The following is a 57,671-nucleotide window of genomic DNA, read 5'->3' as shown; positions in this document are numbered from 1 at the left end:
AAAATGCGATTTTTTTTTGGAATAGACCTATTTGTCCGCAAACCTATTCATTTATTTTGATTTTTGCTATAATACCATGAAGACTTTTATTTACTTTTCGGGAATTCTCAAGTCTTTGCAAGGAGGGAAAAGCTTTTGCCAATGGATCATGAGCAGCAGCAACAGCTCAAAAAAGTTGAAAAAAAAGCTGGGTTTATTACAAATGTGACACTAGGCATCTTCCAATCACTTTTTGTCTTTGTGATTGTCATTCTTTTGTTTCTAGGAGCATTAGGAGCAGGAATCGGGGCTGGTTATTTCGCCTCGCTAGTAGCAGATACCAGTTTAATGGAACGGGATGATTTTGACCGGGCCTTTGGAAATATCACAGAAACATCTTATTTAAATTATGCTGATGGCAGCCAGATTGCCACCATCAGTTCAGATTTATTAAGAACAACCGTTTCATCAGAAGAAATTTCTACCTTACTAAAGAATGCCATCGTCAGTGTCGAGGATGAAAATTTTTATGAACACTCCGGCTTTGTGCCAAAAGCCGTTTTACGGGCTTTGATTTCTGAAGTTACTGGCTTAGGTTCCTCTGGTGGTTCAACTCTGACGCAACAATTGATTAAGCAGCAGGTCTTAACGGATGAAACGACCTTTGACCGAAAAGCCAATGAAATATTATTGGCGGCTCAGGCCGAAAAATTTTATACCAAAGATGAAATCGTCACAACCTATTTAAATGTTTCACCCTTTGGCCGTAATAATCGCGGTCAAAATATCGCCGGCGTTCAAGAAGCCGCAGAAGGCATTTTTGGCGTCAGTGCAGCGGAAGTCAACTTAGCCCAAGCCGCTTTTATTGCTGGCTTGCCTCAAAGCCCGATTGTTTACAGTCCTTACACGCAAGGCGGTGCTTTGAAGGAAGATTATTCAGCTGGATTAGAACGCAAGGACGAAGTATTATTTGCGATGTATCGAGAGGGTTTGATTTCAGAAGCGGATTATAATGATGCTAAAAATTATGATTTGGCTGCTGACTTTTTACCGCAGGCCACTGCCGAAACTGATGATCGAGATTTTCTTTACTATTCGGTGATGGATGAGGCTATCAATGTCTTAGCTGAGCAGTTGGCTTTAAATGATGGTTTGTCCGAAACAGACTATCAAGAATCAACTAATATGAATCAATATTTAACCAGAGCCGAACGACAAATCGAAAATAACGGCTACACGGTTACTTCAACAATTGACCAGTCATTGTACGACTCCATGCAACAAGCAGCCGTCGATTACGGCTACATGCTTCAAGATGGTTCCGGCAATGAAGTTCAAACGGGAACCGTTATGATGGACAATACCACCGGAAAAATCTTAGCCTTTCTCGGTAGCTTAGATTATTCCACAAATCAAAATAATCATGCCCTAACCACTCAACGGCAGCCGGGTTCGACAATCAAACCGGTCTTAGCCTATGGTCCCGCCGTCGATCAAGGATTGATTGGGACCGAATCAAAAATTGCCAGTTATGAAGTAAAATATAAAACTGTCGATCAACCAATTCAAAATGCGAATGGTGTCTCAGGTGTGGGCAATTTTCTATCAACCCGTGCTGCCTTACAAGCTTCAGATAATGTTACCGCCTATCATACTTACCAAGAAATTCAAGATACTTTAGGCGCTAATTATGTCTATGAAAATTATTTATCAAAAATGAATTTTCCTGACAATGGCGACTGGAACACGGAATCTGCTCCATTAGGTACCTCAATTGTTACCGTTTTGGATATGGTAAATTCTTATCAAACATTAGCGAACGGCGGTAACTATCTAGAAGGTTATCTAGTGGAAAACATTGTCGACAATGCCGGCAATGTGATTTATCAGCATCAAGCCGATCCTGTTCAAGTCTACAGTCAGTCTGCCGCTTCCATTATGAATAATTTAATGGAAAGCGTCATTACAGCAGCTCAGACGACCTCCTTTAAAGGAATCTTAACCGGTTTAAACTCGCCAATTGGCCAAGCTGATTGGGCCGGAAAAACCGGGACTACAGAAGATAATACCGATTCTTGGTTAATTGTGCAGACACCGGCGATTACCATTGGCAACTGGTCTGGTAAAGATGATAATAGTGCCCTCTATGGCTACTCTGGTGTTAGGAGCGGTAACTTTTTAGCCTATATGGTCAACCGCCTCTACCAAACCAACAGTACTGTCTTTGGCGCTGATCAGAAATTTTCTTTATCATCTGATGTTCAATCTGTTCAGGTTTCAGATGTGACGGGTTTAAGAAAAGGCAACTTTACCTATGAAAACAAAAGTTATTCAGATCCCGGCAGCTTAGTCACCTCACTGTGGGCATCAGGAGCCACTATCGCCAATAGTCGTTACAACTTTGGCATTGGCGGCACCACAGAAAATTATCAAAGTTATTGGGCGCAGCACACTGCTAGTTCGACAACCTCGTCTTCAGATTCTAGAAGTAGCGGCTCTAATTCAAATAATTCAACAACCACAGATAATGACAGTGATGATGCTGATAGCGACACGGAAACGGATAACAATAATACTGATGAAGAGACCCCTGCAAATGATACAATTACTGAAGGGAATAATACTGAATAAACAAAATGAGGCTGTACAATTAGTTTTTTAACAGATGAAAGCCGAACTATCTTATACTTGCAACTGCGGTCCAGTAGGTCCTCATCGCAAATATAAGATAGTTCGGCTCTGTTTTAACTAATTGTACAGCCTCTTTAATATTTTTTTAAATTAAAAATTACGGAAACGCTGATAACGTTCAGCCAAAAGTGTTTCTGAATCCTTTTTACTTAATTCTGTTAATTTTTCAATTAAAGCCTTTTGCACCAAACGATTGATTTTGTCTTGTGGCAAAGCTTCGCCGTTAAAGGTTTCTGGAATCACCCGTTCAATGACAGCCATATCTTGGAGCTCATTAGCTGTGATTTTCATCAGCTCAGCTGCTTCAGCCGCCCGTGAGCCATCCTTCCAAAGAATTGATGCAAAGCCTTCTGGTGATAAAATGGCATAAATGCTATGCTCCATCATCCAGACCTCATCTGCAACGCCCAACGCTAAGGCGCCACCGCTGCCACCTTCACCGATAATAATAGCGATAATTGGAACCTTTAAATCTGACATTTCCATCAAATTTTTAGCGATAGCTTCCCCTTCGCCTCGTTCTTCAGCACCGACGCCACAAAAAGCGCCGGCTGTATTGATTAGGGTAATCACTGGTCGTTTGAATTTCTCCGCTTGTTTCATCAAGCGCAACGCCTTGCGGTAACCTTCCGGATTAGGAGCCCCAAAATTCCGTTTGATATTGTCCTGTAAATCCTTACCCTTTTGAATGCCAACCACTGTCACCGGCTTGCCGGCTAATTTAGCGACACCGCCGACAATTGCACTGTCATCTGCGAATAAACGATCACCATGAAACTCTTGAAAGTCATCAAAAATCGTTTCAAAATAATCTAAGCTGGTGGGGCGGTCCTGCTTTCTGGCTAATTGAACAATTTCATTTGCAGTTAAAGCCATTAGTTCCACCCCTCCATTGTATGCATGATTAATAACTCACTTAAACGCTCTTTTAATTCCGTGCGGGGTACGATTTGATCAACAAAGCCGTGGGCCAATAAAAATTCTGCTTTTTGAAAGTCCTCCGGCAGTTCTTGTTTGATGGTTTGCTCAATAACTCGCCGACCGGCAAAGCCAATCAGGCTTTGCGGCTCCGCTAAAATAATGTCGCCTTCCATCGCAAAACTTGCGGTCACACCGCCCGTCGTTGGATCGGTTAAGACCGTAATATATAACAATCCAGCGTTACTGTGGCGTTTGACCGCCGCAGAAATTTTCGCCATCTGCATCAAAGAAAATATTCCTTCCTGCATCCGAGCGCCGCCAGAGGCTGTGAAAATAACCACTGGTAATTTTTCTGCCAAGGCCTTTTCAAAGAGACGGGTAATTTTTTCACCGACCACGGTGCCCATGCTACCCATGATAAAATTGGCATCCATAACACCAATCGCCACCGAATTACCATTAATCTTGGCTTTTCCCGTGACCACAGCTTCATGCAAATCAGTTTTTTCCCGCAGCTGCTCAATCTTACTAAGATAGTTAGGAAAATCTAGCGGATCTTTAGTTTCAACCTCGGTATCCCATTCTCGAAAACTTTTGCTGTCAACCGTTAAGGCTAAACGCTCCCAAGCGTTAATCCGAAAACTGTAGCCGCAATAAGGGCAAATTTTTTCCGTGCCGATGTCCTTCGTGTAAATGGTTCGTTTACACGAAGGGCACTTAGCAAACATATCATCGGGAACCTCCGGCTTGCTGCTGGGTTGTCCGGGACGATTGGGATTGATGCGAATATAATTTTTGTTCTTTTTAAACAGCGCCAATTTCACGCCTCCTTCATTTTTCAGCCCAGATTAATTTAATCCTCTGGTGACCAGTTTGGTAAAAAGGTTTCTTGTAAAAAGGCTGTATCATAATCACCAGCTAAAACTTGGGGATGGCTGATTAAGTCTAATTGAAACTCCGCATTCGTGACAACGCCTTCTGTCACCAGCTCGCTTAAAGCCCGCTGCATCTTCATCAAGGCTTCAAAGCGGCTTTCACCGTGGACAATCACTTTTGCAATCATCGAATCGTAATACGGGGGAATAGTATAACCTGAATACATGGCGCTGTCCACCCGCAGTCCCATACCGCCGCTTGGCAGTAATAAATTTTTAATTTTTCCCGGTGAAGGAGCAAAATTAAAGGCCGGATTTTCCGCATTGATGCGGCATTCAATTGCATGTCCGCTAAAACAAATATCAGCCTGCTGCAACTCTAAGGGTAAACCTGCGGCAATTTCAATTTGCTTTTTAACCAAGTCAACACCGGTCACCATTTCAGTTACCGGATGCTCCACTTGGATGCGAGTATTCATTTCCATAAAATAAAAATCCCCTGCTTCGTCCATCAAAAATTCAATAGTGCCGGCATTTTGATAGTTTACCGCCTGCGCTGCTCGAACCGCCGCTGCGCCTAAATCTTGACGCTTTTGCTTGCCGATGACAACCGAGGGGGATTCTTCTAAAACTTTTTGGTTGTTCCGCTGCAAAGAGCAATCCCGTTCACCAAGATGAATGATATTGCCAAAGGCGTCCCCTAAAATTTGGACCTCAATGTGACGAGCCGGATAGACAATTTTTTCCAAATACATATCGCCATTGCCAAAAGCGGCTAGGGCTTCTGAACTGGCAGATTGAAAATGCTGCGGCAATTCCTCAGCTGTTAAAACTTTACGAATCCCTTTGCCACCACCACCGGCTGCTGCTTTTAGCATCACCGGATAACCGATTTCTTCAGCAATTTTCAAAGCTTCTTCGACGTTGGCAACAGCACCATCACTGCCGGGAATTACTGGCACGTTGGCTTCTAGCATTAACGTGCGGGCATTGATTTTATTGCCCATTGCATCAATGGTCGCGCCTTTTGGTCCAATAAATGTAATATTTAATTCTTCACACATCGATGCAAAGCGGCTATTTTCAGATAAAAAACCAAAGCCGGGATGAATCGCCTGAGCGTTTGTCACAATCGCAGCACTTAAAACTTGTTGAATATTTAAATATGAATCGGTCGCTTTGGCCGGTCCAATACAAATTGCTTCATCTGCTAACTGGGTGTGGAGCGCTTCTCGGTCCGCTTCTGAATAAACAGCGACCGTCGCAATGCCCATCTCACGACAAGCACGGATAATCCGCACGGCAATTTCTCCCCGGTTGGCGATTAGAACTTTTGTAAACATAGACACCTATCCAATCATAAAAGTTAACTCGGCCTCGGCGACTTTTTTGCCGTTTACATAGGCAATCCCTTTACCGATGCCAGCTACTTTTTTTACTTTAATTATTTCAACTTCTAACATTAAGGTGTCGCCGGGCACCACTTTCTGACGAAATTTAGCTTTGTCGATGCCGCCAAAATAAGCGGTTTTGCCTTTAAAATCCGGCAATGACAGTAAAGCAACGGCTCCAGCCTGTGCTAAGGCTTCTAAAATTAAAACGCCGGGCATTACTGGGTTACCGGGAAAATGTCCTTGAAAAACTTGTTCATTGAAGGTGACATTTTTCTTGGCAACGACCCGCTTGCCTTCTTCTAACTCCTCCACGCCATCAATCAAAAGCATTGGATAACGATGGGGAATAATTTCTTTGATTTCTTCAATTGATAATTTCATTTGCTTTATCCTTTTTGAGTAGTTTATTGAATACGGAATAACGGTTGGCCGAATTCTACCACGGCTTCATTTTCCACTAGAATTTCAGCGACCACGCCGTCAATTTCACTAGTGATTTCGTTCATGACCTTCATCGCTTCCACGATACAAATAATGTCACCTTTTTTTACAGTGTCGCCGACTGCTTTAAAGTTTCCTTGGTCTGGTGATGGTGATAGATAGACGACACCCACAATTGGTGAAACAATTTCGGTACCAGATTCCACAACGAACATTTCTGTCGGTCCATCATTGCTACCAATTACTTCAGCTGCCGGTGTTACGGGTATCGGTTGTGAACTAACTAGTGGTGCTTCTGTCACAGCAACAGTTGTTTGCTGGCCACGGATCATGTCATTTTTGTTCATATATAATTCAAAAGAGCTTTCCTTTAAGTCAAACTCTGTCAGGCTGGATTGGTCAAAACTTTTTAATAAATCTTTGACTTCATTAATATTCATGAATAATTGCTCCTCACTGTCTACACAGTTTCAAAAAATAATTGCAAAAAACGGGTCTAAAGACTTCCAACTAAAATGCTCTAGACACCTTAGACCCGTAAAAATAAAATATAAATTAAGCTTCCCAACGCTTCAAGCAAAGAACCGCATTGTGACCGCCAAAACCTAGTGAATTACTTAAAGCATAAGTAATCTCAGCTGGTTTGCTTTCGTTGATGACTACGTTAACTTCAACGTCTGAATCTAATTCAGTTACATTGATGGTTGGTGGAATAAATTGCTCCTGTAAAGCAACTAGGGCCGCTACCGCTTCAATTCCGCCAGCTGCACCTAATAAGTGACCTGTCATTGACTTAGTTGAGCTGACATATGGTTTGGCATAATCGTCACCTAACGCCAGCTTAATAGCTTTAGATTCTGCTACGTCATTTGTTGGCGTGCTTGTTCCGTGGGCATTGATGTAACCAACTTCAGCCGGAGTAATTCCCGCTTCAGCCATTGCCAACTTCATTGCCTTAGAGGCACCTGAGCCATCTGGTGTTGGAGCAGTCATATGATAAGCATCACAGTTTGCACCATAGCCGACAACTTCACCTAAAATGGTTGCGCCACGTTTTTCGGCATGCTCTAAAGATTCTAAAAGGAATACACCAGCGCCTTCTCCCATCACAAAGCCGTTGCGGTGAGCATCAAAAGGTCGAGAACCAGTTGCTGGGTCAGTTGCCGTTGATAAAGCCGTCAATGCAGCAAAACCGGCAATGCCGATTTCACAAATTGAAGCTTCAGCGCCACCAGCTAACATAACATCTTGATAGCCATGTTTGATATTTCTAAAGGCTTCACCAATCGAATGGGTTCCGCTGGCACAAGCCGTAACAATTGCTGTACAAATTCCTTTTGCGCCAACTTTCAAAGCGATATTGCCGGCCGCCATGTTGGCAATCGACATCGGCACGAACATTGGTGACACCCGTTGTGGGCCTTTTTCGTTCATGCGAGTGACTTGATCTTGAATCGTTGGCAGTCCACCGATACCGGAACCTACCATCACACCGAAGCGATCTGCATCGGTATCTTCGGCTTTCAAATTAGCCATTTCCATCGCTTCTAAAGCCGCATAAATTCCATATAAAGAAAACCAGTCCATCCGTTTGGCATCTTTTTTAATAAAGTATTTATCATAAGGAAAATCTTTGACTTCCCCCGCTAACGAAATGCCGGTTTCGCTGGCATCAAATTTAGTAATCGGACCAATGCCGTTAGTGCCGGCTTTTAAACTATTTCTAAAGGTCTCAGCATCGTTGCCAATCGGCGAAGCAACACCATAACCAGTAATTACTACTCGTGTCATTTTTATTCCTCCTATTTAAGGTAATCCATTTTTCCAGAAACTCAGGTGTCAAACACGCTGAATTTTTTTTAGCCGTTCATCACTAAGCCACCATCAACATTGATAACTTGACCGGTGATATATTGATTTTGCGCTAAAAACAAAGCCGTTTGGGCAACTTCTTCAACATTGCCATAGCGTTTTAAAGGAATTTGCTCAACAGTCTGTTCTTTGACCTTGTCAGAGAGAACTTCTGTCATGTCCGTTTCGATAAAACCTGGGGCAATCGCATTGACCGTAATCCCACGGGCAGCAGCTTCCCGGGCAACGGATTTTGTAAAACCGACAACGCCAGCCTTACTAGCAGCATAATTAGCTTGTCCAAGGTTGCCCATCAATCCAGAAACGCTGGCCAAATTGATAATCACGCCTTCTCTGAGCTTCATCATTTTCTTCAAAGCGTGCTGAGTCATATTAAAAGTACCAGTTAAATTGATTTTGATAACTTCTTCAAAATCAGCAGCCTTCATGCGAATTAATAATTTATCATCGGTGATTCCGGCATTATTGATTAAGATATGCACGGGACCTAAATTAGCTTCCGCCTCTGCCAACATGCTAGCGGCGTTATCAAAATCAGCAATATCGCCAGAAACTCCGATACATTTCACGCCATAAGCAGTAATCTCAGCAACTTGTTCATCTGAAATCTGGCTGCGGCCATTTAAAATAATATTGGCGCCCGCTTTAGCAAATGCGTGGGCCAAAGCTTTGCCGATGCCCCGGGTACTGCCAGTGATAAAAACATTTTTATCCTTAATTTCCATTGCTTCCTCCTGATAACAGCGCTAACGTTTCAGTGAGGGTTTTACTATCCTCAACGCGGCTGTGTTGGATTGTCTTATCGATTTTTTTCAAAAAGCCGGTCAAGGTTTTACCAGGACCAACTTCAATCATCGTGTCGATGCCTAAGCCCTGCAACGTTGCAACACTTTCATAAAAGCGCACCGGTGACATGACTTGCCTTGTTAATAAATCTTTGACTTGATTTTTTTCCATCACCTGAGCGGTTGTATTGCTGACAACCGGTACTTTAAAATCGTGAAAAGTCACGTCTTCTAAAGCTACTGCCAATTTTTCAGCAGCAGGTTTTAGTAAGGCTGTGTGGAAAGGTCCACTGACATTAAGGGGCATCATTCGTTTTGCACCTTTTGCAGTTAAAATTTCCATCGCCTTGTCAACGGCTGCTACTTCACCGCCAATTACGATTTGTTGTGGCGTATTGTAATTCGCTGGTGAGACGATGCCAAATTGGCTAGCCTCCCGACAGCTTTCTTCAATCACTTCAACTGGTGTGTTCATGACTGCTACCATTTTTCCGACGCCTTTTGGTGCGGCGGTTGCCATATACTGACTGCGTTTAGCAATCAAGGCGATTGCATCAGCAAAGCTTAATGCTCCGCTAGCAACTAAAGCTGTATATTCTCCCAAACTCAATCCGGCGGCCGCGTCGTAGGTAATGCCTTTTTCCTGCAATACTCGCAAAAATCCTACACAGACGGTCAAAATTGCTGGTTGGGTAAATTCTGTTTGATTTAAACGTTCATTTTCGGTGAAACACAATTCAGCGACGTCATAGCCTAAACTAGCGCTGGCCTCGGCAAAGGTCTCCCTCATAATCGCTTCTTGTTCGTATAATTCTTTTCCCATTCCGGGATATTGAGCACCCTGTCCACTAAATAATAAGGCTGTTTTCATGGTAGTTCCTTTCTCATCAGCAAAATAGCAGTAGGGACTGGGACATAATCCGGCGCAAATGTTTTGGTTCAAGCCTTTGTGACAGCCGGGCATAGAATCCAGCCATCACAAAAGCTTAAACGTCTTCAGAACATTTTGGCCGTTAACTTATGTCACAGTCCCACTAATTTTTTATTTTTCTGCTAATTGTTTTTCAACATAAGTAACTAAGTCTTGAACGGTTGCAATGCCGTCTTCCGTTTCAATTTTGACATCGAACTCGTCTTCAATTTCATTGATGATTTGGAAAAGGTCTAAGCTGTCTGCTTCCAAGTCTTCTTGGATGTTTGTTGTCAATTGAATTTCTTCAGCGTCCTTACCTAATTCTTCTACAATGATGCCTTGAATTTTTTCGAATACCATAATAAATCCTCCGATTGTTTTGTTAGTTTTCTTGAGCAGTGCTCTGTATATGCAAACGGTCCTAAACGGTGACCAGGAGACTTCCCCAGGTTAAGCCGCCGCCATAACCCGTTAACATCAATTTTTGATTTGATCCCAGCTGGATGGTGCCGGCTTGAACGGCTTCATCTAATAAAAGCGGGATACTAGCTGCTGACGTGTTGCCATAGTCAGCCATATTGGTGAGAAATTTTTCTCGTGGCACCTTCAACTTGCGGGCAATTTTATCAATAATCCGCTCATTTGCTTGATGCAATAAATAATAATCAATCGTATCTTTTTCTTCTGCCGCAACTGCTGAGATGTTTTTGACAACATCTCTCGTGGCAAAATCAAAAATATCGCGACCATTCATCTGTAAAAAATACTCATCTGTCGGTGGCTCTTGCCAAAAGGGACTGTCAAAATTTTTCTTACCAGCCGTCAGACTCTTTTGCCGAGTACCATCAGAGGCCAACAGTTCTCGGTGAAAATGTTGCACATCGCTGGCTTCAACTACGACTCCAGCGGCGCCATCCCCGAATAAAACAGCAGTACTGCGGTCTTCCCAATCTAATAATTTTGAAGTGGTTTCGCCGCCGATGACTAGTCCTCTTTGATAGCCGCCACGAATAAATTTTTCAGCAGTGGCTAAGCCAAAGACAAATCCAGAACAAGCAGCCGTTACATCAAAAGCAAAGGCTTGCGTAGCCCCAATTGCCCCTTGGACCATACAGGCCACTGAAGGACAGGTGTAATCTGGTGACATGGTTGCGACAATAATAAAATCTAAACTATCTGCTGAAAAATTATTTTCAGCGATAAGTTTTTCAGCAACTTGGATACATAAATCCGAAGTATCTTCGCCAGTCGTGATATGACGAGCGTGAATGCCTGTCCGACTGGTTATCCATTCATCTGAGGTCTCCATCATTTCGGAAAGCTGATCGTTGGTTACCCGATTAGCCGGCACATAACTAGCAGTAGCAGTAATTTTTGCATAATTTTTCATCCGTGATCCTCACTTATAAGAATGCAGAAAATCATGAAGGTTTTTTAACGCTTTTAACAACGCCGTTTCTTCATCTTTTTCCATTCCTGTCAAAATATTTTTCACCATTTGCCGATGAAAATGCTGGTGCACTCGGAATAAAAGTTTTCCTTTTTTGGTAAGTCCCAGCTTCACTACTCGGCGATCATCTTCGCTGCGGATGCGTTCGACATACTCTTTTTTGACAAGACGATTGATTGCCGTCGTCAGGGTCCCAACGGTAATCGACAATTCTTTAGCAACTTCGGAAGTGGTTTTTTTGCGATACATGCCAATGGCTTCAATCGTGTGCATTTCTGTTATCGAGACATCATCGAATCGCGACTTTTTTAATTCCGATTCTTCAATTGTCAAAATATCATTAAAGATGCTCACTAAATAGTCGTTGACTGTTTCTAAATTCGGTTCCATGGTCCACCACCAATTAGTTTGATTATCAAATCATTTGATGTTCAAACTATATCTTACTAAAAAAAAAAATGCAATAGGATTTTAACAATAATTTCTAGACATTCTCAAGAAATAATTGTCAAAAACCCGTTGCATTCTTTTAAACCTATGCAAAATCAGCATTTCATACTTATTCAATTTAGTTTGATTATGAAACTTTTTTGAGAAGCTTTAACTTTTTTTAAGATTTAATCAAAGAGATAGCGAATTTGCGGATTGCGGGCAGCCCCCACCTCATCCACTCGCCCGACTGGTGTCGTCAATGGATACTCATGGAAAACTTCACCATTTTCCATAGCTTGGTCGTACAGGTCCAAGAAAATTTGAATTGCTTCATCTAAGGTTTGTTTTGATTCAGTTTCAGTCGGCTCTAACATTAACGCCTCTGGAACAATTAGCGGGAAGTACATGGTTGGCGGATGCATTTGATAATCCAGTAAAGCTTTTGCCATATCCAAAGCACTTACACCTGTTTGTTTTTTCAGCTGACTTAAACTAATTACAAATTCATGCATACAATGGTCGCCATAAGGGACTTGATATTTTTCCTTGAGTCCATGGAGTAAATAGTTGGCGTTTAAAACAGCGGCTTTAGCTGAGGCGGTGATACCGTCGCCACCAAGCGTCAGCAAGTAGGTCAAAGCTCGCGTCAAAATTGAAAAATGGCCGTAAAAGCCTTTGACCTGACCAATTGTATGTTTTGGTGTGGTGAAGGCCCAAGTTCCATTCGTTTCAACTGGATAATAATCCGGCAGAAAATCCTTTAAAATTGCTTTGCAGCCGACAGGTCCCATGCCGGGGCCGCCGCCACCGTGGGGAGTTGAAAAAGTTTTATGGATATTTAAATGAACAACATCAAAACCCATGTCCCCCGGGCGCACAATCCCCATAATCGGATTTAAGTTGGCCCCGTCATAGTAATTTAGGCCACCAGCATCATGTACAATTTTTGTAATTTCCGTAATGTTTGGATCAAAAATTCCAACCGTATTTGGATTGGTCAACATTAAGCCAGCAGTATCTGGTCCAACCGCCGCCTTTAAGGTCTCTAAATCGACACAGCCAAATTCATCTGACGGAATATTAACAGTTTCAAAGCCGGCCATCGCCGAACTGGCGGGATTCGTTCCGTGAGCGGAATCCGGCACAATAATTTTGGTTCTGTGATGGTCTCCGTTCAGCTCGTGATAGGCTTTAATCATCAGCAAAGCGGTTAACTCACCATGGGCGCCAGCAGCCGGTTGAAAAGTAAAAGCGTCCATGCCGTTGATTTCACTTAACCAGCTTTCGGCCGTCGTCATCACCTCAAGTGCACCTTGAATTGTTTCAACTGGTTGCAAAGGATGAATCTCTTTAAAGCCCTCCAAGCCGGCCATTTCATCATTGACTTTCGGATTGTATTTCATCGTACAAGAACCGAGGGGATAAAACCCATCGTTGACCCCAAAACTTTCTTTAGCCAGTTGAGTATAATGACGGCTCAATTCATTTTGAGAAAGTTCTGGCAGATGCAAGTCAGTCTGGCGCCGCAAATTTTCAGGAATTGCGCTGCTTGGCACATCGCTAGCGCCTAGCCAATCCGTTTCGTAACCGGGAATGCTTCTTTCAAAAACTAATTTCATCGTGGCACCTCCTAAACTTTCTCAGAAATCATCTGGGCCACAGCGGCTACCACCAAATCAATTTCTGCTTTTGTATTCATTTCAGTTGCACACCAGAGCAGGCCTTTGTCTGTAGGCAGGCCGCCTAAGATATTTTGCTTAGCTAATTCTGCTAATAAAATTTCGTCATCAATTGGCATTTCCGTGACAAACTCGTGGAAAAAGTTTTGACTTAAAATTTTGATTCCGGGAATTTTTGCCAGCTCGGCTGCAAAATAGTGGGCCTTGTCATAGGATTGCTGAGCGACTTTTGCCAAACCATTTGGTCCCATTGCGCTGAGATAAATTGAGACAGTCAGGGCACAGTGGGCTACATTGGAACAGATATTAGAATTAGATTTTTCCCGCCGAATATGTTGCTCTCTAGCCTGCAACGTTAAAACAAAAGCTCGGCGGCCTTGATTATCAACTGTTTGTCCGGCAATCCGGCCAGGAAGTTTACGAATCATTTTATTGCTAGTCGCCATAAAACCAATATAAGCACCGCCGAAATTTAGTGGCAATCCCAAAGGTTGGGCTTCTCCCACCGCAATATCTGCGCCTAATTCCCTCGGAGATTTCAATAATGCATTGGTCATCGGATTAACAGAAAGAACTGATTTACTTTGATTTTCATGCGTCAGGGAAATGATTTCTTCAACATTTTCCAAAGTTCCCCAATAATTTGGTTGCTGAACAATCGTACAGGCAACAGTTTCATCTAGTTGCCCCTTCAAAGCTGCTATATCCAATTGATTATCAACTTCTGGAATTAATACGATTTCGACATCGCGATAACGGTAATAGGTTTCAATTGTTACAATCGTCATCGGATGCATTGTTGCCGCCACTAAAACTTTTTTCCGTTTCTTATCTGTGCACATATTCACCGCTTCAGCTGCCGCCGTCGCTCCATCATACACCGAAGCATTCGCCGCTTCCATCCCCGTCAGCTCACAAATCAGCGTTTGGTATTCAAAAATAGATTGCAAAATTCCTTGGCTAATTTCCGGTTGATATGGTGTATAAGCGGTCATAAATTCTTCTTTACCGGCAATTTGCTGAACGACTGACGGAATATAATGACGATATGCCCCGGCGCCTCTAAAGACTGTTGGGAAAACTTGGTTTTTGTGGGCCAACTGACTCATTGCTTGACGGACTTCCCGCTCACTTTTTCCGGCTGGTAAATTCAATTGACTTACTCTAACCGCCTCAGGAATTTCTTTAAATAAATCCTCTAACTGATTGAGGCCGATTTTTTGAAGCATCTCCTGCTGTTCTGCGGAGGTGGTGCCGATATAGTTTGCCATGATGTGCCTCCTCATTCATATTAAGGTATTGAATTTCTTTCAGAAATTTAGTTTGATTTTCATTCCGTATACCATTCCACTAAACTGCTGGCTGTTTACAGAACTGTGAAAAGTGGAACTGGTGTCCTTGCTCATTTTTAGGTAATAAATTTCTTCCAGAAATTTAGTTTTATTTTCGCGCCGTATACCATTCCACTAGACTGCTGGCTTTTTGCAAAACTGCTAAAAGTGGTATCCGCATCCGTGCAAAATATTATAGTTTTAACCCTCTAATCATCAATTTCTTTTAAATAGGCGTCGTATTCTTCTTGGGTCAATAAATCCTCCAAATCACCTAATTCGCCGACTTCGATAATCCATGTATCGTTGGCTTTTTCATTGATTGATTCTGGAGCGTCTTCCAAATCTTCATTGATAGCAACAACTACACCACTGACTGGTGAATAAATTTCTGAGGCGGTTTTAACGGACTCGATATCGGCAAAGTTGGCGCCTTTTTTGATTTCATCACCGATGTCCGGCAGGTCTACGTAGACAATGTCGCCCAATTCGCCTTGGGCATAGTCAGACACGCCGATTTTAGCAGAGTCACCGTCAATTTTGATCCATTCGTGGGATTTCGTAAATTTAATTTCGCTCATGTTTTTTCCCCTTTTCGTTTTATGAATTAATAAAAAATAATTACCTTATTTGGGCCGTTTATAAAAAGGCAATGGAACAATGACAGCGGGCACGCGCTTGTTGCGAATCTGTAATTCTATTTCCGTGCCACTCTCAGCAAAATTGCGATCAATTGAAGCCATCGCAATGGCTTTCTTCAAATAAGGACTCATCGTGCCGGAGGTTGTTTGACCAATTGGCTGACCATCTTTAGCAAAAATTTCGACATGCTCTCTGGCAATGCCCTTGCCAACAACTTCCAATCCAACTCTAGTTTTTTCCGGCTTTTCCTTACCAGTCAAAGCCTGCTTACCGATAAAATCAGCCTTCGCCAGATTCACGCCAAAGCCTAAATCAGCTTCAAACGGCGTAATCGTTTCATCCATCTCATGTCCATATAACGGCATCGCCGCTTCCAAACGCAAGGTGTCGCGGGCCGCTAAGCCAGCTGGAATTAATGCAAATTCAGCGCCTGCCTGTAAGATGGCCTGCCACAATTTAGGAGCATCACTGGCCTGACAATAAATTTCGTAACCAAATGAGCCGGTGTAGCCGGTTTGAGAAATTAAACAACTGACACCAGCAAGCAGAATTCCTTCTTTAAAGGAATAATATTTTTCCGGCAAATTTTCACTGGCTGTCAATTGGCTTAAAATTTCCTTCGCCACAGGCCCTTGTAAAGCAACTTGCGCTACCTCGTCAGAAATATCGGCAAACGTCACATCGCCAAATAAATGGCTCTCCATCCAAGCGACATCTTTTTCTCTGTTAGCAGCATTTAAAACAATTAAAAATTTGTCTTCATTTAAACGGTAGACCAATAAGTCGTCTAAAACACCACCATCGTAATTACACATCAATGTGTACCGAACCTTACCAATTGCCAATGTTGAAAAATCATTGGTCAAAAGCTGCTGTAAATTAGCTAGTGCGTCTGTTCCTTCAAAAATTACTTCCCCCATGTGGGAGACATCGAAGAGCCCGGCGGTTTCCCGCACAGCCAGATGTTCTTTGATGACCCCTGTTGGATATTGCACCGGCAATTCATAACCGGCAAATTCCACCATTTTTCCGGCAGCTTTTTTGTGCTCCTCGTATAACGGTGTGTGTTTTGGCATGGTCTTCCCCTCGCTTTCAATTTTTAGCCAGCAAAAAAGGACGACAGCATAAAAAAATATGCAGTCGTCCTCTGTTGATTGACCTGAGAGATTCTCTAAACTAGATTGCTCCTTCGGTGTATGTGCACTTTCCAGAGGTTTGTCAGATTACGGTCCTTTTGCCTGAGATCTTCATCGAGTTGTTCTGCGCAACTCGATTTATTCCTTCGGCGCCAAAGTAGCTCTCTCCCATAACCCTCACCCAATATAATTGATAATGGAACTAGTTACCTCTATTTTAAATAACTTTTGGATTTTTTTCACTAAAAATGCTTAAAAAAGTTTTAAGGAATTGGTGATAAGGTCTGCTTTTTTTTAAAAAAAGAAACTTCAGCAAACTTAAATTTAGTCGCGAAGTTTCTCGTTGTCTTAATTTAGAACCATTTGACTCTGTTTGTATAGCTGCCAGCCCATAAGTACCACCCAGACATAGGCTAGGGTTTTAGGAATCATTAACATTCCCAGTAGCGGCAGACTGCTACTGAATAAGACCACCGGAGCATAGAAACCAAAGGAGAGCGTCACCGCTAACGGCATAAAGCTGAAAATTTTATCATTGTCTTTTTTAACCTCCTGAGCAAAAATCACAATGATGATAATGCCCATCACAGCAAAAGGAATATTGCGTAAAATACCAAATAGCAACGGCTGTTGATAATCCAGCCAAGCATTTTGCGGCAAAAGACATAGAGCAATTCTGATAATAGTTAGAGCCCACATACTTATGGTCAATCCGTTTCTTCCTTTAATTGCAAAGTATTCCCGCCAAATGTAATAGAGAATCAAATAGAAAACCGTCATCGTAATCGAGGTGATAAACTTGCTGATTCCTAAAGCAGCAGCATTAGCCTCTAAACCCGTTGTCCATAAAGCATACATCCGAGGAACCAGATGAAAAGAATCTCCAGCTCCCAGTAAAATTGCCATCAAACCGAATTTTTTTACAATACTTTCATTTTTTCCTTTAGTTGCCATCAAGACACCAACTGAAATAACCCCCACCAAATAACATACATCAAAAATTGTTTCCACTAAAGCCTGTGCCATTTTTCGTCCTCCGCTTTTCTTTTTTCTCAAGCACTTGTTGTCTCTAATTTAAAGAATTTCGACAGTTTGAACAAATTAAATAAACAGAATTGCCAATACTGTCGCTAATTTTTTTATTCTTTTTTCTGAAAATTTCTCTGTAAGGAAATTTTATTCTTTAATTTAATTTTAATATTATGTATAATAAGTGGGCTAGATGGCAAAGTGACAGCAAAAATTATCTGAGAAAATTTTCATTTTCTGAGAGATTGATGCTTTTATTTTTACATTCGTCTGGGTAAATTTTAGGAGGATTTGCGATGTTTTCATATTTAATCGGCGTAATGCCCCAATTATTACGGGGTGCAGTGACTACGCTGCAGCTATTTGGATTAACTTTAGTCGGTTCACTGATTTTGGGTCTGCTGCTATCATTCGGCTTGGCAATCAAATTTAAGCCATTGAATTATTTACTGCAATTATATGTGTGGATTGTGCGGGGAACACCTTTACTGCTCCAATTAATTTTTGTTTTCTATGGTCTACCGAGTATCGGTATTGTCTTCAGTGACCGCTTTGATGCCGCCGTGGTCACCTTTATTATCAATTATGCGGCTTATTTTGCAGAAATTTTCCGTGGCGGGATTCAATCAATTCCGAAAGGGCAATACGAAGCGGCGAAGGTCCTGCGGCTCTCCAGCTTTCAAACGGTGCGTCGCATTATTATTCCGCAAGTCTTTAAGATTGTCCTACCCTCAGTTGGCAATGAGGTGATTAATTTAGTCAAGGATTCCTCTTTAATTTACATCTTAGGCTTAGGTGATGTGATGCGCGCCGGTCAAATTGCAATGGAACGGGATGCAACATTGCTGCCCTTAATCGGTGTCGGTGTGATTTATTTAGTGATGACGGGACTTTTGACTGTCCTCTTAAAACAAGTCGAGAGCCGCTTAAATTATTATCGTTAGGAGCTTACCATGATTACTTTAAAAAATATCAATAAAAGTTTCGGCAGCAAAAATATAATTCGTAATTTAAATCTGGAAATTCCTGAAGGAGAAATTTTGGCGATTGTCGGTCCTTCCGGCGGTGGCAAGACGACTCTCCTGCGAATTTTAGCCGGTTTAGAATCCGCAGACAACGGTGAACTGGTTTTAGATGGCACTTCGTATAATTTGGCTGATGGCAATCCCACGGAACAGATCGTCGGTGTCGTTTTTCAAGATTTTCAATTATTCCCGCATTTAAATGCTTTAGAGAATATAACTTTGGCGCCTAGACTCGTCTTAAAAAAAGATAAAAGTGCCAGTGAAACGGAAGCCCGTGAGTTAGCCCGATTGTTAGGCATCGAAGATTTATTAGCAAGCTATCCTTATCAATTATCCGGCGGGCAAAAACAACGGCTAGCAATAGCGCGAGCCCTTTCCATGAATCCAAAAGTCCTCGCCTATGATGAACCCACCAGCGCCCTTGATCCAGAATTGCGCCAGCAGGTGGAGCAATTGATATTATCGATGAAAAATGCCAAGATGACACAAATCGTCGTCACCCACGACTGGGATTTTGCTGAGCATATTGGTGATCAATTGTTGCGGGTTCAGCCACTAGAGACCGAGGAGCTGAGTGACAATGAAAAATAAAATCCGCAGCAAAAAATTTTTGGGTAGCCTATTGTTGTTAGTTTTAATGGTTTTTCTGGGCAGCTGCGGTATTTTGAAAAATACCAGCGGAGAGACTTGGGAAACGATTCAAAGTAGCGGCAAAGTTACTATCGGCTTAGATGATACCTTTGTGCCAATGGGGTTTCGTGATCAAGACGGCTATCTAGTTGGCTTTGATGTTGATTTAGCGACTGCCGTTTTTGCGGAATACGGCATCGAAGTAGATTTTCAACCGATTGATTGGTCCCTAAAGGAAATGGAACTGACTAACGGCACCATTGATTTAATTTGGAATGGCTACTCGGTGACACCCGCCCGTGAAGAAAAAGTTTTATTTTCTGATACCTACATGGAAAATGATCAGGTTTTAATTACCCGCAAAGATTCCGGCATTACAAGCTTTGCTGATATGCAGGGCAAAGTCTTAGGGGCGCAAACTGGTTCCTCTGGCTATGATGCCTTCACCCAGCAGCCGGAAATTCTTAAGGATTTGGTAGTTGATGAGGATGCTGTTTTATACAGCAGCTTTAATGAAGCCTTTATTGATTTAGAGCATCAAAGAATTGATGTCCTTTTAATTGACCGCGTCTATGCCAATTATTATTTGAGTCAAACTGGTGATTTGGAGAATTATAATTTATTGGAGGGCGGCTTTGTGACCGAAGACTTTGCGGTCGGCGCTAGAAAAACAGACACCACTTTAGTTGCCAAAATCAATGATGCGTTAAAAGCTTTACAGAGTAATGGGAAATTTTTAGAAATCTCAGATAAATGGTTTGGCGAAGACGTTTCGCCAAAATGAAAAAGAGCAATTCCTTTTACGCAGGAATTGCTCTTTTTGGAAAGGTTTATTGAATTAAATCATAAATTTCCATGGCTACAATATCAATATTATCAAATTGATAGCTTTGATTGCTGTCACTTTCAGTAAGTTCAAAAGTATCTGTGGATTGATCATAGGTAACCGTACATTTTTCAACTCCGTCTTTTTCAAAACGGCGAACTTGTACTTCGTTATCTGTGGCTTCCGTCATCGCTTCAAGACGTTTAATAATTGCCACCAGTTGTGAATGTTTCATACAGGCGCCTCCTCCTTATCATTTCTGTATTATTGTATCAAAAGAGTCTGCAACATGCATTACATTTCTACAGTTTTGAGTAATTTCTTAAAAATAATCGGGAATTATTTCCACCAATACTTAATCAGCGCCTGCGTTCCTTCATTTTCCAAGCCTTCGTTGGCCAGTTGGTCATAAAGTTTTTCTGCTAGGGTCGTCATCGGCAAATCAAGCTGCATTTTTTTCGCTTCATCCAATGCAATCCGCAAGTCTTTAATAAAATGCTTAATGAAAAAGCCCGGTTCAAAATCATTTTTCAAAATCCGTGGGCCATAATTTTGCATCGACCAATTGGCTGCCCCGCCACCGCCTAATGCTGCCATGACATCCTGCAAATCTAAACCAGCAGCCTTAGCATAAACCAACATTTCTGACATGCCTAACATCGTGCCGGCAATCATAATCTGATTGGCCATTTTAGTATGCTGACCAGCTCCAGAATTTCCTTGACGGGAAATTGTTTTGCCAATTTTTTCAAAGATTGGCAAGGCTGCGTCGTAGGCTTCTTTTGAACCGCCTGTCATGATGGTCAGCGTCCCATTCTTGGCACCAACATCGCCACCAGAAACAGGCGCATCCAGTGCCTCGCCACCTTTTTCAGCCGCCGTTTTACCAATTTTTTCAGCCAAAGTTGGCGTGCTAGTCGTCATATCAATTAATATTTTACCCGTTACATCCGTCGCAAAAATTCCCAATGGACCATAATAGGTTTCTTCAACGTCACTAGGATAACCAACCATCGTAAAGACAACATCGCTAGCCGCCGTAATTTCTTTAGGATTGTCATACCAGACTGCCCCTTCTGCTACAAGCGCATCTGTCTTACTTTTCGTCCGATTATAAACATTGACTGAATAACCTGCTGCCATCAAGTTGCGGACAATCGCTGCCCCCATGACACCTGTTCCGATAAAACCAATTTTCATTCGCCAAACTTCCTTTCCTACTGATTATTTTTCACATTTTTTGTATACCATTTCAGTATACGCCAGATGAAATTATTGGCAAAGGGAAAGGTCGAAAACTCAGCGTTTTTTATGACAAACGCTTTTTAATATTCATATTCATTTTTAGCCGTTTAAATAGCTCTCCTGGAATTCTTTTAATAGTAGTTTGAAGAGTCAGCCCTTGTCTGGCAACTTTTATAAAAAGCTGGCTGGTTTTAAGATATTCAAAAATCGGCAACAGAAAAGCTGCCACGAAGCCGCAGGTAAAGCCATTATTATAGAGATTTAAGCCGCCATGTAGGAAAAAAATATTGCCGACAATCGAAATGTGCAACACTCCAGCGATGATGCCGGAAAAAATACCAAAACGCCGACTCAGTGGTGTTAACCCTAGAGCGAATAGCGCAGACATGATTGCACTACAACTAGCGATGTCAACAATGCCGAATAGTTTCGCTAAAAAGGCGCCACAAAGGATTGGCCAAGCCTTGTTTACGCGTATGCCTAAGGGAGCAAAACCGATGATAGTCAGGATACTGCCGAGAATTGGCCCGTTGAAATCACCACCAATCAAGATAATATAACCGATTAGAAAAATTCCTAAGGCGCCCATATTGATTAAGCCAACAGCCACATGGTGTTTTTCTCGGTCAAAAACTTTTTGATTTTTGCCAACTTCAATATGATAATTCAAAGCCCCGACCAAAATCATTGTTAGACAAAGTCCGATTAAAAAAATTAATATCGGTCGTTGGGCGTTGTCAGAAATTAGATTGACTGTCTCAACCGTTTGCCCGAAAATCGTTAGCACGCCCATGATAAACATGCTGATAATCCCCGAAGCAAAACCAACATTGTACAAATTATAGCCTTTATGAAAATGAAAGAAATGATCCGCTAAGAGGGGCAGAAAAAAGCCCATTAAAATACCGGCGATTAGGCCGATGAAGATTCCTGCTGCTAACGGTAGCTTTAGACCAAAAGCTAAATAGCTAATCACAGGCGAAAGTGAACTGCCAAATAAGGCTGTGTTGAAATGTTTATTGAGGGGTTGATTAACGGCCTTTGAATACAGCCAAATGCCGATGATAATCGGCAGCGAATTGAATAAGTTTTTCCCGAAAAATGAAAAACCCGAAACGGAAAAAATAGCTGCGACAAATTTTGTGTCCATTGGTACTTTGATGCGAATTGCAATAATCAAACTCAGCATCGTTAATAAGCCGCTGTTGATAAAAACGCTTCCAAAGTTCGTCAATGCGAAATAGTCGGTAATTAAGTGACTGGGGGAATTGAATATTTTGCTGAGACCTTTGATGATTTCCTGCGGCTTTGACAGGATCATGCCAAAAGCTAGCAGAGATAACGTGTAGACTGTCGTAAAAATGACAGTTAATTTTTGATTGTCAAAGTAATCGCCTCTTTTGAAAATGGCGATTTTCTGGCTAAAGTTAGTTTCCATAGAACCTCCTATTGAGATAAATTTTTCCCATTGCGCCTCCTTTTTATTTGTAAACAAATGTTTTATTTTGGACATCGACTGAGTGTTAGGAACGGCTTGGTTTAAAAACGGTGTATGTATGCTGGAAATTTACTCGCCAAATGGCTCGTAATTTTTATTCACAGGATGAAGCGTCCGTTTTCATGCTTAGCTGGCTGTGATTAAACACTCAGAGACATAAAAAAAGCTGGAACAGGCAATAAATGTCGTTTCAGCACTAAAACTTAAATCCAAGTTCTCTTTGATTATACTAAGAAAACGTTTTACATTGCAATCTTTTCCATCTGAAAATAGTCACTTTTTTAAATAAATATTGTTCTTTATGTGTTTTTTATACAAAAATAGCCTGAAAATTTAGATTTGGCTACTAAAAAATTAATAATTTTCAGATTACCCTTCTCTAAAACTTCAGACTATTAAAATTAAGATGATTGAAGCGGAAGCCACACTTTCATCTTAGTTAGTCCCCGATTGCCCCACAAATGATAGGGAATTAGGTGCCACACTGCTGCCGTTTCAGCTTTAAAATATTCTTGGTACAAAAGTTTTTCCTGCCAGGGTTTACTGGCAGTCCCCCGCACTTTAATATTCAGTGTCCGCGGTAAAATATCAGCAGTTTCAAAGACTTCGGCCGCTAAATCTTCTGGCTGCAAATGACATAGCTCCACCGGAATTTCATTTCCCGGCTCTTCCAAACAATAGACAAATGGACCCCGTTGGATGGCCGTCTGGTTAATTGTCTGTTGAAGCAAGGGGTTCCCAATCATTGCTTTGACTGGTTGGGAAAACGTAAGTTGGATTTCTAGTTGCGTTCCCCCTTGAAATTCTAAATAATCGGCAAATTCTTGATATTTTCCATCGGTTTTAATCTCAATATTTTGCCACCAGCTTGGCTTCCGCAAAATAATTTTTTGCGGTATTCCCTGATAAATCAAGCTAATCTGGTTATCATAAGGAAAATCAGTTTTTTGTTGCAACTGAAAATCAGCTGTCACGATTTGACTGGCGCCAAATAAATTTACATGCAGAGTTTCTTCATCTCTTGTATAAAAATAATGCTGAACGCTGGCAACTGTCCGGGCAAAATTTGGCGGGCAACAGGCGCAGCCCAACCAATCAGGACGCTGTGGCTTGACATGTCCTAAATCGGGATTTTCAGCACAGTGGTCTGGGTTAACAGACAACGGATTTACATAAAAGAAATGCTTGCCGTCAATTGCGGCGCCAGCCAAAACACAATTGTAAAGGGCCCGCTCCATTGTTTCCAGATACTGATGCTGACTTGTCAATTTGAACATTTCAAAGGAGAAATTTGCCAAGGCGATGGCTGCACACGTTTCACAATACATCGTTTCGTTTGGTAAATCATAAGAACCCGTGAAGGCCTCCCCTTGCACCGTCGAGCCGACACCACCAGTGATATACATTTTTGTTCCGGCAATATCCTGCCAAATTGCTTCACAGGCTGCCAGCAAAGGCTTATCAGCCGTGTGCTGGGCAATTTTTGCCATCCCACTGGCCATGTAAAGCATCCGTACAGCATGTCCCTTCCCTTTGGTTTGATATTTTGGCTGAGTATAGGCCTGCAAATATTCTAAATTGACCAATGGCGTTTCAGTCGATAAACCCAACTCGATATTTTCAACAATTTCTTTTGCATAAAATTCCGGGTCTTTCCCCCGCACATCAATAAAGAAATCCGCCAAGCTTAAATAGTCTTGGTTCCCTGTATGTTCATACAAGCGCACCAAGGCCAATTCAATTTCTTGATGGCCGTCTGCCCCTTGAATTTTTTGTGGCTCAGTACCAAAATGAGCCGCAATGTGCTCGACAAATTTTTCAGCAATTGCCAAAAGTTTTGTTTTGCCAGTAGCTAAATCATAAGCTATCGCCGCTTCAATCAAATGCCCAGCACAATACAGCTCGTGACTAAAGTACAATTGCCGATATTTTAAATTTGGGCGAGTCAATTGAAAGAAAGTATTCAAATAACCATCTGCCTCTTGCGCATCTGCAATCAAGTCTATCACTTCATCGGCCAACTTTTCTAAAGTTGCATCCGGCTGATTCAACAGACTGTAGGCTAATGACTCTAACCATTTATAGACATCGCTATCTTGAAAAAACCAGCCAAAGTGCTCGCCTTTTTCCTGACCCGCAGCAATCCGCAAATTGGCTAGCGCATGACTTTTACCGGCCGGCAAATTATTATCCTCTCGCTCCGCCTGAACATCCACTTCAATTTCATCGTTTAAAACTTGGTATTGATAAGGAATGGTTTCAGTGGCGACTAATTTTTGATACCCCCGCCAAAAATCATCCTGCATCTTGACTTCTTTTAATGAAAATTCCCGCATGCTAATTTTCCTTTCTGATTAAAGTTGAACCGTGGGCCGCTAGTTTTCCAGGCTGCCAAGTTGTGCCCTGCCAAATATCAAAAAAGTTTGTTCCTGAAAAATAGGCTGACAATAAGTCGTCTGGTAGCTGGCGTTCTTCATCCGCCAAATTAAAAATAGCGTAATACTCAGTATCAGCACTTTTCCCAAACCAGATAACCCATTCGTCTGTTCGGAAAATTTGTCGTTGATAATTCAGACTCTCGTGCATTTTTAAATAGTCCTTATTAGTTAACAGGCGGTACGTTGCTTCATTTATATCTGTCAGCTCACCGCCGAACATCAGCGGCGATTGAAAAATTCCCCATAAAGTCATCATTGCCTGTTGCTCGGCAGGAGTAAAATTACTTTGACGATTGCCGCCACCACCGTCAACTGAGCGAATCCCGATATGCCCCAGCGGCAACATATCACAATCAGGATAACTGCCGTTTTCAATTAACGGCGCCCACTGCTCACATTTTTCAAACATTTGATAAAGTTGCGGCCAATTATCCCAAAAGTCATCAGTTAAGCGCCACATATTGGCGTGCTGTTGCAAGAAACTGCCATCTTCAAGATGAGCCGGTCCCGGTGATAAAGACAAGACAATTTCTCGACCACAATTTTTTATGGCTTGAGCTAAAGCCACAATCTCTTCTTTGTGGGCACCGTGATAAATTTTTGAATCGGCAATGTCATCGACTTTAATAAAGTCAACGCCCCAATCAGCATACATTTGGATAAGATTGTCATAATACGCTTGTCCAGCCGGCTGACTGACATCGACACCATACATGTCAGCATTCCACGGACAAATATTATTCAAAGCAATCTGATCCGCCGTTTTATCAGTACCAAAAACTGGCAAATGCTGATGCACTGCTTCTCTAGGAATCCCCCGCATTATGTGAATGCCAAATTTCAAACCCAAATCATGAACAAAATCAGCCAATGGTTTAAAACCTTTTTCGCCTGTTGCTGATGGAAAACGATTGACAGCCGGCTGCAGTCGACCGAACTGATCCATCGTTAAATGAGCAAAATTATGATACAAAGAGGAATCGGCCGTCGCCTCGTACCATTGAATATCGACAACGACATAATCCCAGCCAAATTCCAATAAATTTTCCTTTAACCATAATGCATTTTGCTTAACCTCAGCTTCTGATACTGAGGCACCATAACTGTCCCAGCTATTCCAGCCTTTTGGTGAAATCATTGTTAGCCTCCTTAAATTTTTTCCCAAAAACAGCAACGCCCTGATGATTTAATCCAGAAAAATAAAGCTGCTGATCGATACTATAGGGAATAATTTGCATTTCATTCCAGTAATACTGATCATTCAGACGCTTAATTTCTACTTCTTGAAGGACACTTTTTTTCAATGTCTCAGTATAATCAAACGTCACCACTTCCCAAGAGCCAGTTAATGTATCTAACGTTTCTATTTCACCAATCTCCCCAATTGTTGCAGCAGCTACGACGGGCCAACCATTATCCAACCAAAAAAGTTTACGGATGCCTAAGTAAAATTCATCGGAAAAAGGTCGCCGCCGATAATGATAAACTAAAAATAACTCTCCTTGAGACGTCTTAAAAATAGAATTGTGCCCCGGTCCATAGACGGGATTTTCTTTAGCAAATTGATAACTCCCTAAAAGTTTAACACCAATTTCTCTTGGTGGGGAGTCAAAGTCCATCATTTTGCGACCTGCTAAATCAAGATACGGCCCCGTAATTTCCCGAGCCCGACTGACCCGGATATTATAGCTATCGTTTAAAGAATCAAAGGAAACAAATAAATAAAAATAATCTGTTTCAGGATGATAATAAATAAAAGGCCCTTCAATTGCCCCATCTACTGTCTGCGGCCGCTGAGCAATTTTTATTCCATAATCGTCAGGGTTAAATAATTTACCTGTTTTAGGATTAATCTTCGCTAAATAAATCCCGCCAAAAAATGAACCATAGACTAGCCATTGATTGCCCTCACGATCCAAAGTGAGATTCGCATCAATTGCATTATGGGCAGCAATTTCTGGATTGGTTTTAACTACTGCCCCTTGATCGGTCCAGGGGCCGCTTGGGTCAGCGGCCGTTGCCAGACCAATCAGCGAGGTTGTACTGCCAAAAGTTGAAGCCGAATAATACATGCGAAATTCTGCCCCCACTTGGACAACATCAGGAGCCCAAAGCCCTTGAGCCTGACTCCACTCCTGTGCTTCTTGCGGTACTCCTTTTAGGGCAGCGCCGACAAACTGCCAATCGGACAAGTTCTTCGAGACTCGAATTGGCACGCCTTGAGTTGGCGGTTGTTGCGTGTCTGTTGAAAATAAATAAAATTGCTGATTTGCTTCAATAATCGTTGGGTCATGAACCCCTCTAACATCTTCCATCTATTCACCTACTAAAAAAAGCTTGGCACCTCCAACTGGATGTCCCAAGCCTATTCTTATTTCCAGAAACCAGCTGGACAATCTTTATTTGCTAAGTTGGCCCGAAATTCATAAAAACAACCACACTTGCTGCAGGTTTCTTTAAAACGAAACGGGCAAGCCTCACAAATTGTTTTACGTTGTTCAGCAATTTCTGGATGAATTAAATTTATTTCTAAAGCCAATTGCTCGGCAATTAAGCTAGCAACATCGGCTGCCTCCACTTCCGTCTGAATATTGCATCCACGGCAAGCCATTTTACAATTGAATTGCGAGTGTCATAACGCTCATCGCCGGAACTGTGACGGTTAAATTTTCCCCCGCAGTTGCGAAATCTTTAAAATCTTGAATAACAATTTCTTCTGGTGAATCAAAATCATTATGCTGATTCATTTTATCAGCCGTGATGAAGCGAGCTGACTTGACAGCTTTTATCGCTGATTCCATCTCAAAACTCAATTCCTCTGAGCCGCTGACTGCAAAATTGCAAATAGATAACTGCAGGACCCCGTCTTTTTTTGAAGCCGTATATGTTATTGTTTCTGGTGCCTGACCATATAAGTCCACCCGCTCAGCGTCTTGATGCTCTTTGTATAAATCAAAAACGTGATAACTTGGTGTTTTAATCATTTTATCGCCATCAGTTAAAATCATCGCCTGCAGGACGTTAACTGTTTGTGCAATGTTTGCCATGTGCACCCGTTCTGCATGGTTATGGAAAATATTTAAAGTAATCGCCGCTACCATTGCATCACGAATTGTATTTTGCTGATATAAAAAGCCCGGATTTGTGCCAGGTTCAGCGCTAAACCATGTGCCCCATTCATCAACAATGATGCCCACTCGTTGTTCTGGATCATATTGGTCCATGATGGTGCTGTGGCGAGTAATTAACTCATCCATATAAGCCGCCTTTTGACAGGTGACAAACCATTCTGCTTCATCAAAATCTAAGGCACTGCCTTTTTTCTCCCACCCTTGGGGATGCACATAATAATGTAAACTTAAGCCATCCATCAGCCAGTGGGCATTCTTCATTAAAACATCAGTCCAATGATAATCGTCAACATTGGCCCCACCAGCAACTTTATAAATTTTTTGGTCGCCGTATTGTCTAACATACGTTTGATAGCGACGATATAAATCAGCATAATATTCAGGGCGCATGTTACCGCCGCAGCCCCAGTTTTCATTGCCGACACCAAAGAATTTCATCTCCCACGGTTCTTTACGCCCATTTTCTCTGCGCCAATCGGCCATCGGTGAAACACCGGCCATCGTAATGTATTCCACCCACTCAGACATTTCCTGAACTGTGCCGCTGCCGACATTACCATTGACGTAGGCTTCACACTCTAACTGCTTAACCAATTCAAAAAATTCATGGGTTCCGAAATGATTATTCTCCACAACACCGCCCCAATGAGTATTAATCATTTTTTTGCGGTTCTCTTTGGCACCGATGCCGTCTTTCCAATGATATTCATCAGCAAAACAGCCCCCCGGCCAACGCAACACGGGAATTTTAATATTTTTCAGTGCTTCCACAACATCCGTCCGCATGCCATTTACATTGGCGATTGGTGAATCTGTTCCTACATAAAGACCTTCATAAATACAGCGACCTAAATGTTCTGCAAAGTGACCATAGATATATTTACTGATTGTTGGCCCTGATTTTTTGTTTAAGATTTTGATAGACATTGATTTGCATCCTCCTATTTTTGATTAAAGCTTAGGCAAGTTTACTGCCCCAGATGGTTTCATTGTTAGTTCCGATTGCTGAAAAAGTTAAAACAGTTCCAGAATTATCTTCTAACTGCTGTTCAACAAAATGGCCGCTATAGGTAGCATTTTTAAGATGGATAGTAACTGACCCTTGATTTCCTTGTTGCCATTCTCCGCTGACATCACCGCTAATTGTTCCATCAGCATTTAAAGAAATTGCTAAAGTGTCTAGCATAGTTTTTCCACTATCTGTCCCATGATTAATAAATTCATAGCTACCGACAATCTCAGCTTCACTTAAATTTTTTAATTCAAGTGGCTCACCACTATAAGCATAGGGTAGCGGTACCGGCCAACCAGCTTCATTCATCACCATTTGATGGACTTGGACCTCATGATTTTCACCACCATTGTTAAAGCGGCTGTGATAAATTAAATACCATTGTCCATCTTCATCAATCAATGCAGAATTATGACCACCTGCTCGATAACCGACTGCTTGATTTGAAAATTGATAATTGCCCATTAATTTAATTCCGTATTGATCGTTTAACTCTCCAGCAGCAATGATTGGGCTATTTCCTTTGGCATCGGTATATGGACCATCCGGATTTTGCGATCGGAATAAACGCATATTATAGCCGCCTTTAGCAGATAATCCACCATAGGTCACAAACAAATAATAATAATCCGTGTCTTTATCATATAGAATATATGGTCCTTCTCCAGATTGATGAAAGCCCCCTGATAGCTTAGTACCAAAATAACGGTCAATCATTCTGCCATCGCTGGTTTTTGAATCTGTCCCTGGGTAAATAGGCCGACCCGTGGCAGCATCCATCTCTAAAATAAAAATGCCGCCTGACCAAGAGCCATATGTCATCCATAATTGATTATTTTCATCGAAAAATAAAGTTGGGTCTATTGCATTGGGTGCATAATCAGTGTTATAAGTTAAGCCCTCTTCAATCGCCCATTCTGAATTAAAGTCCTCAATAATATCATCATCCATCAGCTGTTTTAGATTTGTATTTTGATAATTTGTATTTCGCTCACTGCCATCAGTAGAATCCTTTTCAGTAAATCCCGAGTACATAATAGTATCCGCATAGCTATAAGGTCCTTCAATCGTTTTTGCAACAGCAAAACCGATTGCTGAACGACGCCAAGTTGAACTGGCGGAATAATACAGCATGAAGGCCCCAGTTTCACCATCTGGCCATTCATACGCTTCATTCCAAATAATATCTGGAGCCCATAAACTATAGCCCCCGGCAGAATCGGCATCGTCATAGCCTGCCCATTCAAATGTCTCAGCAAGATTTTCCGCAACATTGCCGTAGATAATATTGTCTTCCATATTTTCATATTCAGTCGTAAAGGGAACATCCCAGCTTAACAGATCATCAGATTTAGCTTGTCCTAAATGAGAGCCAAAAAGATAATAGGTTGTTTTGCCATCTTGATTTTCAACAGTTTCAATGGAAGGATCATGAATTGAAACTTTCTCTTGCGGATGAGTGGTCCATGCTTTTTGTTCAATGCTTTCAACCCCTTGAGCAATACTGCAACCTGTTAGGAGTGTAACAGCTATTAGACTTCCCCAGATTATCTTTGTTCTTTTTTGCAATTTTTTCCTCCTTATCTCGGAGTCAAACTAGCTAAAGTTTCTCCGGGAATCCCAAAAATCGGAAAATTATTTTCATCCCATGTAAAAATTTGTGCATATGCATGACGATTTGGATTAAAAAGAGGATCACCTGCATGATTTTTTTCTGGACGAGCGTGGTACACGATAACATCCTCTTGATTATCAAAACTTTTCGTGAAAGAATTATGACCGGGTCCATATAAGTTATTTTTTTCAGAACTTGTAAAAACCGGCTCACTGCTTTTCTGCCAAGAATAACCATCAAGTAAGTCACTATTGATGTCAGCCCATAAAATACCCATTGCGTAATTTTCGTCTGTAGCGCTAGCAGAATAAGCAATAAAAATATGTTCCCCTTTTGTAATAACAGCTGGCCCCTCATTTACTTTAAAACCGATTTTTTCCCAGCCATGGGAGGGGATAGTTAATAAAGTTTGGCGACCTTTCAATGTCCAAGGATTTTCCATTTCAGAAATATATAAATTGGAATTTCCAGGAATGCTAGGATCTAACTGTGCCCAGACATAATACAGTCGGCCCTGATGCTCAAAAGCAGTCCCATCCAGACTAAAGCTTTCAAACTGGGTTTTTATTTGCCCCTTTTCAACCCACTCACCAGAAAAAGGATCTGGATTGCTATTTTCAATTACAAACATTCGATGATGATGGTGGCGATTGCGCTGCTTTGCATCATCAGCTGCCGCAAAAAAGATATACCACTTGCCACGAATAAAATGAATTTCCGGTGCCCAAATTAAATTACTCAGCAAACCTTTTTTGTGAGCGTGCCAAACAATTTTAGTTTCACCATTTCTTAAATCATTCAGAGTTTTTCCCCGCCTAACCTCAATCTCTTGATAGCCCGGTACTGAACCAGTGAAATAATAATAACCATCCGTATGCTTATAAACCCAAGGATCGGCTCGTTCATAAACAATCGGATTCAAAAAAGTCTCTGTCATAAATCTTACTCCCCTCTAGTTATAACCAACATCCATTTTTTTCATTTTTAAAGCTTTGTTTTTGGAAATATACAGCAAGGATGCTAACAGGTAGAATAAAATTCCAACGACATCATAAATCACCAAATGAATAATGCTGCAGGCAATCAACCAACGCATCCGGCCTTTTTCAATTTGATTGTCCTTCATATCTTTGGCGACAATCCAACTGACTATTCCCATTAAAATTGTGGCTAAGGCCACGATTAAGACAACCTTTGAAAACATAACGACTAAGCTGGAATTTAAATAGTCATAGTTGTCATTCGATTGAAAAACCCCGATTCCCTGTTCCTCAAACCATGGATAGTAGCCAAACATCGTTACTAAACCAACTAATACATCCCAGACGGCAGCTGCTTTTGATAGATTTCGTTCTGCTTTTCTTTTCATCCTCTTCACTATCCTTTAATACCAGCATTTAGGTTCATAGATTCAATAAAATATTTTTGTGCAAATAAGAACAAAAGTACGGTTGGAATAATTGCAATCAAGGCTGACCCCATTAATTGCCCAATCATTCGATAATTTCCATAAATATCTCTCAGTAATAATAATCCAGCCGTAATTGGCATTTTATTCACATCGGTATACACGATAACTGGCCACAAGAAATCATTCCAAGAGCCTGTGAAGGAGAACAAACCTGAAACAATTAACACCGGTTTAATCAAGGGCACAATAATTTCAGCGAAAATTGTAAATTCGTCTGCGCCATCAATCCGCGCTGATTCATCGAACTCCATCGGAATGCCCTTCATAAACTGCCTGACTAAGAAAATATTTCCCATTCCCGCAAGACCGGGAATAATCATTGCTAAAGATGAATTAACCCAGCCAAAGGTTTCAATAATTTTATAGCTGGGAATTAAGTTTACAACACCGGGGAACATGGAAATCCCCATCAAAATGTAAAATAGGCGGTCACGATATTTAAAACGCATCCGGCCATAGCCATAAGCTGTAATCGCCACGACGATAACTACTAAAAAGGTGTGGGTAATGGCAATAAATAATGAATTGCCTAACCACTGCACAATTGGTGCTGTTGACGTATTGGCTAAGATAGCCACATAATTATCTAAAATCCAGTTGACTGGCAATAATCTAAAACCTGTCGACACGATTTCTGTTTGCGAACGAAAAGACGTCGTAAAGCTGAAAATCAGTGGAATCACCCAAATGACACAGAGAACAATCAAGAAGGCGTAAGCCACAAACATACTTGGTAAATTTCTTTTTTTGGTATTCATTGTTTTCGCCTCCATTAAGTATTGCTTTTATCGAGTAAGAAGTATTGGAACACAGATACACACATAATTATTAACCCTAAAATAACTGCCATCGCTGAAGCCATCCCTGCGATAGATTCTCCTTGACTAAAGGCCAAAGAGCGAATATACATCATCAAAACACTCGTACTTTGATTTGGTCCACCATTTGTCATCATTAGCGGTTGAGCGAAAACATTAAAGGCTCCTGCCGTCGTCATCACAAGTGTGTATAATAATGGGAAACGAATGGATGGCAAAGTTACATTGAAGAATTTTTGGACGGGTCCTGCGCCATCAATTTCAGCAGCTTCGTATAAATCTTCGTTCACCCCAGCCAAAGCCGATCGGTAAATAATCATATTTCCCCCGATAGCTCCCCAGATGCTGACAACAAAAATTAAAATCCAGGCATAGGGTTGCTTAGCGGCCCATGAAAAATCAAACCCAAAAATATTATTCATCGCACCTAATTGAGAGTGAAAAATCAGTGACCAGATGAGTGAACCGGCAGAAACTGAAATTAAACCAGGAATATATAAAATGGCTTGGAAAAAACCTTTTAGTTTAACGCCTTTATGCTGTAAAGCTGCAGCAATTAACAAAGGAATAATTATCTGCAATGGCACCATGATAATGACAAAAATAAAGGTGTTTTTCAAACCATTCCAAAACTGAGTATAAAAGGTGGATGAACTATCAAATAAGAGCGTCCTATAGTTGTCTAAGCCCACAAAGACTGGGTCAGAAATAAGATTCCATTTAGTAAAAGATGCGTAAATACCATAGACTGTTGGTATACAGATAAAGATGATAAATAGAATTAAATGCGGCCCAATGAAAAACATGGAAGCCCAGTTAACTTTTTTCTTTTTCATGGCGGTACTTCCTCTCTAAAATTTAAGAGGGCTTTTGACGTTGAGATAGGTCACAAGCCCTCTTCTTGATTTAAATTATTTTGCAACCTCAGCAATCTTGTCTTGCACGTATTGCTGCATAGTTGTCAAGCCTTCATCCATATCTAACTCACCATAAGCAATATCAGTAGCATACACATCTAAAGCTTCTAAAACATATGAGAAGTACACATAATCAAAGATATAAAGTGTTTCTTCTTCTTCAGGTGTTGAAGTAAAGAATGATTGTGGATATTCTTTATACTCTTCGCTAGTTAAAACCTCATTACTTGCAACAATTTGACCAGCCTTAGCCCATTCAATTGAATTGGAGCGAACAAAATCCAAGAAATCAGCAATTACTTCTTCTTTTTCAGCAGTACGACTTTCGCTCTTCAATGTAGCAAACATATGGGAAGCTGCCCGGTTAGTTGCAATTTGATCAGAAGTCGAATAAATATTGGTGACGCCCCAATTCAATCCTTCGACTGCATCATGGGCTGTTGAAGTCCAAGTTCCGTCAGTTGAAAGTAAGACATTGCCACCTTGGAACATTAGGTAGCCATCTTCACCGTAAGGAGTCATTAAACCAGCATCTGTTAAAGCTTTAATTTTTTCTAGTGCTTCTTTCATTTCAGGAGTGTCAACAGTTGGATTGCCTTGATCATCTGAAATATCGCCGCCTAAATTATGAATTTGAGCTAAAATTACCCAAGAAAGCAACGCATTATTAACGATGTAATCTCCTTCATCCATTTGACCAGCCAAACTCATCATTTCATCAAAGGTGACAATATTATCATCCAGCCAAGAAGTTACCCCGTATTTTTCTAATAAGTCTTGGTTGTAATACATAGCACTGGCATGAATGTCTAATGGAATTGCATACTGTGTTCCTTCAATAGTCCCTGCTTGCCATGCTGTATCTAAGTAATTATTCTCAGTCAGCTCTGGCTGCAATGTCGTCAATCCATCAATTGGTTCTAAAATATCTGAGTTGACAAATTCTTCTACTTTATAGGAATGCATCAACGTTAAATCTGGAATCCCATTTCCTGAACTTACTACTGTACTTAGTTTTGTATACATATCAGAAGTGATGACATGATTGATTGTATATTCAGAATCTGCTTGTGCATTATATTCATCAACAATGGTGTCCATATACGCCCCGTCGTCTCCAGTTAATGGCGACCAAAAGTTAACGGTAAATTTTTCTTCCTGAGCTGCTTGATAATTTCTAAATCCTAAAAAGGCAATTGCAATAGCAACAAGTGCGATACCACCAATTAATAATTTCTTTTTCATGTTTCTACCTCTTTCATTATTTATTTCAAAAATGCTTTTTAAAACGGAAAATTAAATTATCTGTTTGCCTTCCCTCCTTTTTATAAAAATCCAGATCAGTCATTTAATTCATTTCAGATTGAATTTCATTAAATTATTTTTAAATGAATCAAACACATCTAACTTACACGTAAACAATAATACAAATTGCAAACGCTGTCAACAATATTTTTGCTAATTATTAAAAATATTTTTAAATTACGATTAATGTATTTATTAATTAAAAGAAAATTCAAGTTGATTATTTACAGTGATTAATAAATATGTTAACATAATTGTGAAATCGCTTTAATATAGAGGTGAATGGAAAATGCAATTAGAAATCAATCAAGATTCATTGAAGGTGTACGAGGCGCTGGCGAGTAATGTCAGAATTAATATTATTCAGCTGCTGTCCAAAAATAAAATGAGCGTTAAAGAACTGGCTCAGGCTTTAGGCTTGAGTAGCGCTATTGTCACCATGCATGTTAAAAAATTGGAAGAGGCCAATATCATCAAGACTGAAAAAGTTGGTCAGAGTAAAATTTCCAGTCTGCGGGTCGACCATATCGATATTAATTTTCCTGAAAAAATCTTTAATGCTTTTGATACTAAGGAAAATTCAATACCAGTCGGCCACTATACAAATTATTATGTTGAACCGACCTGCGGACTAGCTACCTTGCAGGGCTTTATCGGACCGGTGGACGAACCAAAATACTTTATGGACCCTCATCGGATGGATGCGCGGATTTTATGGTTTACAAAAGGCTTCGTGGAATATCAGACGCCAAACTTTTTAGCAGCGACTGAAAAATTGGAGATGATGGAAATTTCAATGGAGATTTCCTCTGAGTTTCCTTTTTCTAATAACAACTGGCCTTCTGATATTACATTTTCTTTAAATGGGATTGAATTAGGAACCTGGACCAGTCCCGGAGACTTCGCTGATATTCGCGGCAAATACAATCCGGATTGGTATGTTGATAATTTAAACCAATACGGTCTTTTAAAGACAATTCGGATTATGGATCACGGAACTTACATGGATGGCGAACCCCTATCAGACGTGAAAATCTCTGACATCCCCCCGACTGAAGACACTTGGCATTTAAAAATTGAAGTCAAAGAAGATGCCGAGCACGTTGGCGGTTGCACTTTATTTGGTAAAGGCTTTGGTAATTACGACCAGGACATTAAAATTAAAATGTTTTATAGTTAACTGCTGGTGTTCTGAAACAAAAATGAATTCTAGTGATAATTTATCTTTTAGAAATTTGTAAAGCTCAGATGCTGATGAAACTAGAAGGGAGCTGCAGACTGAATAAGTAATTCCCTGCATAGAATTTACTATTAGACAAAAAAAATTTCTCAAAAAAACTGCCTATACAAAAAGGCCCAGTTGTCAGATTTATCTCTAACAGCTGGGCCTTGAAGTAAAGGCAGTATTTTTATTTTAGCGTTGACGCAAAGAAGTTAATTTTACTTTTAGACGTTCAAATGTGGGATCAAACTCTTTTTCATATTCTTTTTCAAAGCTTTGTTCTTGATAGTAATCAATCATATCATTGTAAAATTCTAACATTGATTCTCCAAAGTGTTCAGAGGAAATTTCATACATTTTATTGGCTAACACTTCTGGGTCCATTTTGACCTCTGAGTGAATATAATCCACTAAAGCTGTTGGAAAATCAGCTTCTGTTTTATAAGTAACGCCGAGCGTCACATCGCTTAATAATTGTTCTAAATAATCATTGCCTAATAAGACGGACTGGGTTCCTGCGGCCATCGCTTCAGTGTAAGTCAGACCTTGAGTTTCTGAACGGGAAGCACTAATAAAATAATCGGCGGCTTTATAATAGCGAGTTACATGATTGTTACTGATTTCGCCGGTAAACTGGACATAATCTTGTAAATTCAACTCTGTGACCATCTCTTCTAGACCTTCTTGATACGGTCCTTTGCCGACGATGACCATTCTAACTTGTGGCAGTTTTTCAATAACTGCCGGCAAACCTTGAATTAAGGCTTGAATATTTTTTTCATAAGATAAACGACTCAATGATAATAGCATAATCTGATCTTCGGTGATGCCTAATGAAGCCCGCAGTTGTTGCGTGTCTTCAGCAGTCACTTTACTACCGGAAAATTTACGCACATCAATGCCGGTTGGAATAATCCGCATTGGTGAAGTGCCCCCGTAGCTGCGCAGTTTATCAATGACCCGCTGACTTGGACAAACGACGCCGGTAGAATGATTAACGAACATTCTTGAAAAGTATTTTACATGGACTGGCCGAATCACTTTGCCATGGGCGATATAATGCAGATAGTCTTCATACATGGTGTGGTAGGTATGAATCACTGGAATACGCATTTTTTTGCCGACGAGCTTGCCTAAAAAGCCAGCACCAAATTCAGTATGGGTATGAATTAAATCTAATTCTAATTCCCGGGCAATCAAATAAGCATACCACATGCCCCGAACCACGACGCGCCGATCTTTAAAGGAGACAAAAGGGACGCTGGGCATTCGAATAATATTGGGTTCAATTCCACTGGCATTGGGATCTGTAGTAGTAAAGATGTAGACCTCATGACCGTGTTTTTCTAATTCTTCTTTTAAGGTTTTGATTGACGTTGCGACCCCACTGACTTGGGGGAAGTACGTGTCTGTAAAAAATCCAATACGCATGTTGCGCCTCCTATCCCTTTTGCAGAACCTGCTCTTTCTTTTTAGCATAATCCGCTTGGTACAAAACTTTTTCATAAACTGCTTTTAATTCAAAACCGATTTCTCTAATGCTGCGCTGTTGAGCTGTATAATAGCCCGCCTTGACCGTTGACGGCAGCTCTTCTTCGACGATTCCTCGAATCAATTGACGAAAGTCACGATTAGACTGACCCATGTAGCAATTTTCTCCGGCGACTAACCAATCCTGATAGACTGGGATATCTCTAACTAAAACCTGCTGACGACTAGCTAAGGCCTCCAAGACAACGATGCCTTCCGTCTCTTCATAAGAAGGAAAGAAAAATAAATCCGCTCCAGAGTATGCACCTTCAATAATATCTCCTTTAATATAACCTGGGAAGATGACATTTTCAGGATGATTTTCTTTGACAATATCGCGAATATTTTTAGGAATACTCATCATTGCAACATGACCAAACCAGATAAAGGTATATTCTGGCATCTGTCTGGCGATTTCGACAAAATCGATAATCCCTTTTCGTTCAAAGAATAATCCGACACAGATAATGACTTTTTGATCTGGTGCTAAATGAAAATATTCTCTAAAAAGTTTTTCTTTTTGAGGATCCGGCCGATACTCCTCCAAGTCAATGCCATTGGAGATTGCGGTAATCGGCACTTGAATTCCGTAGCTTTCTAAAAGCGATTTTGAATAGCTGGTCGGAGTAATTAAATAATCCGCCCGCGTATATAAACTAGTTAAATAGCGTCTGACAAGTGGCGAAATTTGATTGGACCCAATGAAGGAATTTCTAAAGTCCTCCTCGGTCGAGTGGGCATGATAAATGACTTTTTTACCCATTCGCCGCGCTTTAGCGACCATATTATGACTGTTAATGCCGTATGTGTTGATATGCAAAATATCGTAATCCTCACAGTTCGGATCAAGTGTATATTCAATACCAACTTCTGAGAGAGCACGTTTTTGATGGTCCAAGGCGCGACCAATACCAGACTTAGCTAAGATTTTTTCACCTTCGAAATACAATAGCACTTTCATGGTTGCTCCTCCTTTCAGTAGTTCACAGTTATTATAGCATAGCAAGTTACTTTGTCTCTCAAACTAAAGTCTGATGTTTTTCAAAAAATTCAGCATTTTTTCATAAAAAACCCTACTAAATCAAGGATAATTCAATTTCTAATAATCATTCTAACAATATTGTTAGGTGAAACTTTGGGTTGGGAATTTACTGAAATGTTGGAAAAATAAAGATAATTTTGAGAATGGAATATTTTAGGTTTTATAATCACAACTTTATTTTGGAGATGTGCTGGTGGTATTATGAAACAAATTAAAAAATTTGAGTAATAATTTTTTGCCATTCCAGACTTTCTCTTCCAAACAGTTTAAGAACTAACTTTTTTGAAGTCCAATTAAATAGCCTCCATGCGCAGTCCGCGTGTTTTTTTGTTTCAATCACTTACACGATTTTAAAACAAAAAAAGCTCTATTCTCGCTAGCGAAATGCCAGAGAGAATAGAGCTTTCAAATTCAGATTAAGCTTCAGCAACGTATTCATTGACCAACTCAACAACTTCTTCCATTGTATCGCAGTCGTTAAGAGCACGATTTGCAAGTTCAGTCATTTTAGTTGTGTCAAGACGTTTCATTAAGCTACGGGTTTTCAGAATAGATGTTGCACTCATTGAGAACTCATCTAAGCCCATCCCCATTAAAATTGGCACAGCAGTTTGGTCGCCAGCCATTTCGCCACACATACCTGCCCATTTACCTTCAGCGTGAGCTGCATCAATCACGTTTTTAATTAAACGTAAAATTGATGGGTTATATGGTTGATACAAGTATGACACCTGTTCGTTCATCCGGTCAGCTGCCATTGTGTATTGAATTAAGTCGTTGGTTCCAACTGAGAAGAAATCAACTTCTTTAGCGAATTTGTCAGCTAAAACAGCTGCCGCTGGAATTTCAATCATGATACCCACTTGAATGGTATCAGAAACCTTTGTACCAGCATCGACTAATTTTTGTTTTTCTTCATCAAAGATTTTACGAGCCGCTCTAAATTCCTTCAAGGTCGCAACCATCGGGAACATAATGCGTAAATTACCGTGAACAGAAGCCCGCAACAATGCCCGCATTTGCGTGCGGAACATATCGTCGCCTAATTCAGATAAGCTGATACGCAAAGCGCGATAGCCCAAGAATGGGTTCATTTCATGAGGCAATTTCAAATAAGGTAATTCCTTATCGCCGCCAATATCCATTGTCCGAACAACAACTGGTTTGCCATCCATGCCTTCCAACACAGCTTTGTAAGCTTCAAATTGGTCGTCTTCAGATGGGAAATCAGGCGCATCCATATACAAGAACTCAGTCCGGTATAAACCGATTGCCTCAGCTCCGTTATTATGAACACTATCTAAATCTTTTGGCGTACCAATATTGGCAGCCAATTCAAAATGTTTACCGTCAGCAGTGACAGTTTCAGCATTTTTTAATTTTTCCCATTCAGCTTTTTGAGCCGCATAAGCTTCGCCAGCTTTTTTAAATTCAGCAGCTTGGTCATCAGTAGGATTGACGATAACGTCCCCTTCAATGCCATTAACTGCTAAAATATCGCCAGCTTTCACTTTAGCGGTGATTTCTTTAGTTCCAACGATTGCTGGAATTTCTAGAGACCGAGCCATAATTGCTGAGTGAGAAGTCCGTCCGCCGATGTCAGTGACAAAGGCTTTAACAAAGTTACGGTCTAATTGTGCAGTATCACTTGGGGTCAAGTCATGGGCAACAACGACCACTTCTTCATTAATCATAGAAGGATTTGGTAGCGTAACTCCTAGTAAATGAGCTAAAATCCGCTTGGTTACGTCACGAATATCGGCAGCACGTTCTTGCATATAGGCGTTATCGTCCATTGCTTCGAACATACCGATGTACATATCCGTTACTTCTTTTAAAGCAGATTCTGCATTTACTTTGTTATCTGTAATATTTTGTTTAATTTGGCCGACCATTTCTGGATCTGCCAAAACCATTAAATGCGCGTCAAATACTTGCGCTTCTGCTTCACCAAGACTTTGCGCTGCTTTTTCCCGAATCGCTTGCAAGTCTTCTGTTGATTGTGCCAAAGCTTTGTCTAAACGAGTTGCTTCAGCGGCAGTATCATCAACAGAAACTTTACTAAAGGACAGATCAGGTTGAACTAGCAGGTAAGCTTTAGCGACAGCAACGCCATCACTTGCGGCAATCCCTTTTAGCATTTCAACCATTATTCAGAAAGTCCTTCTTTCTTCATTGTGTCAACGATTGCTGCCATAGCATCTGCTTCGTCAGCACCTTCAGCTGTGATTGTTACATCAGAACCTTGGCCAACACCAAGAGACATAACGCCCATGATTGATTTTAAGTTGACAGATTTGCCTTTGTATTCAAGGTTGATATCTGAGTTGAATTTGCTAGCTGTTTGCACCAATAATGTTGCAGGACGTGCGTGGATCCCTGTTTCAGCTACTACGTGAAAGTCTTTTTTTTCCATAATAAACATGCTCCTTTGAGTTTACATATTGTTAGGGTTTTCTTTTTTTAAATAGTCTTCAAACAGAAATTCCCTTCAATTTAAAAGATTACCATTTTTTCACGCTAGAGACAACTATTTTCGATTGATTTTCGGGAAATCTCTAGGGCTTTTTGCGGAATTTTTCACAAAAAACTAAGAAAGACCGTTATTTAAAAACAAACTTGATTTTTCTGGTGATTTCAAGTGCTTCCCGTCATATAAGGCAGCTTTTTTCTCCCCACCGTCTTAGCAAAAATTTTAAACTTTTGTCAGGAATGAAGGCTCCTGTTTGCAATTTTTTTGAAAAATCTTTTCCTATTAAAATAAATTCACTTGAAAAAAATCTGGCAACGCCTTTGTTGATTGCTAGCTTTATTCTGTCAGTTCCTCAGCCGCCTGACTTTCAGGCTGATAGCGATAAATAATTTTACCTTCTAAGCCGGCTTCCCCGACAATATTTTTTTTATCTGGTAACTCCTTCCAGACATCGCGAAAAACTAAAAATTCTTCCCGGGTGACGACGATTTCAGAAAGCTCACCGGCTCTTAAGGCAGTTATTTTTTCTGCAAAGGGATTTTCAAACATCTTTGACACCTCCTGTTTGTTTTTTCTATCATAAATAAAAAAAGCCAATCGGACAAGAACCAGAAAATAAAATCCTAAAAAAACATTTGGGAATGGAAGTAAACCAAGCCAAATACTTGCACTTCTTAGAAAATATCGTATAATAACTACAAAAGGTCAAATTTGGTCAGTAACTAAAATTGACCATCATCCTTTTTCTTTTACATTTTCTCTGATGAAAAGTAAAATGACTTTTAAGGAATTTTTGAAAGGAAGTGTCTTCGTATGCTTTGTCAAAACTGTGGCATTAATGAAGCAACCATCCATTTATATGCGACCGTCAATGGTCAAAGAAAACAAATGGATTACTGCCAAAACTGCTATCAAAAAATTAAAAATCAAACGATGAATGATCCAACTGATAACCAACCAAGAATGGCCCAACAAGATCCCTTTGGTTTTAACAATTTGGATGATTTTTTCCGTTCTATGTCCCGTCAAATGCAACAACAAGGCGGTCCAGATCAAACACCGCCAACACAATTTGGTGGCGGAAATAACTTTAACAATAACGGTGGCCGTCCGCCCCGTGGTGGTGCCGGCGCTGCTAGCGGCCTATTAGGTGAATACGGCGTCAATATCACAGCCCAAGCTAGAGAAGGCAATGTCGACCCTGTTGTCGGTCGCGATGAAGAGATTCAACGGGTGATTGAAATTTTAAATCGCCGCACTAAAAACAATCCCGTCCTAATCGGCGAACCCGGTGTGGGTAAAACAGCGGTCGTTGAAGGCTTAGCCCAAAAAATTGTTGACGGCGATGTGCCGCAAAAACTATTGGAAAAAGAAGTCATTCGCTTAGATGTGGCGTCATTAGTACAAGGTACTGGTATTCGTGGTCAGTTTGAAGAACGGATGCAAAAGCTGATTGAAGAAATCAAATCAGCTGAAAATGTTATTTTGTTTATTGATGAAGTCCATGAAATTGTTGGCGCAGGTTCAGCCGGCGATGGCAATATGGACGCTGGTAATATTTTAAAACCCGCTTTAGCCCGTGGTGAATTGCAAATGGTTGGAGCGACAACTTTAAACGAATACCGCATCATTGAAAAAGATGCTGCACTAGAACGGCGGATGCAACCAGTACGGGTCGATGAACCGACTGTTGCTGAAACTATCACTATTTTGAAGGGTCTGCAAAGCCGCTATGAAGATTATCATCATGTAAAATATACGGATGATGCCATCAAAGCTGCCGCAAACTTATCCAATCGCTACATTCAAGATCGTTTCTTGCCGGATAAAGCCATCGATTTATTAGATGAAACTGGCTCTAAGAAAAACTTGACGATTCAATTTGTTGATCCAAAAACAATTGAACGGAAATTAGCCGAAGCAGATGCTCAAAAACAAAAAGCTTCTCAAGAGGAAGATTTTGAAAAAGCCGCTTATTATCGTGATCAAATTAATAAATTGGAAGAAATGAAATCCAAACAAGTTTCTGAAGAAGAAACCCCGGTGATTACCGAAAAAGATATGGAAATCATCGTTGAGCAACGGACTGGTATTCCAGTTGGCGAATTGAAGGAAAAAGAACAAACTCAATTGATTAACCTGGCAGATGACTTAAAAGCCAATGTCATTGGCCAAAATGAAGCCATTGACAAGGTTGCCAAGGCAATTCGCCGTAACCGTGTCGGTCTAGGCAAACAAAACCGACCAATCGGCTCCTTCTTATTTGTCGGCCCTACTGGTGTCGGTAAAACTGAGTTGGCTAAACAACTCGCAAAAGAAATGTTTGGCTCAGAAGATTCGATGATTCGTTTTGATATGAGTGAGTACATGGAAAAACACAGCGTTTCTAAATTGATTGGTTCGCCTCCAGGCTATGTCGGCTATGATGAAGCGGGTCAATTGACAGAGCAAGTGCGCCGCAATCCTTACAGCTTGATTTTATTAGATGAAATCGAAAAAGCGCATCCAGATGTGCTGCACATGTTCCTACAAATTTTAGATGACGGTCGTTTGACTGACGCACAAGGCCGAACAGTTAGTTTCAAAGATACCATTATCATCATGACAAGTAATGCTGGTACTGGAAATGTTGAAGCCAATGTTGGTTTTGGCGCTGCTCGTGAAGGGGTAACCCGCTCTGTATTAAATCAATTGAACAATTATTTCACGCCAGAATTCTTGAACCGTTTTGATGGTATCGTAGAATTTAGTGCCCTTTCAAAAGAAAACTTGAAGGCCATTGTGCTCTTGATGCTTAATGAAGTCAACAGCTTGTTGGCTCCACAAAAGTTACACATTGATGTTGCGGAAAATGTTCAAGAAAAATTAGTTGATTTAGGCTACAATCCTGAAATGGGGGCCCGTCCATTGCGCCGGACAATCCAAGACACGATTGAAGATGGCATCGCTGAATTTTATCTGGAACATCCAGAAATCCATGAGCTCAAGGCGAAATTGGATAAAGACGGCAATATTGTTGTGACCTCTAAGCCAGAACGTTTAGCCAAAGAAAAACCTGAAGTTGAATAAGATTTATTTATCAATAACAGATAAAACCAATTAAAATTAACTTAAAGTAGCCAGCCTAATCCGAGGTTGGCTACTTTTTTAAGCAAAAGACTTTTTTAATTCTTAAAAAATGATTATAATTAAGCTATAGGGAAGTGACATGAAAATGTTAAATCTCCACGGTCAATGATTTTAAAAAATCCATTGATAACCCTAATTAAAGTTTTCTTAAACGATGACTCTTGTTTTTTAAATCAGAGTCCGTATCTACTTAAAGCTCTCATAACTTACTCAAGGAGGTGAACCTATGAAACTTGTCAATGTAACCAACAGCCATGCACGTCTAGTAAAAAATCAGTTGGAAACGACAGATGCCCAAGTGGTAAAAGTTTATTCCGCTGGTAATACGACAGTTATTTTTACAGAAGCTCCGCTACATAATGAAATTGCGTTAATCAATAAAAAACGAAATATTCTGCCCTCTGAAATTTCAGAAATCAAAGAGCGCTTTTTGAAAAAGCTGCCGCAAAATTCTTACGATGCTACAAAAATTACCACGATTGAAATTCCCGGTTTAGTTGAAATCTCCATTCCTAAAGTCATCGCCAGTGCCCAAAGTAATGCTTCTTAAACAATCACTGTCTGTTTTCCTATCCAAGTTATTCAGCAAATTCATCCACTTCTGCTTCTGCTAGTCGCTTCTAGTCTTGTTGGGAACAGATGTGGATTTATTTGATTTTGTCGCTACCGTCAATTTTAGCAAAGTGAGGGGGAGAAACGTGCTAGAACAACTTTTATTGGAAAGTGTCGCAAGTAAAAAATTGCAGATTTATGGGTTTTTAACAAAGGGTAAACAAGCGCCAGTCACCCCTGCTAATCTGCGGGAAACATTTTCCATCAGTTACAATCGTCTTCAAGCTCTTTTGGAGGAAATTCAATTTGACCTGGAAAAGATTGGTATCACCCAATCTTTATGGGATGAAAACGGCAATCTAATCTGTTTTAATAATCCGGATCTGTACATGCACTACCGCTCTTATTTGTATAATCAAAGTCTACCTTATAAATTTGTATTGACCTCATTGTTGGAACCGGAAAAAAACGCCGAAGTTTTTTTGAAGGAAAATTTTACTAGTCGTGCTTCTTTAGCCCGCAAGCTGACCCCTTTATCAGAATATCTACAGGAAATCGGTTTAAAAATGAATCGCTCGCAGATTAAAATCAGCGGCGAAGAAAAAATTGTGCGGGTCTTCTATTTTAATGTGTGCTGGTTTATTTCCTATGGGGAAGATATTATTTCCAATGTCAATTTTATCGGCTCCATCACCCCTTCTGATTTTCTCTATCTGTTTTTACAGCAGGCCAATCAACAGGCCTGGAAATTAATGACCGCCATCACTCATTTACGGCATCAACAAGGCTTTTTCGTCAACGATGAAAAACTTGAAGAACTGTATTTTCCTAATATCGCTAATCCTTATCCGCAGCTTTTCGGTGAAGACATCGATTATCATGGCCATGAGGATGCCGAAGTAGATTATCTCTGTTTTTCGATTTTTTATTGGCCGAATTATTTTGATATTAAAGACCCGCGGCTGCCCTTTGTGATGCATTCCTTTGATGATAATTTTCTCCATATCAAAGAACTCGCCAAAGATTTGATTGCCGATATTAAAGGCGGCTTATTGAACGGTGAATTTGATGACGAGGCCCAGACTCTGATGAAGGCCAACCTATTCGTGGTTTTTTATAATCAGGATTTGACCTCTGCCAGTGTACCGCTGCTTTCTGCCTTTATGACGGGCCGCATCGAATCTCAAAAAACCTTTTATCCGTTTTTATACAAACATATTTATCATTTTCTTAAGGAAAAAAGTAAAACCGCAAAATTCAGATGGCTGGGGAAACGGTTGGAGGATTTGGTCTATCTTTCAGCTTTGATTATTTTACCAAAACTAGAAATTACCGATAGTTCCGCCCGTTTAAAAGTTGGCCTGATACCCGGTCCGAATTTTGCGGTGATCCACGCAATTCAAAACTTTTTATATGATTTGAACTACGTTGATGCCGAATTATTAACAAATGTTGAAGAACGCAGCTGCGATTTTTACATCAGCAGCTCCCCTAGCTTTCTAGCGGATATTCCTCCTGAAAAGATTTTCGTCGCCAACAGCTTTGAAGGTGACGACTATCTCAGCGAGCTTTATTTAGTCTTGAAAAAAGCTTATCTGCAAAAGAAATTGAAAATGTTGGCCCCAGAAGAAGCTCAAGACTCCGTTGATTAGACAGATGCCCTTTCTTCTTCACCCAGACCTCCTGAATCCTGCTGGTTGACAGCAGGATTTTTTTGCTGCTGGCGATATTTTTTAATTTTTCAAGACAACCAATAAGCAAAAATCGCTAGAAAAATTGCCAACCCCACAAGCAAGCCAATCAAACGTTTGCTATGATAACTGCCGGCTTGTTTAATTTCTTGACTCATCGCCGCCCGATAAGGGATTCGTTTGCCCGTCACCAAAAGGCGATGACTGTTGATGCTATATGGCGTACAGGTCAATAAAGTGACAATTTCTGCCCCTTCTCTGATTGCAAGCGACTCGATTTCTTCTGGCAACACCACCTGAATTTCAAAAATCTGATAGGCAAAGCGTTCCCCTAAAACGTCGATGTAAAATTTATCCTCTTTGTTCAGTTTATCTAAATCTGTAAAGAGCATTTTTTCAGGAATGCCGGTGTGCCCTGTAATTACCGCATGGGTATTGTTTCCTCCGACTGGAAAGGAAGTTCCCTGCAAATGAGTCGCTCCTTTTTCCAATAGCGCCTCGTTCGTTTCATCGAACAGCGGCAGACTAACATTTATCGCCGGTATGTAAATTGCGCCAATCGTATGACTTTCAAAATATTCTCTAGTGGGATCAATCGTATTGCTGACTGCCGCCTCAAAGGGGTCCACCACTTCACCCATCCCCGGCACGTAACTTTTTTTACTGCTGTCAGCATTTTGCTGCTTCATCTCAGCTAGCTTTTGCTGCTGCTTTTCATCAGCAGCAATTTCTTTTTGATAACTAGCGATGCGATATTGGTCGAGAACATTATTGATTCCATCCACGACAAAAGGATAAGAAAAAACAGCTACTCCGGCTAAAAATAAAAAGCTCATCAAGAGTTTTAAAATAAATTCAATTTTAAACCAGCGCATTTTCTCACCTTCTTTATGTATAAGATTCCCCGTATTAGCTTGATATCTGCTTGGCAATCTATTAGAAAAACTGCGACAGCGGCTTTGGCAAAAGATACACAATAAACCCGTCATCAAATGATTGCTCACTCTAGAAATTCCTAGAGATAAAATCATCAGGTCTATTTTCTTGCAGGAGAAAGTGTAAGGACCAAAAACATTTCCCCTGAAAGATTGCTTCTCAATTACTTTTATACCGCTGCCGCAGTTTCTTCCATCCTGTTTTAAATTACAATGATTGTTGCTGCAAGTCGAGCTATCTAAACTCTCTCAGCTGTTAAGTATTAAACCTCCAACTGATTTTTAGACTTGCGATACCAAACATATGCCCCAGACATCATTGCTGAGCCAGCTGCTAAGAAGAGAAGGATACCCATGCCGCCGGTTGCTGGTAAGAAGCCTCTCTTGACGTTAAGGATTTCTTTGCTACCTTTTGTTTTAGTACTGGTGAAGGTCATATACCGCACTTCGAAGCTTGGCTTGGCTTGCTCCTCCGCAGGTAATGCATAACCTGTTGGCGCTTCAAATTCGACTAGTTTGTAGTCGCCATAAGCTAGGCCGCTGATACCGAATACTTTATCTGTCGAAACGATAGCGGTTGCACCAGCATCATTTTCGATCCAGTTTATATCCGCCGCATTGTTAGCGTTATACTCTGTTAAAGAATTATTTCTTTTATCCTTGAATTGAGCGTATTGTCCATAGCTATTCATCAGATAGAATTTCGCTCCTTCCAACAGCATATCTTTGGTGGTCGCATCAACTTTTTTGAAGTTGTAGCCGCCAGTTGCCACAAGTTCATCTGGTGAAACTTTTTTTTCATAAGGTTTGCTATCTTTACCAGTGCCTTTAATTTCAATTTGGGCAGTGTTCTCATACAAATGATCAATCACGGTCGTTTCAGTCAGTTTCATGGAATAAGTAACTGTTAGATTTTTTGGTGCAGCATCTTCTAGCTTGTTGATTAAATCTGTGTTTGGCTTATCTTGTCCCAAATAACGCTTGGTTAATTTAAGTTTTAATGTCCAAGTTAAGCCATCACGATCTTGTCCAATCTCATAGTCTTGATCTTTTACAAGAAGAGTTTCTCCCGCCATTACCTTAATTGAACCTGCATCAAGCTCCAAACCAGTATTATTCATCGTATCAGTGATTTTATATTCACTAATCTTTAGACTGCCATTCTTGTAAATATTCATCGGGATTGGAGAAGTGATTTCATATTCGACCTTTTCACCGATTTCAAAATCTAAAACCTGATATCCATCTACAGTATGTGGATTCTGATTGTTGAGAATATTTTTTGTTGGTGTGTACTTCAAATTTTTCGGAAAGAGTTGAATATCTGTATCAATGTCATTTGTGCCACTCTTGTATACCGGGAAGCCGACAATCATCGGTACAGCACCATCGACAATGTCATATGGCGAATCAGTTTCGACAAACATCAAAACTTTGTATTTGTTATTTTTGATCATATCTATATTGCTAAACTTTGCTTTCCCTTCCTTATCTGTTGTTATCGAAGTCCCTTTGTTACCATCAATATATTTTGACCAATTTTCTTGCATTTCTTTAATAGTAGCTTCCGCATCATTCTTTTTAGCAGCAAGCAATTTGTTGTACTCGGTAGTCACATCATACATGGTAAACTCAACGCCCGACAGTGCCGTACCGCCTTGATGCGGATTTGTATCCCCATCATTTTGTTTTTCTTCTGGTAATACATTGTCAAAAGCAAATTTATTCAAGGTGATGGTAACCTTGTTTGTGCCGCTACCTTCACCGCCGCCTGGCCCACCATTTACAACATTATCCTCTGCCTGTCCCCGAATTGCCATGCCCCCGAATAACAATGGTATCAAAAGCATCAATGTAGCAACCCAACCAAAAATTTTTCGTGCTTTTCTCATTTTTTAGTCATCCTTTCTAGATGGTTTTCATTTTTTATTGACAAGAATCCTGTGCAAAATCAATTTCACTTGGAGGGAGTGGTCTGCACAGGAAACTGACACACACTTAGTCCCTTGCATTAGCTCGATTTTTTTTCCATAAAAACCAAGCTAATACCATTAAAAGTAATCCCAGAAACATCCAGGAGCTCTGTACTTCTCCTGTCTGTAAAATTTTTTGTTGATTAAGCGACGTTTTTGTGGTATTCGTCGGTGTTGGTGTCGCAGCGGCTTTTTCGGAAGTCCGGTAATTGTAAACGCGCGGCTCTAATTTCTGATAGGCCGAGTCCGGCACCAATCCAGAAATTAATTCCTCCATCCGATACCCATTCACCGTCACATATTGCGGATTTCCTGCTTCATCCTCCCAGGATTCTGGAATAACGACCTCAATTCCCCGATCTTCGTCTTCGATTGTGTATCCTTCGGCGGCCTGTAATTCTTCAAAATAGTAAGTGCCAGAGGGTAGAAAACGATTATTAGTAGTCACTAAGCCATCACTGCCTGAAGTAAATTTAGTAACATGCTCATCATTTAGCGGGTCGGTGGATGCCGACCAACCATTTTGCAAAGAATTCACTTCGCTTTGATCGAGATACAATTTTTTCCCATTGCTGTCATAGCGGTACAAGGCGAAGGTCACCCCTTGAATTGGTTCCCCTAATTCTTGACTACCAGCCTTTTTACCATACTTAAAGAAATATGGATCCCGCACATAGCCGATGTTTTTGGTATAAAGATGAATTTGCTGCAACTCATTGTTTTCCCTTAAAGGATTCATGATGGGTAAAAAGAGAATCATCGGTACAGAGCGCCGTTCGATATCTACGTTTAAACGCACATCCGGGTCCGGTGTTGTTTCGACAATCAGATAGACAGCATCCCTTTGCTGGCTATAGCGAGCTAAAGTGGTGCGGCCAATGCCACCGCCAAAGACAGCATCTTCATCGGTATTGACTGGTCCTGCCACCAAGGAAAGATTTTTTTCCTTGATTAATTCCGCTACCTGACTCATCGAAAGCTGATTAAATACTTCTAAAAATTCTTCTTGATTCTGCTTCGATTCAGCATAATAATCTGTTAAGTCATAGATTAAAAAATTTGCACCGTTAAAAGGCATAGCCATCTCAATGATGTCTTCCTGCCAATTTTCTTTGGGAACTTCGATACCGGTATTTTGGTAGTCCTCAATATCGGGCATCATCACATCTCGATAAATGCGTTTATGCAAAATCAATTCCACATTGTCAGCTGCTGCTGTGGCAGACTGCGGCAGACCAATGCCAATTGCTAATAGAAACACTAGGAGTGCCGAAACTAGATGAATGATTTTTTTAATCATGGAGTCCAGCCTCCCTTCCTTTGAGCCGCTTTGTCAGCCAGCCGACAAATAAAGATGCTGTTAGAAGTCCAGCCGCAATCAGAAACTGTCCTAATCGACCAATGCCTCCTGTTGCTGGCAGTGGATTATATGGATTATTGCTGACAGTAAATTCTATTTGCAGCTTGCCTTTTTCTTCTTTTAGGCTGACTGTTTCTTTCTCACCAGATGGCTGGCTGTCAAGATAATATTGGACTTCTGCCACCAGAGAGCCCTTTTCAATCAGCTTTCCAGACGCATCGATAAAGTTTGCGTCAGCTTGACGAATTTCCAGTTCAAAATACCCTGATAGTCTTTGATATCCTGATGGCGCTGTAGTTTCTTCAATTTTGTAGGTCCCTAGTTCAAGCTCAGCCAGTTGATAGTTGCCTGAATCTTCAACTTCAATTAAGTTATCTGGCTCCAGCCATTTTCCATTCTCTTTTTTGGTTGCGGTGAACTCCGCACCAGAAAGCATTTTTTCTGAGTTGTATCTGTCATTTTTTTTGACAGTCAAATCAATTGGCAGCAATTGGTTTTCAACTGACACAACCCATGTCAATTTCCCAGAAATTTCTTTTTTTTCAATTTTGGCTCCTGAAGAATCTTCAGCAAGTATGACTTCACCTGATTCCTTGACTTCAATTTGCCAATCCTTCTGATTTTTTAGATAGCCTACCAGTGTTTCTTCTTCGGTCAGGGTATACTGACCTTTTTCCAAGACAAAGGGTGCACTAAAATCTAAATCTTGATATTTGTCACCATTTAGCGCTTGGAAGAAATTTCCAGCTCCCACTTCACTCCAGCTAAGGCCGCTTGATTCTTTAACACCTTGTAAACCACTGTATGCTTTGTAGGTAGATTTATTTGAAGTAAACCCAGTTTCATTCCTTGAAAGCTCAAAGCTGACCCCATTTAGAATCTGCTCACCTTGCTTTTTGACGATAACCAAGTCGGCAGCTTGTTGCTGATTTTCAATTTTCAACTGCAGAGGTAAAGTTTGACCTGCTTCAGTCGCAATCTTTTCAAACTGTGTTTCAACTTGGCTTTGCTCTTCGCTATTTCTGTGATAGGTGATGTTTTGAGTCGCTGGATTAACTTCGATTTCCCAATAATCATCTTCACTAGGATCTTCGTAGTTTTCTGGTGCCTGTGTTTCATAAATCCGATATTTTTTTGATTCAGTTGAAATCTCAAGGGTTAATGGTTTTTTTTCACTATTACTTGACAGATAGAAAGTCACCACACCAGCATCGTTAGAAACACCTTCGCCTAAGACTCTGGTAAATTCCCCATCTTTTCCTGCCTCCCGCAGCTGAAATTTTGCATTAGGTAAAGGCTTGTCGCCATCAACCTTAAGGACAGAAATTTCCAAAGGCTTAAACTGATTTTTCACCGTCAAATGGACAGTCGGTGGATTATTATTTTTTTTGGTTTGAGTAATAGAAAATACATGATTGGACCCTGAATATCCGAAGGGCCATGTGTCAGTTTTACTACCTGCTTTATTCCACCAATTAGGAAGGTCATCGTATGAAGTTTTGCTCCCGCTCGTTTCATTAGTCAATGAAAATTTACCGGAAGATTTACTCACTTGAAACGTCAAACTACCAGAGAGTTTTTGATATTGATTCGGTACTTTAGTTTCTTGAATTTGATATATCGGGCTAGATTTTCGATTGCTTGGAAAATCAAAGGCAAAACCAGCCTCGCCATTGGCACTGGTCTGAGAACTTCCTTCTACTTGTCCCTTTACTTTGGATAGTTCGAAGGTCACTCCCGGAATTGGGTTTCCAAAAATATCTTGCTTTTTAACAACAATATCCCGCTCCTGATTTAGATAGCGAATCGACGGCACCGGTAAATACATTTTTTTATTTGTATCTGTCGTTGGCCCATTCATCAGATAGGTTTCTTGACTGACAGTCTGAAATTCCCCATTTTGCGCGTCTGACTTCAGTTTGATTTGATATTTCAGACGAACCATTTCTCCTTGACCTAAGGTGATATTTGAAAACTGAAAACCGCCTTCCTGCAGTGGTTGCGTTTGGACACTCGGTGTTTGATTGGTCCAACGTTGAGGTGTGCCATAATCACTCAAATTAGTTTGGACTTCAGGAAGCTTGTAATAAGAAGTTTCTACATTGTTGCTTGTTAGAGAAACATTGTTGCTTAATTTATCAATCAAACTGGCATTATTAAGCGTTTTTCCACCAGCACTAGTAATATCGATTAGTGCTGCCAGTAAGTCCTCCGTTGAATTTGCATCATAGTATTTTTCAGCGGAAATATTTTTTAAAACGGTTTTTCCGGTGTTATTAATGCCGATGCCGACACTATAGACAGAGGCGCTATTATATTTTGCTGCCAGCCAGCGATGATAGGCAACCGTGTTGATGGCATTATTCTTATCTTGCTTTGTGCTGCTAGTACCATCGCCATAGAAATAAGCACTTGTATTGCCAGACGCTATTTCTCCAAAATCAAAATAGCGATAGTTTGTGTCCCTTCCTTTCTCATATTTACCATCAATTAACTCATTGCCTTTGCGAAATTCAGTCGGAACTTCATCCTTCGCATCAAAGATAGCAGCATCGTAATTTTTTAAATATTGAAAATTGGTATTTTTTGACCAATAGTTTGATAAGTCAGAAAAATAGTTACTCCACTTACTAGAGCTAGCAGAAGGTTTAGGTTCAGGGGTATTGTTTTTACCATACTCAACTAATGCACCTTTAATTCCGCTATATGATACGGTCGGCTGACCATCCCCAACGACAATTAAAATTTTTTCCCGCGAAGCATCACTGGTATCACCATACAAAACTTGATACCCTTTTTGCAGTCCAAGAGCCAGAGGAGTTCCCTGGTCTTTTCTAGCACTAGAATTTAAAACACTACTATTTAGGACCTCATTCAGCTTACTGCTTAGAGGAAAACTATTGGCTGTCATTCCTTCTTCTGTGTGCCCGTAAAAATCAACTAAGCCGACTTTCACATCTAGAGAATGATTGTTAAATAGCCTCTCAATAGTTTTTCTCACAGCCTCTTTTAAGGACTCATCTTTTTTTTCACCATGGATTGAGCTTCCCATACTGCCAGACTTATCTAAAACAAAAACAATATCTAGTTTTTGTTTGACAATTTCTTGATCAGCAGTTCCAACGACTTCCAGATAGACATTATAGGTAGCAGTTGAGTCAGTTGCGCTGCTTTCCTTAACGGGCTCCACCCATTTCTTAACATAGGCTCCGTTATAAGAGGTATAGCTATTGGCAAAATCCCGATCATTCCCCCATAATTGCATGGTTGGGCCGTGACCCGAAGCTCCTACCGCTACTGAATCGTCATCATTTTCAGCATAATTGTAATTGTGCCAATTTGCTTCTTGACTGCCATCAGTCACCGTTTGAAAATCAGTTGTATAATCACTGGTACTGTGTAAGAGTAATTTTTGTTCATCATAAAGAAATGGGTCGCTTTGAGCGAAAGGACCTAAAGCAATGCCGCTGCCGATCAAAGGGTTTCGCTGAATTTGTACGTATAGAGGTAATGAGCCGGTAAAGGCATTGACCTCCTCTATGATTTCTTCGGAGTCTGAAATCGCTTCTGACGATTCGTTTGAAGCCTCAGCGTCTGAATTGTCAGTCGGATTTTCTACAGGCTTTTCTGTCTCTTCGACAACGTTATTATCTTCAGTTCCAGCTGGAATCTCTTCTGAATTTTCTGGTTGCTCTGATTCTGACGTTTCGGGTTCTTGTGGGGTCCCAGCTGCTTCTGTATTTTCTGTCTCGCCAGCTGATTCCTTAACAGGCTCTTCTGCTTCTTGCGGGACTGTCTCGTTTACTTCTGTTTCAGATACTTCTTCTAAAGTATCCAAACTGACTACAACGGGAACCTGTCCAGCTGTCTCGCTTTTATCAGTTGAAAAATCAAGCGAGCCGCTTTGGACAGCTTCGGAATAATCCGGTGTGTAATACCAGTCATAATTATTTCCGTCATCTGTAACCTTCATTGTTGCAATGGCTCCATCACCAGACTGGCCTAAGCCTTGACCGCGAATATTATAGATTGTGCCAAAGCCGATGCTGCTGCGATCAATGGCAATGCGTAGTCGCTGTTTATCCGGCGTGGTTTTTTTTTGAAACTCAAGATGCCAATCATAAGTAGTTTCAGTTTCTGTATAGCTAGCCTCAACATAAACAGTCTGATCATTGACCAGCACTTGCGGTGCATCTGGACCAACCGCCTCAACCATAATTGGAAAAAGCCCAACTATTCCCCGAATAAGAGGCACTAAAATCACAAGCAACATCAGTGCTGATAGCCAACGTTTATTCTTCATCTAATCACCCACTTTCAATCTGAAAAAAGCAGTGCTTGGCCATAGCACTTTTCTTTTTCCAATACCTTGCAACCCCACGCTTTTTTAGCAAACCTGTGTCTGGTTTAAAAGCTTGCTTTTTTTGCAACGCATCCTGATTGCCCTCCCAACTTGCATAAAACCTTACCTCCACTCGGTTTCACAAAATCGATTTGTTCCACAAGCTAATAGTAAAATGAGAGCGCTAACTATACCATCTCCAAGAAAACGTAATATAATCGCTTTTTTTGACTTTCTCTGATATTAATTGGTCAAAAAACTTAAAATATAACGACTTTTACAGTTACTCAGATTTGTCTAATTTAATTAGCAAAAACGAGATTCATTACAATAACAAGCACACTAAAATCAGTATGCACTATGATAAATAAGTAATTATCAAATAATTAAACAACAAAAAAACACCTTCATATTTTTCAATAATAAAGAAAAATATGAAGGTGTAATTTTGACAAAAATTACGATTTCATCTTTATATAAAAACAATTTCCAAAATTTTTCGTAGGTGTATGCCAGACAACTTTTATAAAATTAAAGCTGTCTGACCGTTGTCTTGGCGCACTATTTTACCTTTGGAGCGTTTACCCAGCTGCAATAAGTAGTCAGCTTTCGTTTTTTTCTGGGGTTTAATTTTTAAAAGGATTTGCGGGTCTTCCTCACTCTTTATTTGATAGAAATCTTTAGGTAGACCAATAAATGCAAGTTCGCCTTTTTGATTGGTTTTGCTGACGATTGGCTGGCCTTTTCGTTGTAGATGATGCCGGCCTTTTTTATCCCAGACACTAAAGCTGCGGTTTTCCAGTGGTTGACCGGTGGCATCCTCCAATGAAAAACTGATGAAGACTTCCTCTTTGCGTCGACGCCAAGCCCGAATGATTTTGAAAAATAAAATCAAAATTCCCGCAACTAAACTAACCGATCCGCCGATAATCAACCATTGTCGCAGTAATCGGTTTTGGTTGCCGCTTGTCACAGTAGCCGCAACGGCTTCAGTGTAAGGAACACGATAACCACGAACTAATAGCCGGTGGGAATTAACCATATAAGGTGTACATGTTAGCAGCGTGACCAGATCTTCTCCCGGCTGGGCCGCCAAAACTTCAATTTGATCCGGCAACACGACAGTAATTTGGTCGACTTGATAGGCGAGCTTTTCACCGAAAATAGTCAGCACAAAAAGATCCCCCGCTTTTAAATCTGGTAAATCGGTAAATAGTTTTTTTTGCGGCAATCCTCGATGGGCCGCTAAAACAGAATGCGTGCCCTCACCGCCAATCGGCATGTCCGTTCCGCCGACAACTGTTGCCCCCATTTCTAAAAGTGTCTCGGCCGTCTGATCAAAAATTGGCATCTCTACTGATAGGGCAGGAATATTTAAAGTCCCCAGCAAATGATCTTCATAGACAGTTCCTTCAAGCTCATTGCTTAGCTGAGCGAAGGGGTCACTGGCTGTCTGCTGCTCCTTCGCCGCTTCTTTTAAGCGGGCGAGACGTTGGATGGTTTCTTCTTTTGTGATTGCTTTTTGGTATTGGGAAATGCGGACCTGATCCAACATATTGCTCAAGGCATCGCTATAAAAAGGATAGAGCATTACCAAGGCACCCACAAAAAATAGCAAGAGAATCGTAAACTGCTGGATAAATTTTCGTGTTGTTTTTTTCAAATTAATCCCCCATTTCGATTGGGATGAGCGGCGGGTTTTGAGAAAAGTAGGAAGTATTATTGCGACTGAGAGTGGTTATTTTACAAAATTGATGTCACCTATATTATACAAGCTTCCGAAAAGCAAAAAAAGAGTCCAAAGCAGTCGTGAAAAAAAACAGCTTTGGACTCTGTTATTTAATTTGAGAAAGTGATTACATCAAGCTTTTCAGTTCAACCTCGGGATATTTATCAGCAAACCAGCGTTCGGCAAATTGGT

The 57,671-nt window shown here is 40.7% G+C and carries 48 protein-coding genes, 1 pseudogene and 1 riboswitch (1 of these 50 only partly in view); of the genes and pseudogenes, 8 read left to right on the top strand and 41 right to left on the bottom strand.

The window, feature by feature from the left end; translation table 11 throughout:
• Positions 1-141: 141 nt before the first annotated feature.
• On the top strand, positions 142-2,610 hold the full coding sequence (locus AC1Z3S_RS10660) for a transglycosylase domain-containing protein (RefSeq protein ID WP_461740525.1): 2,469 nt from the start codon (positions 142-144) through the stop codon (positions 2,608-2,610).
• Positions 2,611-2,760: 150 nt separating this feature from the next.
• On the opposite strand, the gene AC1Z3S_RS10655 is transcribed toward AC1Z3S_RS10660, so the two are convergent.
• From AC1Z3S_RS10655 to AC1Z3S_RS10580, 16 genes are all read right to left on the bottom strand, one after another.
• Positions 2,761-3,546 carry an acetyl-CoA carboxylase carboxyl transferase subunit alpha gene (locus AC1Z3S_RS10655; RefSeq protein ID WP_461740366.1) on the bottom strand — a complete coding sequence of 262 codons (786 nt, stop codon included), beginning with the start codon at positions 3,544-3,546 and terminating at the stop codon, positions 2,761-2,763.
• Positions 3,546-4,409: an acetyl-CoA carboxylase, carboxyltransferase subunit beta gene (accD, locus tag AC1Z3S_RS10650; RefSeq protein WP_461740365.1), complete on the bottom strand. Its 864-nt coding sequence runs from the start codon at positions 4,407-4,409 to the stop codon at positions 3,546-3,548. Before accD ends, AC1Z3S_RS10655 begins: the two co-directional genes overlap by 1 nt.
• A gap of 35 nt (positions 4,410-4,444) precedes the next feature.
• On the bottom strand, positions 4,445-5,809 hold the full coding sequence (locus tag AC1Z3S_RS10645) for an acetyl-CoA carboxylase biotin carboxylase subunit (RefSeq protein ID WP_461737893.1): 1,365 nt from the start codon (positions 5,807-5,809) through the stop codon (positions 4,445-4,447).
• A gap of 6 nt (positions 5,810-5,815) precedes the next feature.
• Complete coding sequence (gene fabZ, locus AC1Z3S_RS10640) at positions 5,816-6,241, bottom strand: 3-hydroxyacyl-ACP dehydratase FabZ (protein ID WP_265458923.1); 426 nt, start codon at positions 6,239-6,241, stop codon at positions 5,816-5,818.
• A gap of 23 nt (positions 6,242-6,264) precedes the next feature.
• On the bottom strand, positions 6,265-6,741 hold the full coding sequence (gene accB / locus AC1Z3S_RS10635; RefSeq protein ID WP_461740364.1) for an acetyl-CoA carboxylase biotin carboxyl carrier protein: 477 nt from the start codon (positions 6,739-6,741) through the stop codon (positions 6,265-6,267).
• Between the two features lie 115 nt (positions 6,742-6,856).
• Complete coding sequence (gene fabF, locus AC1Z3S_RS10630; protein WP_461740363.1) at positions 6,857-8,092, bottom strand: beta-ketoacyl-ACP synthase II; 1,236 nt, start codon at positions 8,090-8,092, stop codon at positions 6,857-6,859.
• A 68-nt stretch (positions 8,093-8,160) separates the two neighbouring features.
• Complete coding sequence (gene fabG, locus AC1Z3S_RS10625; protein WP_461740362.1) at positions 8,161-8,898, bottom strand: 3-oxoacyl-[acyl-carrier-protein] reductase; 738 nt, start codon at positions 8,896-8,898, stop codon at positions 8,161-8,163.
• Positions 8,888-9,829, bottom strand: coding sequence for an ACP S-malonyltransferase (gene fabD / locus AC1Z3S_RS10620; protein WP_461740361.1), 942 nt, complete (start codon positions 9,827-9,829; stop codon positions 8,888-8,890). Before fabD ends, fabG begins: the two co-directional genes overlap by 11 nt.
• A gap of 171 nt (positions 9,830-10,000) precedes the next feature.
• The gene (locus tag AC1Z3S_RS10615; protein ID WP_265458918.1) at positions 10,001-10,231 is read right to left on the bottom strand and encodes an acyl carrier protein; all 231 of its coding nucleotides are present in this window, start codon (positions 10,229-10,231) and stop codon (positions 10,001-10,003) included.
• 61 nt (positions 10,232-10,292) lie between these two features.
• A complete protein-coding gene (locus AC1Z3S_RS10610; protein ID WP_461740360.1) occupies positions 10,293-11,261 on the bottom strand; it encodes a beta-ketoacyl-ACP synthase III in 969 nt (322 codons plus the stop codon).
• Between the two features lie 9 nt (positions 11,262-11,270).
• Positions 11,271-11,711, bottom strand: a complete 441-nt coding sequence (fabT, locus tag AC1Z3S_RS10605) for a fatty acid biosynthesis transcriptional regulator FabT (RefSeq protein ID WP_265458914.1) — start codon at positions 11,709-11,711, stop codon at positions 11,271-11,273.
• Between the two features lie 227 nt (positions 11,712-11,938).
• Complete coding sequence (gene gcvPB / locus AC1Z3S_RS10600; protein WP_461740359.1) at positions 11,939-13,372, bottom strand: aminomethyl-transferring glycine dehydrogenase subunit GcvPB; 1,434 nt, start codon at positions 13,370-13,372, stop codon at positions 11,939-11,941.
• 11 nt (positions 13,373-13,383) lie between these two features.
• Complete coding sequence (gene gcvPA, locus AC1Z3S_RS10595) at positions 13,384-14,703, bottom strand: aminomethyl-transferring glycine dehydrogenase subunit GcvPA (protein WP_461740358.1); 1,320 nt, start codon at positions 14,701-14,703, stop codon at positions 13,384-13,386.
• Between the two features lie 269 nt (positions 14,704-14,972).
• Entirely contained in the window at positions 14,973-15,344 is a 372-nt protein-coding gene (gene gcvH, locus AC1Z3S_RS10590) for a glycine cleavage system protein GcvH (RefSeq protein WP_461740357.1), read from the bottom strand.
• 45 nt (positions 15,345-15,389) lie between these two features.
• Positions 15,390-16,481 carry a glycine cleavage system aminomethyltransferase GcvT gene (gene gcvT, locus AC1Z3S_RS10585; RefSeq protein ID WP_461740356.1) on the bottom strand — a complete coding sequence of 364 codons (1,092 nt, stop codon included), beginning with the start codon at positions 16,479-16,481 and terminating at the stop codon, positions 15,390-15,392.
• Positions 16,482-16,542: 61 nt separating this feature from the next.
• Positions 16,543-16,626, bottom strand: a riboswitch (glycine riboswitch).
• 263 nt (positions 16,627-16,889) lie between these two features.
• Positions 16,890-17,567, bottom strand: a complete 678-nt coding sequence (locus AC1Z3S_RS10580; RefSeq protein WP_461740355.1) for a hypothetical protein — start codon at positions 17,565-17,567, stop codon at positions 16,890-16,892.
• Between the two features lie 299 nt (positions 17,568-17,866).
• On the opposite strand from AC1Z3S_RS10580, the gene AC1Z3S_RS10575 reads away from it, so the two are divergent.
• From AC1Z3S_RS10575 to AC1Z3S_RS10565, 3 genes are read left to right on the top strand one after another with little or no spacing between them, the layout of a single operon-like run.
• Complete coding sequence (locus tag AC1Z3S_RS10575) at positions 17,867-18,514, top strand: amino acid ABC transporter permease (RefSeq protein ID WP_461737907.1); 648 nt, start codon at positions 17,867-17,869, stop codon at positions 18,512-18,514.
• Between the two features lie 9 nt (positions 18,515-18,523).
• A complete protein-coding gene (locus AC1Z3S_RS10570) occupies positions 18,524-19,186 on the top strand; it encodes an amino acid ABC transporter ATP-binding protein (protein ID WP_461740354.1) in 663 nt (220 codons plus the stop codon).
• A 1-nt stretch (position 19,187) separates the two neighbouring features.
• Positions 19,188-20,009, top strand: a complete 822-nt coding sequence (locus AC1Z3S_RS10565; protein WP_461740524.1) for an amino acid ABC transporter substrate-binding protein — start codon at positions 19,188-19,190, stop codon at positions 20,007-20,009.
• Between the two features lie 46 nt (positions 20,010-20,055).
• On the opposite strand, the gene AC1Z3S_RS10560 is transcribed toward AC1Z3S_RS10565, so the two are convergent.
• The 14 genes and pseudogenes from AC1Z3S_RS10560 to AC1Z3S_RS10495 all read right to left on the bottom strand — a co-directional run bounded on the left by AC1Z3S_RS10560 (position 20,056) and on the right by AC1Z3S_RS10495 (position 35,441).
• Positions 20,056-20,286: a YkuJ family protein gene (locus AC1Z3S_RS10560; RefSeq protein ID WP_265458896.1), complete on the bottom strand. Its 231-nt coding sequence runs from the start codon at positions 20,284-20,286 to the stop codon at positions 20,056-20,058.
• Positions 20,287-20,390: 104 nt separating this feature from the next.
• Positions 20,391-21,257 (bottom strand): annotated as a pseudogene (locus tag AC1Z3S_RS10555) (NAD(P)-dependent oxidoreductase); the annotation flags it as partial.
• 103 nt (positions 21,258-21,360) lie between these two features.
• Entirely contained in the window at positions 21,361-22,734 is a 1,374-nt protein-coding gene (locus AC1Z3S_RS10550; RefSeq protein WP_461740353.1) for a DUF1576 domain-containing protein, read from the bottom strand.
• A 461-nt stretch (positions 22,735-23,195) separates the two neighbouring features.
• Positions 23,196-25,130: a glycoside hydrolase family 127 protein gene (locus AC1Z3S_RS10545; protein WP_461740352.1), complete on the bottom strand. Its 1,935-nt coding sequence runs from the start codon at positions 25,128-25,130 to the stop codon at positions 23,196-23,198.
• A 1-nt stretch (position 25,131) separates the two neighbouring features.
• A complete protein-coding gene (locus AC1Z3S_RS10540) occupies positions 25,132-26,370 on the bottom strand; it encodes an alpha-galactosidase (RefSeq protein WP_461740351.1) in 1,239 nt (412 codons plus the stop codon).
• Positions 26,345-27,547 carry an arabinan endo-1,5-alpha-L-arabinosidase gene (locus AC1Z3S_RS10535; RefSeq protein WP_461740350.1) on the bottom strand — a complete coding sequence of 401 codons (1,203 nt, stop codon included), beginning with the start codon at positions 27,545-27,547 and terminating at the stop codon, positions 26,345-26,347. Before AC1Z3S_RS10535 ends, AC1Z3S_RS10540 begins: the two co-directional genes overlap by 26 nt.
• A 56-nt stretch (positions 27,548-27,603) precedes the next feature.
• Complete coding sequence (locus AC1Z3S_RS10530; RefSeq protein ID WP_461740349.1) at positions 27,604-27,843, bottom strand: DUF6171 family protein; 240 nt, start codon at positions 27,841-27,843, stop codon at positions 27,604-27,606.
• 1 nt (position 27,844) lies between these two features.
• Entirely contained in the window at positions 27,845-29,290 is a 1,446-nt protein-coding gene (locus tag AC1Z3S_RS10525) for an alpha-N-arabinofuranosidase (protein WP_461740348.1), read from the bottom strand.
• A gap of 31 nt (positions 29,291-29,321) precedes the next feature.
• Entirely contained in the window at positions 29,322-30,944 is a 1,623-nt protein-coding gene (locus AC1Z3S_RS10520; protein WP_461740347.1) for a glycoside hydrolase family 43 protein, read from the bottom strand.
• Between the two features lie 11 nt (positions 30,945-30,955).
• Positions 30,956-31,927, bottom strand: a complete 972-nt coding sequence (locus AC1Z3S_RS10515) for a glycoside hydrolase family 43 protein (protein ID WP_461740346.1) — start codon at positions 31,925-31,927, stop codon at positions 30,956-30,958.
• Positions 31,928-31,942: 15 nt separating this feature from the next.
• Positions 31,943-32,359, bottom strand: a complete 417-nt coding sequence (locus tag AC1Z3S_RS10510) for a hypothetical protein (protein ID WP_461740345.1) — start codon at positions 32,357-32,359, stop codon at positions 31,943-31,945.
• A gap of 8 nt (positions 32,360-32,367) precedes the next feature.
• The gene (locus AC1Z3S_RS10505; RefSeq protein ID WP_461740344.1) at positions 32,368-33,219 is read right to left on the bottom strand and encodes a carbohydrate ABC transporter permease; all 852 of its coding nucleotides are present in this window, start codon (positions 33,217-33,219) and stop codon (positions 32,368-32,370) included.
• A 14-nt stretch (positions 33,220-33,233) separates the two neighbouring features.
• Positions 33,234-34,115, bottom strand: coding sequence for a carbohydrate ABC transporter permease (locus AC1Z3S_RS10500; protein ID WP_461740343.1), 882 nt, complete (start codon positions 34,113-34,115; stop codon positions 33,234-33,236).
• Between the two features lie 75 nt (positions 34,116-34,190).
• Positions 34,191-35,441 carry an extracellular solute-binding protein gene (locus tag AC1Z3S_RS10495; protein WP_461740342.1) on the bottom strand — a complete coding sequence of 417 codons (1,251 nt, stop codon included), beginning with the start codon at positions 35,439-35,441 and terminating at the stop codon, positions 34,191-34,193.
• Positions 35,442-35,790: 349 nt separating this feature from the next.
• Between AC1Z3S_RS10495 and AC1Z3S_RS10490 the strand changes: the two genes are divergently transcribed.
• Positions 35,791-36,681 carry an ArsR/SmtB family transcription factor gene (locus tag AC1Z3S_RS10490; protein WP_461740341.1) on the top strand — a complete coding sequence of 297 codons (891 nt, stop codon included), beginning with the start codon at positions 35,791-35,793 and terminating at the stop codon, positions 36,679-36,681.
• 234 nt (positions 36,682-36,915) lie between these two features.
• Here the strand turns inward: AC1Z3S_RS10490 and AC1Z3S_RS10485 are convergent, their stop codons facing one another.
• The 5 genes from AC1Z3S_RS10485 to AC1Z3S_RS10465 form a co-directional block, all read right to left on the bottom strand.
• Positions 36,916-38,154 carry a glycosyltransferase family 4 protein gene (locus tag AC1Z3S_RS10485; protein ID WP_461740340.1) on the bottom strand — a complete coding sequence of 413 codons (1,239 nt, stop codon included), beginning with the start codon at positions 38,152-38,154 and terminating at the stop codon, positions 36,916-36,918.
• 10 nt (positions 38,155-38,164) lie between these two features.
• Positions 38,165-39,214 carry an LTA glycolipid anchor biosynthesis glycosyltransferase, IagA/BgsA family gene (locus tag AC1Z3S_RS10480; protein ID WP_461737926.1) on the bottom strand — a complete coding sequence of 350 codons (1,050 nt, stop codon included), beginning with the start codon at positions 39,212-39,214 and terminating at the stop codon, positions 38,165-38,167.
• 497 nt (positions 39,215-39,711) lie between these two features.
• Complete coding sequence (gene ptsP, locus AC1Z3S_RS10475; RefSeq protein WP_461740339.1) at positions 39,712-41,445, bottom strand: phosphoenolpyruvate--protein phosphotransferase; 1,734 nt, start codon at positions 41,443-41,445, stop codon at positions 39,712-39,714.
• Positions 41,445-41,711, bottom strand: coding sequence for a phosphocarrier protein HPr (locus AC1Z3S_RS10470; RefSeq protein WP_048603058.1), 267 nt, complete (start codon positions 41,709-41,711; stop codon positions 41,445-41,447). Before AC1Z3S_RS10470 ends, ptsP begins: the two co-directional genes overlap by 1 nt.
• 393 nt (positions 41,712-42,104) lie before the next feature.
• Entirely contained in the window at positions 42,105-42,317 is a 213-nt protein-coding gene (locus AC1Z3S_RS10465) for a hypothetical protein (protein ID WP_461740338.1), read from the bottom strand.
• Between the two features lie 264 nt (positions 42,318-42,581).
• Between AC1Z3S_RS10465 and AC1Z3S_RS10460 the strand changes: the two genes are divergently transcribed.
• From AC1Z3S_RS10460 to AC1Z3S_RS10450, 3 genes are all read left to right on the top strand, one after another.
• Complete coding sequence (locus AC1Z3S_RS10460; RefSeq protein ID WP_461740337.1) at positions 42,582-44,837, top strand: ATP-dependent Clp protease ATP-binding subunit; 2,256 nt, start codon at positions 42,582-42,584, stop codon at positions 44,835-44,837.
• 286 nt (positions 44,838-45,123) lie between these two features.
• Positions 45,124-45,447: a DUF1827 family protein gene (locus tag AC1Z3S_RS10455; RefSeq protein ID WP_461740336.1), complete on the top strand. Its 324-nt coding sequence runs from the start codon at positions 45,124-45,126 to the stop codon at positions 45,445-45,447.
• Between the two features lie 148 nt (positions 45,448-45,595).
• Positions 45,596-47,101: a helix-turn-helix domain-containing protein gene (locus AC1Z3S_RS10450; RefSeq protein WP_461740335.1), complete on the top strand. Its 1,506-nt coding sequence runs from the start codon at positions 45,596-45,598 to the stop codon at positions 47,099-47,101.
• Between the two features lie 89 nt (positions 47,102-47,190).
• Here the strand turns inward: AC1Z3S_RS10450 and AC1Z3S_RS10445 are convergent, their stop codons facing one another.
• The 6 genes from AC1Z3S_RS10445 to AC1Z3S_RS10420 all read right to left on the bottom strand — a co-directional run.
• Positions 47,191-48,015: a class C sortase gene (locus tag AC1Z3S_RS10445; RefSeq protein WP_461740334.1), complete on the bottom strand. Its 825-nt coding sequence runs from the start codon at positions 48,013-48,015 to the stop codon at positions 47,191-47,193.
• A gap of 323 nt (positions 48,016-48,338) precedes the next feature.
• Positions 48,339-49,967, bottom strand: a complete 1,629-nt coding sequence (locus AC1Z3S_RS10440) for a SpaH/EbpB family LPXTG-anchored major pilin (protein ID WP_461740333.1) — start codon at positions 49,965-49,967, stop codon at positions 48,339-48,341.
• 106 nt (positions 49,968-50,073) lie between these two features.
• Positions 50,074-51,348, bottom strand: coding sequence for a pilin N-terminal domain-containing protein (locus AC1Z3S_RS10435; protein WP_461740332.1), 1,275 nt, complete (start codon positions 51,346-51,348; stop codon positions 50,074-50,076).
• Positions 51,341-55,711, bottom strand: a complete 4,371-nt coding sequence (locus AC1Z3S_RS10430; protein ID WP_461740331.1) for a SpaA isopeptide-forming pilin-related protein — start codon at positions 55,709-55,711, stop codon at positions 51,341-51,343. Before AC1Z3S_RS10430 ends, AC1Z3S_RS10435 begins: the two co-directional genes overlap by 8 nt.
• Before the next feature lie 562 nt (positions 55,712-56,273).
• Positions 56,274-57,413 (bottom strand): class C sortase, encoded by a 1,140-nt coding sequence (locus AC1Z3S_RS10425; RefSeq protein WP_461740330.1) that lies wholly within the window; start codon positions 57,411-57,413, stop codon positions 56,274-56,276.
• Between the two features lie 193 nt (positions 57,414-57,606).
• Positions 57,607-57,671, bottom strand: the end of a protein-coding gene (locus AC1Z3S_RS10420; RefSeq protein WP_461740329.1) for a peptide chain release factor 3. The gene runs 1,513 nt beyond the window's last position; only the last 65 of its 1,578 coding nucleotides appear in the window; its start codon lies beyond the right edge, outside the window — the gene reads right to left on this strand; it ends in the stop codon at positions 57,607-57,609.

Source organism: Enterococcus sp. LJL90 (genome assembly GCF_056924355.1).
The sequence above is the reverse complement of the archived record's forward strand: the minus strand, read 5'-3'. Positions and strand labels throughout refer to the sequence as shown.

What these genes read in the sequence shown, in the direction of transcription:
- AC1Z3S_RS10660 (WP_461740525.1), top strand. Translation starts at nt 142, where the DNA reads ATGGATCATGAGCAGCAGCAACAGCTCAAAAAAGTTGAAAAAAAAGCT.
- AC1Z3S_RS10655 (WP_461740366.1), bottom strand. Translation starts at nt 3,546, where the DNA reads ATGGCTTTAACTGCAAATGAAATTGTTCAATTAGCCAGAAAGCAGGAC.
- AC1Z3S_RS10645 (WP_461737893.1), bottom strand. Translation starts at nt 5,809, where the DNA reads ATGTTTACAAAAGTTCTAATCGCCAACCGGGGAGAAATTGCCGTGCGG.
- fabZ (WP_265458923.1), bottom strand. Translation starts at nt 6,241, where the DNA reads ATGAAATTATCAATTGAAGAAATCAAAGAAATTATTCCCCATCGTTAT.
- accB (WP_461740364.1), bottom strand. Translation starts at nt 6,741, where the DNA reads ATGAATATTAATGAAGTCAAAGATTTATTAAAAAGTTTTGACCAATCC.
- fabF (WP_461740363.1), bottom strand. Translation starts at nt 8,092, where the DNA reads ATGACACGAGTAGTAATTACTGGTTATGGTGTTGCTTCGCCGATTGGC.
- fabG (WP_461740362.1), bottom strand. Translation starts at nt 8,898, where the DNA reads ATGGAAATTAAGGATAAAAATGTTTTTATCACTGGCAGTACCCGGGGC.
- fabD (WP_461740361.1), bottom strand. Translation starts at nt 9,829, where the DNA reads ATGAAAACAGCCTTATTATTTAGTGGACAGGGTGCTCAATATCCCGGA.
- AC1Z3S_RS10615 (WP_265458918.1), bottom strand. Translation starts at nt 10,231, where the DNA reads ATGGTATTCGAAAAAATTCAAGGCATCATTGTAGAAGAATTAGGTAAG.
- AC1Z3S_RS10610 (WP_461740360.1), bottom strand. Translation starts at nt 11,261, where the DNA reads ATGAAAAATTATGCAAAAATTACTGCTACTGCTAGTTATGTGCCGGCT.
- fabT (WP_265458914.1), bottom strand. Translation starts at nt 11,711, where the DNA reads ATGGAACCGAATTTAGAAACAGTCAACGACTATTTAGTGAGCATCTTT.
- gcvPB (WP_461740359.1), bottom strand. Translation starts at nt 13,372, where the DNA reads ATGAAATTAGTTTTTGAAAGAAGCATTCCCGGTTACGAAACGGATTGG.
- gcvPA (WP_461740358.1), bottom strand. Translation starts at nt 14,703, where the DNA reads ATGGCAAACTATATCGGCACCACCTCCGCAGAACAGCAGGAGATGCTT.
- gcvH (WP_461740357.1), bottom strand. Translation starts at nt 15,344, where the DNA reads ATGAGCGAAATTAAATTTACGAAATCCCACGAATGGATCAAAATTGAC.
- gcvT (WP_461740356.1), bottom strand. Translation starts at nt 16,481, where the DNA reads ATGCCAAAACACACACCGTTATACGAGGAGCACAAAAAAGCTGCCGGA.
- AC1Z3S_RS10580 (WP_461740355.1), bottom strand. Translation starts at nt 17,567, where the DNA reads ATGGCACAGGCTTTAGTGGAAACAATTTTTGATGTATGTTATTTGGTG.
- AC1Z3S_RS10575 (WP_461737907.1), top strand. Translation starts at nt 17,867, where the DNA reads ATGTTTTCATATTTAATCGGCGTAATGCCCCAATTATTACGGGGTGCA.
- AC1Z3S_RS10570 (WP_461740354.1), top strand. Translation starts at nt 18,524, where the DNA reads ATGATTACTTTAAAAAATATCAATAAAAGTTTCGGCAGCAAAAATATA.
- AC1Z3S_RS10560 (WP_265458896.1), bottom strand. Translation starts at nt 20,286, where the DNA reads ATGAAACATTCACAACTGGTGGCAATTATTAAACGTCTTGAAGCGATG.
- AC1Z3S_RS10550 (WP_461740353.1), bottom strand. Translation starts at nt 22,734, where the DNA reads ATGGAAACTAACTTTAGCCAGAAAATCGCCATTTTCAAAAGAGGCGAT.
- AC1Z3S_RS10545 (WP_461740352.1), bottom strand. Translation starts at nt 25,130, where the DNA reads ATGCGGGAATTTTCATTAAAAGAAGTCAAGATGCAGGATGATTTTTGG.
- AC1Z3S_RS10540 (WP_461740351.1), bottom strand. Translation starts at nt 26,370, where the DNA reads ATGATTTCACCAAAAGGCTGGAATAGCTGGGACAGTTATGGTGCCTCA.
- AC1Z3S_RS10535 (WP_461740350.1), bottom strand. Translation starts at nt 27,547, where the DNA reads ATGGAAGATGTTAGAGGGGTTCATGACCCAACGATTATTGAAGCAAAT.
- AC1Z3S_RS10530 (WP_461740349.1), bottom strand. Translation starts at nt 27,843, where the DNA reads ATGGCTTGCCGTGGATGCAATATTCAGACGGAAGTGGAGGCAGCCGAT.
- AC1Z3S_RS10525 (WP_461740348.1), bottom strand. Translation starts at nt 29,290, where the DNA reads ATGTCTATCAAAATCTTAAACAAAAAATCAGGGCCAACAATCAGTAAA.
- AC1Z3S_RS10515 (WP_461740346.1), bottom strand. Translation starts at nt 31,927, where the DNA reads ATGACAGAGACTTTTTTGAATCCGATTGTTTATGAACGAGCCGATCCT.
- AC1Z3S_RS10510 (WP_461740345.1), bottom strand. Translation starts at nt 32,359, where the DNA reads ATGAAAAGAAAAGCAGAACGAAATCTATCAAAAGCAGCTGCCGTCTGG.
- AC1Z3S_RS10505 (WP_461740344.1), bottom strand. Translation starts at nt 33,219, where the DNA reads ATGAATACCAAAAAAAGAAATTTACCAAGTATGTTTGTGGCTTACGCC.
- AC1Z3S_RS10500 (WP_461740343.1), bottom strand. Translation starts at nt 34,115, where the DNA reads ATGAAAAAGAAAAAAGTTAACTGGGCTTCCATGTTTTTCATTGGGCCG.
- AC1Z3S_RS10495 (WP_461740342.1), bottom strand. Translation starts at nt 35,441, where the DNA reads ATGAAAAAGAAATTATTAATTGGTGGTATCGCACTTGTTGCTATTGCA.
- AC1Z3S_RS10490 (WP_461740341.1), top strand. Translation starts at nt 35,791, where the DNA reads ATGCAATTAGAAATCAATCAAGATTCATTGAAGGTGTACGAGGCGCTG.
- AC1Z3S_RS10485 (WP_461740340.1), bottom strand. Translation starts at nt 38,154, where the DNA reads ATGCGTATTGGATTTTTTACAGACACGTACTTCCCCCAAGTCAGTGGG.
- AC1Z3S_RS10480 (WP_461737926.1), bottom strand. Translation starts at nt 39,214, where the DNA reads ATGAAAGTGCTATTGTATTTCGAAGGTGAAAAAATCTTAGCTAAGTCT.
- ptsP (WP_461740339.1), bottom strand. Translation starts at nt 41,445, where the DNA reads ATGGTTGAAATGCTAAAAGGGATTGCCGCAAGTGATGGCGTTGCTGTC.
- AC1Z3S_RS10470 (WP_048603058.1), bottom strand. Translation starts at nt 41,711, where the DNA reads ATGGAAAAAAAAGACTTTCACGTAGTAGCTGAAACAGGGATCCACGCA.
- AC1Z3S_RS10465 (WP_461740338.1), bottom strand. Translation starts at nt 42,317, where the DNA reads ATGTTTGAAAATCCCTTTGCAGAAAAAATAACTGCCTTAAGAGCCGGT.
- AC1Z3S_RS10460 (WP_461740337.1), top strand. Translation starts at nt 42,582, where the DNA reads ATGCTTTGTCAAAACTGTGGCATTAATGAAGCAACCATCCATTTATAT.
- AC1Z3S_RS10455 (WP_461740336.1), top strand. Translation starts at nt 45,124, where the DNA reads ATGAAACTTGTCAATGTAACCAACAGCCATGCACGTCTAGTAAAAAAT.
- AC1Z3S_RS10445 (WP_461740334.1), bottom strand. Translation starts at nt 48,015, where the DNA reads ATGCGCTGGTTTAAAATTGAATTTATTTTAAAACTCTTGATGAGCTTT.
- AC1Z3S_RS10440 (WP_461740333.1), bottom strand. Translation starts at nt 49,967, where the DNA reads ATGAGAAAAGCACGAAAAATTTTTGGTTGGGTTGCTACATTGATGCTT.
- AC1Z3S_RS10435 (WP_461740332.1), bottom strand. Translation starts at nt 51,348, where the DNA reads ATGATTAAAAAAATCATTCATCTAGTTTCGGCACTCCTAGTGTTTCTA.
- AC1Z3S_RS10430 (WP_461740331.1), bottom strand. Translation starts at nt 55,711, where the DNA reads ATGAAGAATAAACGTTGGCTATCAGCACTGATGTTGCTTGTGATTTTA.